The sequence below is a fragment of the Paenibacillus sp. FSL R7-277 genome (genome assembly GCF_000517965.1).
Taxonomy (GTDB): domain Bacteria; phylum Bacillota; class Bacilli; order Paenibacillales; family Paenibacillaceae; genus Paenibacillus_AQ; species Paenibacillus_AQ silagei.
On the sequence record NZ_ASPX01000079.1, the window covers coordinates 1 to 57,671 of the forward strand.

Consider the following 57,671-nt stretch of genomic DNA (forward strand, 5'->3'; position numbering starts at 1 on the left):
AACCGATCACAATTGGACTGGGAGCGCTGCGTAGGCCAAATGTAATCGAAAAACCGATCACAATTGGACTGGGAGCGCCGCGTAAGCCGAATGTAATCGGAAAACGGAACACAATAGTAGGTGGTTCGAGCTTACTGATTCAATTTACCGTATAAAGTCTGATGCTATACTAGCAGTTAAAGCCCCTAATGTCGATCTCTATCCGGCCTGTGTCACTCTTCTGAACCTCTCCATTCGGCAGAATAACAGTAATGGCTGAGCCGGGTGTCCAGACGGCTTCCAAGCGGAACACTTCGACGCCTTCCTCTGTAGTAATCTCCCAGCTCACGGTTATAAGCCCCTGTTCTGTGCTTACGGCTCCGCTGGCGTACTGTAGATCGCCGCAATGAGGCTGCAAAATAATGCCATCTATGTCCTGCCGGACCCCCAATATCCCTCTGGTGAATTCAGTAATCGGCAGTGCGCTCCAGGCATGGCAGTCGCTTCTGGTATCCGCAGAGTCGATCTCGGGAAGTGTGGTCAGCCCCAGCTCCAGCTGCTTCATCCAGCGTGTCCATAGCCCGTAAGACCGGTCATACATTCCGCTAAGCTCCAGCGCGCGGAACAGATAATAACTCATCGGCAGCGAGAGCTTAGCCATTGACGTATCGGTCAATACCGTTTGCAGCAGAGCCTCTCCCTCCGCAGCAGACACAGTACCGGCAAGCACTGCCCAGACCTGCGTGTGCTGGCTGAGCTGTACCTCTGGTCCTGCCTCCGGGCTGTCGCGGAAGAGCGGACCGTCCGCTTGGCGGCAGTTATCCAATACCGCAGCGTTGACTGCGGCCTTGCGCTGGCGCAGTTCTGCCGCAATCTGTGTCCAGCCGCTCGCTTCCAGCAGCTCGGCCGCTTGTCCCAGTGCAAAAGCATACATTAGACTCATCAGAGTGGCAGGTGCCTCATTCGTGCAATCCGGAGCGCCAAGCGGCCATTCTTCTACCCAGTCGTAATAATTCCAGTACTGGCGCGGAGTCCGGTCAACCAGTCCTTCCGGCGTCAAGCGCTGATCGAACCAGTCCAGCACGGACAGCATGGCCGTCCGGTAATGCTTCACCAGCGTCAGATCCCTGAAGACCCTGTAGTGGTCATGAATCATTCCGATCCAGTACAGGGAGAAGGACGGAATGACCTGCGGCAGCACTGAGGGATAGCGGCTTTGCAGCATCCCGTTTGGCAGCTGCGAAGCTCTGTAGTCCTCCATGGCCCTGCGGGCCAGCCTGTCGTCTCCTGACAGCAGGTACGTAAATTCCATCATCAGCCTGGTATCCATTGTGTATTGCAGCTGTTCATAATAGGGAGTGTCCTCATAGGTCTCGTGCATACAGCGGCTGAGCGTCCGTACACTCAGCTCCCAGAGACGGTTATACCGTTCATCCGAGCAGTGAAAGCTCCCTTGCAGCTGGAGCGGATATCCGGTCTCCCTGTAGTTGATTCCGGTTATCCTCAGCGGTTCATGTCCGGCATGAACCTCCAGCCGCACGTAACGGAAGGTACGGAACCAGAACGGCTCATAAACTTCGGGCTGGTCTTCTGTGCCGTAACCGGCTGGCCGGTAGCTGTCGTAACCGCCCCGTAATACCTGCTCCCTCATCTCATCGCGGACGGCTTTGCGGCGGACTTCCTCATCCCCTGTCTCTTCTTCATAGCATTCTGCGTATTGGAGTGTAATGAGACTGCCTCCTCCGCCCTGGAGCTTAAGCTGCAGATAACCTGTGGTCAGCTCGCCTGCATCCAGCTCCAGCCAGAGCTGCTGTCCCGCCTGGACAAGTACACCTTCAGCAGCAGGCCCTGCAATAGAAGGGACAGTGCTGCTGGCTCCATCGCGCAGCTCCAGACGATGCCCGGCCGTGAAGAGGGCCTTTCCCTCCCCGCAGCTGCTGCGCATCAGCTTCCAGAAGCATTGTTCCTGCTCATACAGCAGCGGAACCGGACGCCGTTCCAGCTGCCAGGGGGTCAGTTGACCGTAGTCATCCCTTACCGGCTGTACTATCCGGGCAGCACTCCAGGCACTGTCATCATATTCCGGCAGCGTCCAGTCCCGGAGTGCCGTGTCCCCGGCGGCCTCTTCCAATCCGCCCATCCAGCGCATCATCGGAAACGGGCGGAGCCGGTAGCTGAGATCCCGGATAGCTTTCCAGGAAGTATCCGTAGGCAGTTCCTGCACAAGTTGCCCGTCCGCTGTAATCTCCGCTTCTACTAGCAAACCGCCTTGCTCCGAACGCCATACGGATAAAGGACCGTCTTCCCCCATTTCAAAGGGAGCGGTCCCGGCATAATGAACCACTGTAACAGCAATTACATTGATCCCCGGCTGCAGGATGCCCTCCAGGTTGAATTCCTCATAATATTGTACATGTTCATGCCCCTTGCAAGGCCCCGCCCATTGGCGCTGGCCATTGACGAACAGCCTGTAGCGGCTGTCTCCGGTAATCGCCATATTCAAACTGTACGCCTTGCCTGTACCGGCTGGCAGCTCAAACACTCTGCGGAAATATACCCGCTCATGCCGCGCATCCTTGTCCGCATTGCCTTGCTCTTCCTGCAGCCAGATCCAGCGGGCGCTCCAGTCTCCCCAATCTTTTGCCGCCATGTTATCCGTATCTCCCTTCACCTTCATATAAACGGCATCGCCGCCCTTCAGAAGGACGGCGGTGTTTGACTGCATTTTATTTGACTTTATCGAGATAATCCCGCTGGAATTCTTCCGCCGCCTTATCCAGGATCTTCTGCGGATCTGCATTCTTGTCGGTTAGCACGGATTGCAGCACGACATCCAGCTTCTGATACAATTCCTGGGCATTGATGGGCTCCTCCGCCCGCATCCCCTTACTGCCGTTGTCCATATAATCACGGAACATGTCCAGATTCACGTTGTTGTATTTGTCGAGAATTTTCTGTTCCTCCCCAATACGCTTCTCATCGGTCCAGATCCGCAGCCCGTAAGGGCCGATGATCAGCCCCTGATCGCTGAGTGTCTTCTTCTCGATATCCCAGCCGGTCAGAGCCTCCTCTGAGGATTCGGGTGTGAATCCATAGGTCTTCAGCCATTTGAAGCCGGCATCAATCTGCTCCGGGGTTACATTCGGCGAGAACATATACAGGCCGCCCCCCAGCAGGGTAACAGGTTCTCCGATCGGACCTACAGGAAGTGCTGACATGGCAATATTGTCCTTGGACATCTTGGTCTGCTGCTGGATGACCGGAGGCCAGTCGTTGGTGCCGAAGCTCATGGCAACCTGATCGGTTCCCAGCATACGGAACATGTCATTGGTGACATCCACCAGATTGTTATCGGGCAGCACATTGTATTTCCATTTCAAATCCTTCACATATTGCAGCGCCGCAGCAGCCTCAGGAGAATTGAATACCGCCTGCCATTTGCCGTCAACCTGCTTCTCGAATTCCGCACCGTAGGCCCAGGCAATGTTCATGAACATCCAGCCGCCCTGGCCGCTCTTCGTGGGCAGGAACATTCCGGCTTTGCCGGTCTTTTGCTTGATGATCTGCGCCGTTTCCGCCAGCTCCTCATACGTCTTGGGGAACTTCGGAATCCCCTTGTCATCCAGAAGGCCCGCTTCCTTGAAGAGATTCACATTATAGAGCATGCCGATGACATAACCGTCCTTCGGAATCCCGTAATACTTGCCGTCCTTGGTCACCATTTTTAGAAGATCCGGGTTAATGGCCTTGTCATATCCATACTTCTTCATCGTGTCCGTGATATCCGCTGCGTAATTAGCTTTAATGATTTTGCTGGTTTCGGTGAAAAAGGTCTCATATACCGTTGGGAGCTGGCCGCTCGCCGCTTTGGGCAGGAATGAGCTGACGTCATAGCCCCATTCATCCTTGTCCACCGTAATGTTCGGATAATTGGTTTTCATCTTCGCCATGAGCTGTTCATACTGGGCGATCTTGGCTTCCTCATTCGGCTTCGGCCAGTTGCTGACCTTAATCGTTACCTGTTTGCCGGCTGCTGCATTTCCGCTCCCGCCTGTTTGTCCTTCATTGGAGCCGCCGCATCCGGCCAGTCCGGCGGCCGTAAGCAGGGTGAGCGCCAGGGTTGCGGTTATTTTCTTGTGGTGTGCCATTCTCAAAGTAATTCCCCCTATAATTATTCTTATAGCAATTTTGCTTTTTGTAAAGCGCTTTCTTTAATGCTGAGATCATCTTACCATGCGTCCTTTAGAGCGCCCTACGGGGCAAAACTGTGAAATGGTTTGTGATCGGGTGACATTACCCTTTAATGCTGCCGCCGAAGGCTTGCCCGTTCATGATGTACCTTTGGAAAAAAATAAACAGCACAATCGGCGGCAAGATAGCAAATGTCAGAGCAATAAACTGAATGTCCTGCGGTAATGTCGCTTTTAAATTATAGATAGCCACAATGACCGACCAGGTCGATTTATCCTTCAGTACCATGAAGGGCCAGAAGAAATCCTGCCATACACTATTCATCGTAAGGATCGTAATCGTGGCCATTACTGGACCGCTGAGCGGAAGAATCACCCGGATGAAGATACCGATGGTGCTCGCCCCGTCGATCTTGGCCGCTTCCAGCAGCGCCTGGGGAATCGAGTCGAAGAAGTTCTTGAAGATCAGTATCACTACCGGATTCACGGCAGCCATGAACCACATCGGCCAGAAGGTATTGGTCAGATTCACATGCAGCAGCGGGAAATCAATCAGGTTCTTGAACAGCGGCACCATGCCCACCGTATTCGGAACCATCATCGTCCATACAATCAGCACGAACAGCAGCGCGCTCCCGCGCGGCTTCAGCTTGGAGAAGAAATATCCGGCCAGCCCGTTAAAGGTGAGACAGAACAGTACAGAACCGGCAGCCAGGTAAGCTGTATTCAGATAGTAACTGAGGAAATTGAACTCCTGCCAGGTCTCCCACAGCTTGCTGAGATTGAAGGTGCGGGGGATTAAGGTAGGCGGAATCGCATAGAACTCCTTAATGTCCTTAAGGCTTGAGACCATGATCCAGACTGGAGGCAGGATACAGACGGCGGCGAGCGCAATCATCAGAAGGAACAAGCTCCAGTACAACAGGCGCACCCAGGGTGATCTGTATTCAATATTGCCGATAATGCCGTAAGCTTCATTGGTTTTCATGGCTTCTACTCCCTGTTCAATTTCTTATCCAGCCTGAAATAAATAACGGTAAGCACCATCAGGACAAGAAAAGTAATAACCCCCAGCGCCATGGAATGGCCTGCCTCGAAACTGCGGAATGCATAATAATAGCTTTGCAGCATCAGCGTCATGGAAGCATTATTCGGTCCGCCCTCGGTCATGACCAGCGGTTCGTTGAAGATCTGAAATACCCCACTGATCTGCAGAATCATCATCAGTCCGATCATGCTGGAAATTTGCGGAAGGGTAATGCTTCTGAAGCGCCGCCATACATTGGCACCGTCGATCGAAGCTGCTTCATATAGATCATGATTGATACTCTGAAGGCTTGCCAGATAGAGCAGCACCGTCCCTCCGAAGTTCCGCCAGGTGATGGTGAATATGATCAGCATTATGGTCATCTTCGGATCCTGGAGCCATTGCTGTACCGGGAAGCCCAAGGCACTCAGCATACTGTTCAGCAAACCGCCCTGCCCGGGCTCAAACAGGAACATCCATAACATGGAAGCCGCAATACCGGGAACCATACTGGGAAAAAAGACGGAGAAGCGGAAAAAGGACTTCCCGTGTCTGAGTTCATTAATTACAACAGCGACTACAATCGGGACGGCAAAGCCGATCAGCAGCGACCAGATCACATACATAAATGAATTGACCAGTGTCTGCTGAAATGCCGAATTCTGAATAACATCCTTGTAGTTCTGCAATCCGGCAAAGCTTACAGCATTATAACCCTCGGTGTTGAAGAAAGAGAGCACAATCCCCTTGACGAGAGGTTGCCAGGAAAAAAAGAAAAAGACTAACACCGTTGGCACTATTAATATCCAGGAGGACCAATCTCTGAGCAGTCGCCGCAGAGGATTCCCGTTCTTTTTCTTTGCGATAAAAGGCTTTGCTTCATTGATTCTTCCAATCATGCTCCTGTCCTTCCTTCCTCCCGGAACCGTAATTCACTCCGGTCAGGCGTTGTATAGTTGGTATACCTTCTGTACCGGTTAAGCTTCCTGCTCAGGCTTCAGACAGCCCGGAGCTGATGCACAGCACAGCCGCTTCCGCGCGGAAGGCCTCGCTTGCCGGATTGGGCTGCTCCTCCAGAATGCGGAGAACCGACTGCGGCTCTACACCAGGCTGCGGCACCCGGGAAGGTGAGACCTCAGTCCAGTCCAATTCACCTCTCAGCCTGTAGGACAGCCCATACAGATAATAACCTGCACTTAACGCGTCAGTGGATGGGCTTATCCCCTCCTGCCACGAGCAGACTTCAAGGGGATGGCGCTTGTCCGGCAATCTCCCGGTCGCAAGCGTGATGCGCTTGTTACGGATCACCTGCTTGTTCTGTTCCCATGCCTGCTGATCCAGGCTCTCCAGCTCCAGCCGGTATTCCATGCCTTGCTCTCCATACAGTGTCCAAGCTACCGGACTGCCTGCGGGTATAATCTTCGGCGCCTCCAGAAAAACCGGCTGACGGGCCGGGCTAAACCGTTCAGCCTGTTCCCATTCTCCTGCAGCCGGACTGCGTCTGCGGTAATGCACCGTTCCTGTGAAGTCAAGCTCCTGATCCTGCAGCAAAGCCTTCAGGCATAGGGCCGCCTGCTCGTAGAGATCCGTACAGTTGTTATGGCCGAAGCGGTAGCCGATCTCATGACGCAGCGGAATGCCATAGCTTCGGACCAATGCGGCAAAAGCAAAGCTGAACCGGCTGAGAGTGAAGGCATCATGTGTACCGTGATTGATCAGCAGCTTCGTACCGCTCGCCTTCAGCCCTTGCAGGAAGAACCCGGATTCGAGTCCGGCAGTTTCCTTCAGAAGGCCGGAGTCACTTTCACCTGTAAGTGTCCACAGAAGAGTCTCAATTGCGGTACTTCCTGTCACCGGATGCCGCCAATTTTGCTTCCAAATATCACGGTAACCGGTGTCCACCTCTGCTACATGCCAGATCAGCGGACAGGCGCCTTCCGCATACTCTCGGATAAGTCCGTTAAGGATGAGCGGCGGTGCATAGCACAGTGTGTAACGTACCCGGTAAGGCAGCCGGTGCGGGTTGCCTCCGGCCAGCAGTGCAGTCAATCCGCCGCGCGAACCTCCCACAGCCACTACCTGGTCTGCATCACCGCCATAACGGTCCTGGGCGCTGGCAATTGCCGCCCCGATCCCACCATAGATTGAGCCTTGCAGGGAGCGGCTTCCGATGTAGCCTCCGCCGTTCCAGAGAATGCCAACCACGCCTTGGCCCGTACCGGCCAGCGTCTTGCCTATGATCTCCAGAAATGAAGGTCCCACAGTACTGAAGGTGTTCTCATTGGCGTCATAATAACCATTGAACAACAGCGGATACCTCTTGGCGTTCGCCGGATTCCAATAAGGCGGGAGAATATAGGAAGCCAGGCTATACCGGTTCTCCGAATTCAGCAGCCTGTTGCTGATTAGCTGAAATACAGGTGCATCACCTATTAGCGCCCCTTCCTCCCTGGATTCATTAACGAAGACCACTGGATATCCGAAGGTCTTGAGCATACGGTCACTCAAGGATACGGCGACCAGATCATCGACGGCATATAGACTGTAACGGTCCCCGATGTAGTGCTCGAATTGCGGAGTTCTCAGTGTTCGCTCCAATTCACCCTCACCAAACAGCTCATAATCTTCCGTGTTATATACATAAGGGCTGTCGGTGTCGCTGTTATAGAGCCTTACATGCTCGGAAATAACCTGCTCGCCCGCTTCGTCCATGCGCAGCGTTCCAATGCCGTCTGTTCCTCCATAGCGGAACCTGCCTCCGCCCTCTGCTGAATCGTTATCCCAGTGCGATACTACCGGGAACATATTGGTAAGCAGCGGGCTGACAAGTACGAACACGCCTTCTGCTGTATTGCTGTTCCAGGCTGCCGCATCAGCTTCAACGGTATCTTCATAAAGTGTGGACCACCGTGCATTAAGGTAGGTCACCTCGCCGCTGCGCTGACAGGCCAGCTTCAGAATGGAGCGATGCCGTCTTAGATAGTCCGCCACTGCCCGGCTTACAGGAACGGTAACGGGCTCATGCCCGCCGGCTTGAACATACCGGCTTAGCGGTACGAATGGCCCTGGAACATAACATAATGGTCTATTCACGATTCTCCTGCCCCCTGTCCGGTTTGCTTGTGCCCTGGACAGCCAGGAACGATTTGAACTGAATAACCGGCAGGTCACCGGAGATGCTGTGATTCTCCCCGGCGAGGAATCCTCCCGCCTGTCTCGGCGTGCAAGTCACCGTCACCATTTTTGCCTCACCAGGGAACAAGGTCAGGAATTGCTCGTCTGCTTCCATCCAGTAGCGGTTTCCCTTCTCTTCCGCATGTACATGCAGCAACGCTTCGCTGCCTGTATTAGCTACCATGAAGCAGGCTTGCAGACTTGGCTCTCCGGTAACAGCGGGCAGCCATTTATTCTCCTGGCACACCTGTAGCTTGCCGCCGGTAAGCGCTAACGCTGGTGCGTACAGATGCTCCCTGGCGGTAGAGAATACATATACATTCTGCTGCGGTTCTTCTTCACGGTTCATAAAGGACAATCTGACGAAATATAACTGGTCCTCCAGCTCAGGTACTGTGAACTTCAGGGTCCCGGCGCAGACTGCCCGGTCTCTGTCTCCTTGGGTTATGAAATGCTGCCGGTGCAGGCTCCGGCCCGCCGAATCCAGGACCTCCGCATCAGCTTCACACGATTCCCCTTCCCAGCCATGTACGTATACATCTCCCTGGAAACCGGTACCCGGTGTGAGCAGCAGACTCCGGTAGTCCAGTGATACATGCAGTGGACGGAAGGCCTGTTTCATCCAGTGGTAAGCCATCTTCGGTTCACCATAATAATCAACCACATTGGTACAGGACACGTTCGGCCAGGGTTCGTTGAGCTGCCAGACAATACTTCCGCTGTTCCGGAACTTGCGCCGCCGGTTGGCCTCCAGCACGAAGCGGATTCCTTCCGCCTGAATCCACTGGCTGCAGGCGGAGAATTGTGCCAGGTCTGTCAGACTGCCGAATATTTCTTCATCTCGGCTCAGCGTATCCCACCACTCCCCGTGATGTCTCCAGACTGCACTGTTCTCCATGGAGACCGGCTGGCGGTGCGCTGCGCCCAGGAATTTCTCCAGACTCTTGAGTGAACTCAGACCGTCCACCCCAAATTCACTGTGCAGCAGATTATCGTTGCTGCCATATAGCTCATAATGATACGGGTTGCCCATGTACTTCCAGTGACCGTGTACATCATGCCCCTGCCCCTTGGTCTCGCTAATATACTCCACCGGACCGGAAGCCGAGGTTGGCAGGAACAGCCGCTGCGGATCATACTGCTCAACGAGTTCCTTCAGCATTGCCAGATTGGAATCGCTTAAGTCCGAAGGCTTATTCGGCTCGCTCATTAATTCATTGCCGCCGCTCCATATCGTCATGGCGACATGATTACGCTTCGCCTTGAGTGCTGAGCGGGCGGACTGGTGCAGCAGCTCAAGGAACTCCGGCTGCTTGGAAGGAATATTGTCAATCCCCGAGCTCGACTGGATGAATTCCTGCCAGACCATAATGCCGTTCGCATCGCATAGGTCGTAGAAGACCTGCTTCTCAATGATCCCGCCGCCCCATACCCGGACAAGATTGACATGAGCCGCCTTCATGAGACGGACCATAAGCTGATACTGTTCGGCTGTTACATTTCCGTAAAGATGGTCCAGAGGGGTCATATTCACCCCTTTCATATAGATCCGGCGGCCGTTGATGACTACTGTATAGGGCAGCGCATTGTCAGGACTGTCAACATTGCGGATATAGTCAAGCTTGCGGATTCCGGTTCGTATAACCCGCGTATCCAGTTCCTTCCCGTCTTCATCCAGCAGCTTCAGTTCAAGACAGTAAAGCGGCTGCGCCCCGTAACCATTCGGATACCATAGCTCAGGTTCAGGGATATCCAGCGCGGTCTTGAGCATCGCTCCAGCACAGACGGGAAGCGTCTGCACCAGCAGCGGATTACCTCCGGGATCAGAGCAGGTAATATTCGCCTCCAGTGTCCGGGCAGGCTCTGCTCCAGCCGTGGATGGAACGGCGGCCTGTATTTCAATACGGCCAGTCACCTGAGTAGTGCTGCCCTCTTCAACCTCAGCATCGGTTGTGATGGACATTTCGCCCCACGAGTAATCCTCATGTATCCTTAGCAACACATCATCCCAGATTCCAACGTTAACCAGCCGGGTAGAGAAATCCCACTTATAATTGAACCGGCTCTTCTGCGTGAAGGTGGCCGAGGTTTTGCCGATTTGCCCCATTTCATCGGGCGCCTGCTTCAGAAGCACGGAGATCTCAAGCTTCTCCCGAACGGAGAGCAGCTCTGTAACATCGTACACAGCAGGATCAAACATTCCCTTATGCTCTCCAAGCAGGATATGATCAGCGTATACCGCTGCTTCATAATCAAGCCCCAGAAAGACCAGCTCAACTCGGGCCCCCTTCAACTCCGGTCGTTTCAAGGTCATACGGTACACCCACCAGCGATTCTCTACCCATTCGCAGCTCAAGCTGTTCAAGTCCTCATAGGGATTGGCAATCCAGCCCTGTCTGTAGAGATCGTAATGAACTCCCCCCGGCACCGTTGCCGGCATCCAGTCGGTCACCCCCATTAATTCCTGGCCAAGCTCCATGCTTGTACCCTTCAGCGGCACCCAAGGCCAATATCCTTTGACTTCCCAGTTCAATTCGTTCAACAGAATTTCTCTCATCGCTTCTTCCGTTCCCCCAGACCCTGGTAATTTGGCGCTGCCTCTAACCAAGAACGGCTCTGGCGCCAGCCCGTTAATGCGCTTACAATCCATAATTCCTGCCGTTTCATTACCAATGATAGCACCGCGCTCCCGAATCCGAAGGCCCCCATATCTGTGAAATCGTTTGTAAATCTGCTCAATTGCGGATGAACCTATAACTTCTTATATTCACACGCAAAAAATGCCCCCAAACTGCATGGGAGCATTTCTCTTTTATGCTTATATGCTTACATTATGAGGTCATTCAGTTAACTGACTTGTCATATTGCAAGTAGACAACATGCGTCTGGAGGTATTCGTTCAAGCCGTGCTTGCCGTCAGCGCCGCCGATGCCGGATTTTCTCCAGCCTGCATGGAAGCCCTGCATCGCTTCGAAATTCTCGCGGTTGATGTACGTCTCCCCGTATTTCAGCCGCTTGATTACTTTCATGGCGACATTCAGATTCTGCGTGTACAGCGATGAGGTTAAGCCAAATTCACTGTCATTGGCAAGAGCAATCGCCTCATCCAGGGTAGAGAATGAAATGACTGGGATGACCGGACCGAAAATTTCATCCTGCACAATCTCCATCTCATTCGTAGCGTCTGTGATTACTGTCGGCTCGAAGAAGCTGCCGGTTCCTTCTACCTTTTTACCGCCCAAGGCGATCTTAGCCCCTTCCTGAACGGCCCGGTCCACCTTCTGCTGAACCGATTCCTGTGCGGCCTTGTTGATGAGCGGTCCCATCTGGATGTCCGTGTCCTTGAGCGGGTCTCCGTACTTCACGGCCTTCATCGCTTCAACCAGCCGCGTAGTGAACTCCTCCTTAATATCTTCATGGACATAGACACGCTCCGCACAGTTGCAGACCTGGCCTGTATTAATGACCCGGGAAGCCACAATCGCCTGAACAGCCAGCCCCAGATCGGCATCCTTCATGACGATGGCAGGCGCTTTGCCGCCCAGCTCCAGACTGACCTTGATGATATTCTCAGCCGCCGCCTCCATTACCTTCTGCCCTGCCGGTACGCTGCCTGTAAGACTAACCATGCCTACCTTGGCATTACTGGACAGCTCGTTGCCCACTTCCGCCCCTCTGCCAGTAATAAGGTTGAATACCCCCTTAGGTAATCCAGCCTGATCCACGATCCGGCTGAACGCCATGGCATTGTTCGGAGATTCCGCGCTGGGCTTCACGACAATCGTGTTGCCGGTGATGAGCGCCGGGGCCATTTTTCTAGCGATCAGGAAGAACGGGAAGTTCCAGGGCAGAATGCCCGTGGTGACGCCAATCGCTCTTTTGAATACAAAAATATGCTCATTATCACGGTCGCTCTGAACGATCTCACCCTCATAACGCCGTGCCCACTCCGCCATATAATCCAAATAATCCGCAGTGAAATGAACCTCTACGGTGGATAATTCCAGGGTCTTGCCGACTTCCTCCGAGATCAGCCTGGCGATGCTGTCCGCCTCTGCCCTAATCCCGTCAGCAATCGCATGCAAATACTTGCCGCGCTCTACCGCCGGAGTCTCCTCCCACGCTGCCTGGGCCTGCTCTGCTGCATCAATGGCACGTATGACATCATTCCTTGTAGCCTTGGGAACCTGTGAGATCACTTCATCGGTTGCCGGATTGGTAACATCCATCCACTCTTTGCCTTCGGATTCCGTAAATTGGCCGTCGATATACATCAAATGCTTGGTCACTGTTTCTCCCCCTCAAGGTAGATTATTCCATTATCCCAATTACCCAATCATAGTGTAAACGCTATCAATATTTATTGTCAATAAGTTTCACATTTTTTATTTGTTTTTGTGTTGTTTTTCATTGACTTGTTGAGTTAAGCTGTGAACATAGGTTTTCATTGATGGGAGGGGTAGGAGTGCGAGTCAGTATTTTTTCTACTTGTTTGGTAGACCTTATGAGCCCGAATGTCGGGATTGCCATGGTGGAGGTCCTGGAGCGGCTTGGCTGCGAGATCGATTATCCCGCTTCACAGGTCTGCTGCGGCCAGCCTACCTACAACAGCGGTTATCTGCAGGAATCCAAGCTTGCTATGCAGAACATGATACTGGCCTTCGAGGCTTCGGATTATGTCGTAGGTCCGTCCGGCTCCTGCATCGCTATGTTTCATGAATATCCGAAGATCTTCAGCGGTGACCCCGATTGGGAATTGAAAGCGGTTGCTCTAAAAGAAAAATCCTATGAAATTACGCAGTTCATTGTAAAAGTACTGGGTATCACCGATGTCGGTGCCACGCTCGAAGGAACAGCTACTTACCACCGCTCCTGCCATATGACGAGGCTGCTGGGAGAGAAGGAAACCCCCTTCCAGCTGCTGGAGCAGGTGAAGGGACTGAAGCTTGAGCCGCTCAAGAACAGCGATAACTGCTGCGGGTTCGGCGGAACCTTTGCGGTGAAGATGCCTGAAATCTCGGAGCAAATGGCCGATGAGAAATGCGGCTGTGTCATGGATACGGGAGCGGATATTCTAATCAGTGCAGACATGGGCTGTCTGCTGAATATCGGGGGACGCCTGTCACGTAAGGGTGAGCATGTAAGGATCATGCATATTGTAGAGGTATTGAATCAACATCAGCCTGTGGTTAGCAAAGGGGGAAGCCGGACTTGAGCCTGCAGACGGATTCACGTAATTTCAGCGAACGGACGACGGATGGCCTTGGGGATTCCTTCATGCGCAGTGCCGTGGGTTCGGCGCAGGACAGTCTCAAGACAAGACGTCTGTCTGCGGCCACTGCGCTCGGTGACTGGGAGCAGTGGCGGAATGTAGGCCAGCTTATCCGCCAGCACACTCTGGAGAATCTGGATTATTATCTGGAGCAGCTTGCCGGCAATATTGAGCGACAGGGCGGGCATATCTATTTTGCAGCGACCAAAGAAGAAGCCAGCTCTTATATCCGGGATGTTATTGTGAACAAACAAGCCACGAAGATCGTCAAATCGAAATCCATGGTCACGGAAGAAATAGAGCTAAACCGCGTTCTGCTTGAAGCAGGCTGTGAGCTGACGGAGACGGATCTTGGAGAATATATCCTCCAGATGGATGACTGGGACCCTCCCTCCCATATCGTAGCCCCCGCCCTGCATAAGGACCGGAGGCAAATCAAGAGGGTATTCACAGAGAAGCTTGGTTATACAGGCGATGAAACTCCGGAGAATCTGGCCGGATTTGCCCGCACGGTCCTGCGGCAGAAGTTCCTGGAAGCGGAGGTCGGAATCACAGGCTGCAACTTCGCCATAGCCAATCTCGGAGCGATTAATCTCGTCACCAATGAGGGCAATGGCGATCTTACGGCTGCCATTCCCAAGACGCATATCGCGGTAATGGGCATGGAGCGGATTGTGCCGACTCTGGAGGAGATGGAGATCCTGGATAATCTGCTCTGCCGCAGCGCCGTCGGACAGAAACTAACCAGCTATATCACGGTTATGGGTCCTTCAGCGGCGGGTGAGACCGACGGACCGGAGGAATTCCATCTGGTAGTCGTCGATAACGGGCGGTCCGATATTCTGGGAAGTGAATTCAACGAAGCGCTGCAGTGTATCCGCTGCGGTGCATGTCTGAACGTCTGCCCAATCTACCGCCATATCGGCGGCCATGCTTACGGATCGATCTATCCAGGGCCGATTGGGGCGGTCATTACCCCGCTGCTTGGCGGTTATGATGACTACAAGGAACTTCCCTTTGCCTCCAGTCTGTGCGGCGCCTGTACGGATGTCTGTCCGGTGCGCATCCCGCTGCATGAGCAGCTCATCGTGCACCGCCAGAAGATGGTGGAACAAAAAAGAACCGGCACCGCAGACCGTATCCAGATGAAAGCCGCCAGCAAGCTGCTCTCTTCCCCTGCCCTGTTCGGCAAAACCCTGCGGTTCGCCCACTCTGCAAGCCGGATGATGAGTAAGCAGGGCCGTATTGTAAGAGGACCAGCCTTGCTTCAGGGCTGGATTCGTTCCCGCGACCTGAAGCAGCCCGTCAAGCAGAAGGACAGCTTCCGGGCATGGCTGGAGAAGCGCAAAGGAGGCTCAGAGCAATGACAGCAACCACAAACACGAGCGCGAACAGAAACACGAATAAGGAGGCTTTTCTGAATACGATTGCCGCCAAGCTGGGCCGGGAACGGAGGACTGAGGTTCAGCGTCCTGCAATCCGGGAGTTCATTCCTGACAGCTACGGCCCGCTTACTACGGACGATCTGGTGGAGATTCTTAAGGAACAGTGCTTCTTCATCCACACCCAGGTAATTGAATCGACACGGGAGCTGCTGCAGAGAACGTTAGATGATCTGTTAGAAGCAAATGGCGGCGGGATCGTGATGACTTCCGGTGATCCCCGGTTCAGGGAGTACGGGCTGGCTTTCCCAGATGCTGCCGTATGGGAAGAAGCTGCGGGACGAGCGGAGAATATCAGGCGTGCTGAATCGGCGAATACAGCCATAGTCTTCGCCGACTGTGCACTTGCGGAATCGGGAACGGTTGTGGTCGAGAGCCGCCCCGATCAGGGACGGTCGCTCCATTTCCTGCCTGCCCATTATATTGCGGTGGTTGAACGTGAGAAGCTGGTGCTCCGCTCCACGGATGCCGCCGCAGCGCTTAACCGGAGAATTCAGGACGGGGAACCGGTGGGTTCATCGATTAACTTCATCTCCGGTCCCTCCAATTCCGCCGATATCGAAATGAAGCTTGTCGTCGGGGTGCATGGGCCGCTGAGGGCTACTTATGTGCTTATTTAGAACGAATTCTGTCCCTTAAGGACGGTATAGCAGCGATTCTACACGTAGTCCGTGACGTCAAACTCTCTATCCTTGTAATAGAATTTCCGGTCTTCCTCCGTGATCTCACGGACAATTCTGCACGGGCTGCCTACGGCGATCACATTATCCGGGATATCCTTGGTCACTACGCTCCCCGCTCCGATAACTACATTATTCCCGATGGTTACCCCCGGATTCACAATGACATTGCCGCCGATCCACACATTGTTGCCGATGGTGATGGCAATCCCGTATTCATAGCCTGAATTCCGGGAATCGGGATGGACAGGATGTCCTGCTGTGTAAAGCGATACATTCGGAGCGAACATGACATTCTCGCCGATGACCACCTTGCCTACATCGAGAATCGTACAGTTGAAATTGGCATAGAAATTATTCCCTACAGTGATATTCGATCCATAATCGCAGCGGAAGGGAGTCTCAATATGCACAAGCTCCCCCGTCTTGCCGAAAAGCTTGCGGATCAGCCCGTCTCTCTCCTCATGAGCCTCTGGAGAAAGTGAATTGAGCTGGTGAACCAGCAGCCTGGCGGCTGTCCGCTCTTCAGTTAATCCGTCCAGCCACGCTTTATAGGGTAATCCTGCAAGCATTCTATCTTTTTGATTCATTAGATTCATAGGTGATTCCTGCCTTCTCTTAGTGTTGTGTGTTCATGGGGTAGGTCCAGAAGGCTTCCTGCCCGAAGCGGAGCTGAGTCTCCTCCGCCGTCAGCACCTGATTGCCGACAAGCTCCGCCGCCTGGAATTGCGAACGGTGTGCCTGGATAGAAGCCATCTTCTTGTCCAAGTATGCGGTGACATCGACATGCACATCCGATAGTCCGATATGCTCCTCATGGCCGATGGAGAAGGCGCAACAGTGGACAACTGGCCGATCAGCGGCAGGCAGGCGGTGGACTGCCCGGATAACCGCTGCTCCGGTAGCATCGTGATCAGGATGAACACTGTAACCCGGATAGAACGTAATGACGAGGGACGGAGCCAGCTCCTGAAGTAAGGACAGTATTGTATCCTCTAGCAGGCGCGGGTCGTCGAATTCGATCATTTTATCGTGGAAGCCTAGCATTCTTAAGTCCTGTATCCCGATAGCTTGACAGGAAGCACGCAGCTCCTCCCGGCGGATCTCCGGCAAGGTTACCCGGTTCGCGAATGGAGGAATCCCCATATTCCGGCCCATCTCGCCCAGCGTCAGGCAGGCATAGGTTACTTCTGAGCCTTGCTCAATATACTTCGCCAGTGTGCCAGCCGCTGTAAAAGCCTCATCGTCAGGATGCGGGAACACCACCAGTATGCGCTTGTGTTCTGTAATCTGTGTGTCGTTCATAGGTTCATTCCTCCCGGTGACATTATAGCTTAGCGAAATATTCGATAACAACCTCGCGGAAAATCAGGCCCGCCTGTGAAATATAGCGGTTCTTATGCCATAACAAGGCGATTTCCCTGACCAGTCCCTCGTCTTCCAGCGGAATCAGACGGATATGATCCTGCGCATTCCTCGCCGTACCCGGGATGAAGGCTAAGCCGATTCCGGCTTCCACCAGGTCAATCAAGCGGGCCGGTTCGTCTCCCTCATACACATAGCGTGGCAGGAATCCTGAAGCCTGGCAGACGGAATCCACCAAATCTCGAATCCCGTAACCTTGTTTGACACCCACAAACCACTCATTCTTAAGCTCTATCAAGGCGAGGCTCTTGCGGTCCGCCAGAGGGTGAGCGGCTGGAACGGCAAGGTAGATGTGATCGTTACAGACCACCTGACATTCCAGCTCTTCCCCTCTGACCGGAGGAGAGGACAAGCAGAAATCAACTTCTCCCCTCTGAAGAAGGGGAATCATCTCCTGCATGGGCAGCATTTGTACGTGAAAATGGATGTCCGGCAGCTTGAGGCGAAACTCCCGGAGAATACCGGGCAAGGTACTCGCGGTGGTTACCGCTAATTCAAGGTTGCTGGACTCCAGGCTGGACAGGTCCTTAAGCTCCTGCCTACCCTGCTCCAATTCGAACAGCGCCTTCTCTGCACGCTGCAGAAATCTGCGTCCCGGCTCGTTCAACCGCAGCTTCCTCCCGCTCCGGTCGAACAATGGAACTCCGAGATCCTCCTCAAGCCGCTGAATGGTCTTACTCAGTGAGGATTGGGTAACATGCAGCCTGTGTGCAGCCTCGGTCATATGCTCCAGGCGGGCAACCGCGATGAAATACTGCAATTGAAGAAGTTCCATATCCCGCCCCCATTCATTCCCTCAAGTCTATGAAATCATAACATGAAATGCGTTGGAGTAAATAACTCATATCCTGTACGATAACTGTACAGCACTTGAGGGGGAATAACAATGAATGCGCGCAACTGGTGGTTAATGATATCCGTTGGGCTGGGAATCATGCTTAACCCGCTTAACTCTTCGATGGTAGCTGTGGCGATTCCCAGGTTACAGCACGTGTTCGGGCTTGAGTTCACTGTGGTTTCCTGGATCATTTTCTCGTTCTATATTGGCAGCGCTGTTGCCCAGCCTGTCATGGGCAGAGCCAGCGATATCTTCGGCCGCAGGAGAATATTCCTGGCCGGACTAGTAATCGTCTTCGCAGCCTCCCTGCTCGCCCCTTGGTCTCCGGGCTTCGGGGGACTCGTTGTTCTGCGGATTATCCAATCTATCGGAACCAGTATGGTGGTGGCTGTAGGGATGGCTATCATCCGGGTGAATATTACAGACAAGCAAGCCTCTGCTCTGTCCGTGCTGTCGATGTTTACATCAGGAGCGGCAGCGGCAGGACCGTTCATCGGCGGGGTCTTGATCCATGTGTGGGGCTGGTCTTCCATCTTCTACATCAACCTGCCGTTTGTAATGGCCAGCTTCCTGTTAGCCTGGAGAACCATCCCGCAAGATAAGCCGTCCGCAGCCTTATTACCCAAGCCGTCCTTGCGGCAATGGATGAGCCGGATGGATGTGCCTGGAATCCTGCTGTTCACTGTGGGGCTGGTCGCTGTACTTGGACAGATGCTGTCGGCCAAGTCCTCCGGTCATGTCACCCTATTCAATGTAATCATCGGCCTGTCCGGGTTCATCCTGCTTGCGGTCTTCGTAAGGCATGAGTTAAGAACAGCCATGCCCTTCATTCCTCTGCGTACCTTCGCCGGGTATCCCGGGCTGATCCGTGTCAATGTCGAATTCATGCTGGTTAATCTATTATTTTATTCCGTCTTCTTCGGTCTTCCATCTTATTTGCAGCTCGTTCGTCAGGTCAGTGAATTCCACACCGGGCTTCTGATGTTAAGTCTGGGGCTATGCTCACTCGCCGTTTCTCCAATCGCCGGAAGATGGATCAATGCCTCAGGGCACCGGCCCGCGCAGGCAGGTTCGGCAATCCTCATGACCATCGGGTCGCTATGGATCGTGATGCTGAATCCGGCATGGCCTGTAATCAGCATCATCCTGGCCCTGGCTGCCTTCGGAATCAGCAACGGACTGAACAACGTCGCCATGCAAGCCGCCTTGTTCAACCACTCGCCAAAAGAGATCATCGGCGTAACCTCCGGCTTATTCAGCACCTCCAGATATTTCGGGACGATCCTCTCCTCCCTGCTCATCGGAATCATTATGGGCGACCAGTTCAGCTTCAGCGGATTCCGGGTGCTGGGAATGATCCTCGCCGTGATTGCCCTGTGTCTGCTGTTCATGTCCCGGCGGCGTTCCCGCAAGCCCAAAGACTCCCTTCACAGTCTTGATGACCGCTAGGGAGCCTCTGGAAGACACTGCTAATTGTTGCGGAAATCTGCGCTTTTATCCCTCAACCACATCGGCCCGCAGGTCCGTGGCAATCTCAAGGATCACGGGTACAATAGCCTCCGTTGACAAGGCAACGTACAGATCGCCCATATACAGACGGAACGGATACTCCGTCCCCTCATGGCTCCACATGAAAAAATCTCCATCAATCGACATCGTGCTCTCTGCACCTTGTACGGTGTAGACCCCGGAATAGCTGAAGCCGGATTTATCGGCAAAGTATTGCTTGCATTCCTCTAAGGTTAGCGCCTGCTCTGCATTCTCTTCCTGCATGGAACGGGTAATTCGTAAACGCTGGCTCATTGGTGATCCTCCACAATGTTAATATTTAAGCTACTAATCCGTTAGTGTTAACTCCATTAATTGATTTCGGCCGGGTTGATGATGGCAAGGATCTGGTGGTCCTTCCACACCCCGCGGATCTTCACATTCAGACGGGCAATGCCTTCCTTATGGAAGCCTGCATTCTCAAGCACACGGATGGAGCCGGGATTATCCGGTGAGGCTTCCCCAGTAATCCGGTGGAACTTCAGCTCCTCGAAGGCATAGCGCACGACCTGCTGCACCGCCTCCGTCATATAGCCTTTTCCGTTATAGTCCTTGTCCAGACTGTACCCGATCATACAGCTCTGCAGCGGTCCCCGCACCACAAAAGACAGACTGACAGTACCGATAATCCGGCGGTCAGCCTTGTGAATGACCAGGAAGTCGTATCTCTCATCCGCTGCCCTGAACTCTTCATACTGCGTAAGCTTGTCGAGCTGGTACTCCTCTGTATAGAAATCCTCGCTGATCTCCGGCGAATGTTCTTCAAAAAATTCACGGTTACGCAAATACATCCCCGTCAGCTCCGTGGCATCTCCCGCCTCAGGGTAGCGGATGTATACCCGTTGTTCTGTCATCTTTACGCCTCCATTCTTAATTGCAGCACAATGCCGCTTCCTCCGGCTGTTCCTTGCATTCTGGGAACCGGTAGGTCCAGAAGCGTTCCGTACCATACTTACCGCAGATTACTGGATCGGTTGGCAGAAGGCTACCAAGCACTTTATCCTCCTGGAACTGGGTGCGGTGTGCCAGAATGGAGTTGATTTTGACAGTGATAAAAGGCGTTACATCGATGACTACATCGGCTGCTCCAATCCGCTGCTGATGGCCGTTCGAGAAGGCAACACTATGTACAACCGGACGTTCCGCTGCGGGCAGCCGGGCCATTGTACGGATCACCGCAGCACCAGTGGCATCATGATCCGGGTGCACGCTATATCCGGGGTAGAACGTAATAACCAGCGACGGGGTAAGCTCCTTCACGAGCGATTCCATCCGCTGATCCAGAAGCGCCGGGTCTTCGAACTCAATCATTTTGTCATGGAAGCCCAGCATCCTCAGGTCTTGAATTCCAATGGCCTTACAGGAAGCTTCGAGCTCCGCTTGGCGGATGGCTGGCAAGGTCGTGCGGTTCGCAATGAGCGGAACGCCCATATTCCGGCCCATCTCTCCCAGTGTCAGACAGGCATAGGTCACCTCTGCACCTGCTGCGATATACATCGCCAGCGTCCCGGATACGAAGTAGGCTTCATCGTCAGGATGGGGAAGTACCACCAGGATTCTCGTATGGTCCATAGATTTATTATTCATGTCTGCTTACTCCTCCAGTATCATTAAAAAGGGCTCCGGCTAAGCTGCAACGCCACGATCAGCTTGCCCATACTGTCATGTCCGGCCAGAATCAGCCGCTCGTTATCCTGCTCATCCACATGGGTCAGGCCTTCTGCATAGATCCAGCCCTTCTCTGTCTTCAAGCCCACCCGGTAGGGTCCTGTCCCTGAGATGGAGCCGTTCGTGTAACGGATCTCGGCATTGCTGATGAACACCGAGCCCGGAGCACGGGAGCTGTCGAAATGGCTGGCGTAGGCTCCGTTTGTAAGTTCTAGATGGATATATAGATCCTCAGAGACGAAATCGTCGATCCGGTTCTGAATAGCTTGGGGTTGAATGAGCTGCATAATGTCCTCCTAGAGTGAAAAAGAATAGCTGGTTCCAGTGCATTTATTATACATGAAAAAAAGAGCCTGCCCAAGGAACTCTAAGAATTCCTTAAGCAAGCCTGGAGATGCTAAGAATTAAAGATTAACTATAGAGAAGACCTTATCATTGATGAAATAGACGTATTGGTGGCCGTACACTACATACCCGTCATAAACTTCGTCCGGGTCTCCCCAGGAGAGCAGAAGCTCTGTGATCGTCATGCCGCTGACCGCCCGCTCTTCACGGATGGCTGACCACATTTTATCGCTGATCTTGAACTTCGTTTGCGGATTCTTGAAAAACAGTACCTCTTCGACATACTCACTAGGGTCATCACGAGGTTCAATCTTGAGCGGAACCTCCTGCCCGTTGGCCCGGCGGATGATCATTTCTAAATTACCATTGGCCGGGTTCGGGCGGAAATTCGCGATGGTTGCTTTCTCAAAGTTCTTGAACGGACTATCGGTAATCATGGCGTTGCGGGTCCACACCGTTAGTCCATTATAGTAATACTTCAAATAATCAATATTCTCCATGGTGTACATAGTATTATCCACAAAATCGTTCAAGTCCAAAACCCACTCGGTTCCGGCTTCATTTTGCATCACAAAGTTCTGGTTGTTGTCATCAACATACTGTACACTTTTCACCCAATGGCTTCCCGGATGTCCATATAAGTAGACCTTTTTGCCAAGCACAATGCCCATCGTTCCAGGCAGCTTGCTGATTGCGTAGAGCATACTGTTGCTCTTATTCTTGCCGTCCTCTGTACTCCAAACGAACAACGCTATGGCGCTGGAGGCATATTTGCCGTCAATCGCTCCGAGCTTGAGCAGGGTTTTGAAGGCTACGTAATTGGTGCTTTTGTACAAAATAGAGTTATCCTTGTTCAGCTTGGCGCTTCCTTTGCTGCCTGTGAGCGTAACGCCAGTAGCATCCGCCGCCACAGTGAAGCCCGGAATCTGTCCGGCCAGCTTAACCGGAACATAGGCAGAGCCATTCACGAGTACAGATTTGGCTGGCGAAATAAGCAGGTTGCCTTCGACAAACGTAGCAATCTCCGTGTACACTGGTGCGGCTGCGGCCGCTGCCTGTCCGGCGCCTCCCGGATAGACCAGTCCGAGCGCAAGCAGCAGAGTGGTGAGCAGTAATGCAAGTTTTTTCATAGATGTTCTATTTCCTTCCCCCGATGTAAGTTAGGTGTCCCGGCAAGGTGCCGGAATCTTCCAGATCAGTACATTCGACAAGAAGTTAATTATTTCCTCTATATAAAATCACTGATCTGTACTCCTTCAGCCGTTCGCTACTTCGGAATACGGATCACAAATACCGTCGGCTCCCCTTCCCTACTCTCCAGTAGCAGCGTGCCCTCCATCTTCTCTACGTTCTTCTTGGCAATGGACAAGCCCAGACCGGTACCCCCGCTTGCCGTTGTCCGGGCTTCATCTCCCCGCACAAACGGATCAAAGATCGTAGTCCACAGCTCCTTCGGAATGCCGACTCCATTGTCCGCAATCTCGATCCTGATCTGTGTGTCCTCGGGAATCACGGATACCCGGATGCGCGTCCCTTCCGGATTATAGGCCAGAGCATTAGAAATTAGATTATTAATGACACTGGCGAACAGCTCGGGATCATAACGGGCATAGACCTCTTCTTCGGGCACCTGCACGTGAAGCTCGAATTCTTTTTGCTCAATCTCGCCATAGGTATCAGCAATAATCTCCCGCAGATGGTCGCCCAGCTCAATGCGCTCTATCCGCAGGATGAAATCCGGTGAGTCTAGCTTAAGCAGATCCAGCATATGCGTAATGAGCTTCGTGACCTGCACGGACTTGGTGTAGATGTAATTCAAATATTTCGTCTGCCGCTCCGGGTCGGTAACGCGTCCTTCGATAAGGGCCTGCGCGTATCCCTGGATGCTGGTAATCGGGGTCTTCAGGTCATGTGACAGATCGACCATCAGCCGCTGCTTGCTTTTCTCGGCGAGGCGCTTCTCCTCGGTGGTCTTCTCAATCACATCAGCCATGTAGTTGAAGCTGTGGCCGATCCGCAGGAACTCGGTCTCTGCATACAGAGCGATTCGGGTATTGTAATGCCCTTCCATCATACGGTTCAAGCCTAGATTCAGCACCCGCAGCGGCTTCTTGATCCGTCTGGAGACCCAATAGCTGTACACAAAAATCAGCAGCAGAATCAACCCGCTGACCAGGAATACATAAAAGAACACCGAATGATTCAGATAGGAGACCAGAAACTCGTTGTTAATAGAGACATTTATTACATCGCGGGGAATTTTAAGTAACATCCATGCTGCCCCGCTATCCTGCTCCGTTACGCTCGTAATAGAATAATAAAAGGGCTGGTCGCTGCGGTTCTCCAGTCCCTGAAACAGGCTGTCCTCGGCATAAACCTGAATCTCATCCTGCTTCTCGCCAACAACACGGATCACCCGCTTGCCGGAATCCAGCAGCTCCAGCCAGCCTCCGCTCTTCAGCAGACGCTCACTCTCCGGCCCTTGGCCCAGCTCCTCCCGGTACGCCCCGGCTTCCACAGACAGATTGGGGTCAGGCGTCATTTGCTCCCGGATAACCTCAGCAATATCCTTTTGTACGAATAGATAGACCACTAACACCAGCATCAGCAGCATGCAGTTGAACAGCAGGAAGTCGATGGTCAGCGACGTCTGCAGCGGGCGGTTATCTCTACTTTTCCACGGGTGCTTCAATTTTGTACCCCAATCCCCTGATCGTCTTCAGGTATTCCGGTCTCTTGGAATCTCGTTCGATCTTGTCGCGGATGTTGCTGATGTGCACCATAATGCTGTTGTCCTCGTAGACGTAGAAATCTTCCCAGACAGTCTCATAGATCTTCTTGCGTGTAAAAACACGGCCCGGCTGCTGCATCAGCAGCTCCAGGATTTTATATTCGGTAGAGGTCAGAGCGACGGCCTCCCCGGCCACCTCAACCTGACAGGTACTCCGGTCCAGCGTCAGCCTGCCGAGCACGATCTGCTCATTGGGCTTCTCCTCCTCCGGTGCCTTGGCATCGAACTGATGCACCCTCCGCAGCATGGCCCCGGCACGCGCCACAATCTCCAATGGATTAAAAGGCTTAGCGATATAGTCGTCCGCTCCAAGCTCAAGCCCCAGGATTTTGTCATGATACTGGCTCTTGGCGGACAGGAACAGTACGGGGAAATGCTCATACTCCCGAATCCGCTTCAGCAGCTGCAGCCCGTCCATTCCCGGCATCATAATGTCCAGTATCGCCAGGTCAATCTTGTTATTCTGCATCAGCTTCAAGGCTTCGATTCCGTTCTCTGCCGTCAAAATGTTATATTCCTTCTCCAGATACAGCTGCAGAAGCTCAACAATCTCCGATTCGTCATCGGCTATGAGAATGGTATACATGGTGAATCCCCCTCTATCTTGTCATGCAAGCCGCACTCTTTGTAACTATAGCCTGCCATTCTTAATCCAGTCTAAACCAAATCTAAAGAAAAGATAAAGAATTAAGTGAACTGACAGTAGTACAACAGTACAACTTAAAGCTTGGTCGTCGCTGCGGTGAACATTTGGACTTCCGGCCGCTGTTGTGTTTGGATTTCCTGATTGAAACCGCTTTTCGCGGTAGAAATCCAAATACAAAGGCGGTCGCATTCGCTCCTCCAGTTCCAAATTTCCCCTCCGCTTCTTTTTGCTTTTCGTTTGTAAAACCTTCTTAATAGTTCCAAAACAAATAAAGAAAAAGGAACAGCCCGCTCAGCCAATGAATGGCTTAACGGACTGTCCTAATAGTAGAGGTTAGTTCAGGCAGAGCTTAACCGTGAAGCTTCACCTTACACCGTAGGTACGGTTCCCCCGTCAATCACGTACTCAGCACCTGTAATGGAGGCTGCCCGGTCGGAAGCAAGGAAGGCTACCAGCTCGCCCACCTCCTCAGGGAAGCCGGGACGTCCGATGGGTATGCCACCCAGCGCGTCCATTACCGACTGCAGCGCACTTTCCACACTGCCGGTTACCTCCGCAATGTTCTCCATCATGGCATCAGCTGCTGTAGTCTGAATGAAGCCCGGCGCAACCCGGTTCACCCGGATGCCCTGCGGAGAGAACTCTTTGGACAGGCTCTTGCTGTAATTGCTTAACGCAGCTTTGGCGGCTGCATAGGGGATGGTCGATTCGATCAGCGGCAGCACTCTTTGAATGGAAGAGATGTGGATGATGACTCCCTTTCCCTGCTCCAGCATGAGCGGGATCAGCCCCCGGTCCAGCCGCACAGCTGCCAGCAGGTTCAGATTCAGCGCATCCATCCAGTGTTCATCGCTCGCCGCAAGGAATCCTCCGGGAGGTGTCGAGCTTCCGCCGAGATTGTTCACCAGGATATCAATCCGGCCGAAACGCTCCTTAACCGCAGCAATTACCCTGTCTACTCCTTCCTGCTTGGACAGATCTGCCTGAACGAACAAATCAGAAGCAGAATCTTCAGCCGGCAGTGTCCGGGCAGTAGTCATAACTTCAGCGCCTGCCGCTGTGAATCGGGCAGCGATTGCCTGTCCCATTCCCTTGGTACCGCCTGTTACCAGGACTCTTTTACCTTCGTATTCTGTCAGTGGATTAGCATAAGTTATAGTCATGTTACAGCCTCAATTCATTAGGGATTCCTCAGGGTAGGCTGCAAGTCCAGCCTTCTAAGGTCTGTATGTCTATCTTAGACTTGATTAATATGTGCGTCTAATTTATTATTTTCATTAAATTCATTAATAATATTAATGTATAAAGGGGCTGTCTGCATGGAGCTTACACAACTGGAGTACTTTCTGACCGTAGCCCGGCTTGAGCATATGACCTCTGCGTCCAAAGCGCTGCGAATTACGCAGCCTGCCTTGAGCCATGCGATTTCCAAACTGGAAAGTGAGCTGGGGGTTCCTTTATTCGAGCGTAAGGGACGCAATGTCCAGCTCAACCGCTATGGGGTTATGTTCAGTTCGCGGGTCGAAGAAGCGCTGCGCAATATCGGGAATGGGGTGCGGGAGATTGAGGAGTCGTCCAATGCGGAGAGTGGAACCGTTCATCTGTCTTATCTGAATATTCTTGGTGTGGACCTGATCCCATCGCTTATCAGAGATTATCAGGCAGACCATCCGAAGGTACGGTTTGATCTGTATCAGGGGAATCACGGGGATATCGACGAAGCGCTGGATAACGGGACCTCGGATATGCTGATTACGTCCAGAGAGACTACGGCTGAGGATAAGGAATGGAAGGTCATCCGCAGATTACCGATTTATATTGTGGTCTCCAGTTCCCACCGGTTCGCCTCGCGTTCTTCATTGAGTCTGTTCGAGCTGTCGGGTGAGCCGTTTGTCGGACTGAAGACGAATTGCGGACTCAAGAGCACAATCACCTCCCTCTTCCAAAATACTAATTTCGAGCTGGCCTCCACCTATGACGCTGAGGATCTGATTACTGTGGCCGGCTTCATCAAAGCCGGGCTTGGCGTCTCCGTGCTTCCGCAGACGCTGGGACTGATGCTTGACGGGCTGGTCTGGATTCCCATCCAGGAACCGGGCTGGGAATGGGAGGTGGGCCTGCAATGGCGCCGGGACCATTATCTGTCCCCCGCCTCCAGAAGGTTCATGGAGTATATTCAGCAGAATAGAGAAGTATAAAGAGCTGCCCCAACCAGCCGCTTCACGGCTGTGGGACAGCTCTACCCAGTCTTTTAACGAATCAATGCCCGAAGCTCTGCAATCGTTGCCCGGTATTGCGGCTGGAAATCAGCAGAATTCATATAACCGGCTATGCTGGTCAAGAATTGTCTGCCTTCAGTGGTCCGGCTCACCTTAGCGGCATCCAGTACACACAGCAGCAGATTACCGTTACCTACGCTGCACTCTGTGAGGAAACTTAGCTTGTGATTACGCTCGAAATTATCGATGGTCTGTACGATGGGATTCCAGCTGCGGTCCGCCTCATCCATGATAAGCGATTTGGAATGCTGGGCGATGGTCCACCACGGGTAGGTGGAATACGCTTCACTAGGGAAATCGCGCAGCACCGGATGCCCGTTATCGATCAACAGGCCCATGGTACCGATGGGAACCGGCCGGTTCATGCTCTCCGAGATCGAACGGAACATCGGGTAGCACCAGAAATCCGTGCAATAATAGCCTTCGATTCCGTTCTGAACCGACTCCGGTTCCGGCATCAGCAGCACGTTGCCGCCTTGCTCCAGCAGGGTGACTGCCTTCTCAGACAGCTCTGTGAACACATGGATGCCTTCAGCTTCAAGCGGGTTATCCCTCTGCTCAGGATATATCCACAAGTCGTAGCTTTTACGGATATCGGTTCCTTGGACCCGGAGCGCCAGCTCCGCACGGCTCATCCGGTCAACCGCCGGAAGCTCTATCGCCAGATCACAAATGTCAATGTAGTGGGTTCCGGCAGGAATAAAGGCTCCGGCTGAGCCCGTTGTCCGAACTCCCCCTTCAACCGCAAGCTCCCAGTGAAGCTCAATGGCATCCGGCATGCCGCTGCGGAAGCAACTCAGCTCCACATGGGCCTCGAAGGTTTCCCCGGCGCCGTAGTTGTATTTAGGGAATCTTGCCAGCAGCACGGCATCATTACAGAAGGTACGCCACTCTTCCGGGCTAATCAGCCCCTTGGAATCCATGAAGGCATCCAGAACACCTACCAATGCTGTACCCTGGCCGCTGAAGTCCTGGAGATCCAGAAGCTGGAAGCCCGCTAACCGGCGGGAACGGAAGGCAGCCTCAAGCTCTTCCTTGTAGCAAGCGACAGCGAGCTGGCCTGAGCTTTTGAAGTATGCATCGGCCAGATGGCCAAGCCCCTTGCTCTCCAGCCGTTCGCGGAAGATGACGAAGTTCCCGGCCTTGAGTGGACCTGTGTACTTCCCGATTTCCTGGAAATCCGGAAACGTAGCATATTGTCCAATCTCATGCGAGATTACCGGAACCTGTGCTATCCATTCACCGGACTCACTGCCGGATTGTACGGCCTTGGCTTCAGTGCCGTACTGGATCAGGATCTCGCCGCCTGCCTCGACGGACACTCCTTCACCATTCCCGAAGCCCGGCGGAACAATCTGATCGTCGTAATCCTTCATTGTACTTGGCAGTGAGGTCTGGACATGGCCAAGCGGAGCATCGCACATGGCATAGGACCCTCTGAACAGCCGGTCGCGCGTGAAGCGCACACCGCTGAAGAAATCGTCATGCTCCAGCACCTCCGGCACCCATTGATGGTTATTCGAGCCTTGGGTGTAGAGCGGACGGTCATCGAACGCTTTATAATCTGCCAGGAACGAATCAATCCGCTCCTTGCTGCCCCATAACTCATTGCCTAGCGACATCATGACGAAGGATGGATGATTGCCGAATTCCCGCAGGATAGCGTATCCTTCGCTGATCAGATAGTCCTGCTCTGCCTGATTATGCCCTTCATCGGTATCTACAGTAATGGTTCCCCAGAACGGCAGCTCCGGCTGCATGTAGATCCCGAGCAGATCGGCAGCGGTGAAGGCTGCTTCCGGCGGACAGCAGGTATGGAAGCGGTAGTGGTTAATACCGTAGGACTTCGCAATACCCAGAATCCGCACCCACTCTCGGGCGTCTGTAGGAGCATAGCCGGTGAGCGGGAAGATCAGGCCGTCATGCTTGCCGCGCAGAAAAGTCTTTTCCCCATTAATGGTGAACTTGTCCCCCTCAGCCCGGAATGACTTAAGCCCAAAGATCACCTCCTGCCGGTCCACGGTAATGCCATCGCTGCCCTTGAGAACAAGGCTGACAGTATACAGATGGGGAGCGAATTCACTCCACAGCAGCGCATCGGGACCCAGTGCATAGTCTATAGTGAACGGACCCGGTGTGATGACATATTCCTGTTCCTCTACGTAATGTGTTATCTCACTATTGAAGCTATTAGCAGATACCGCGAGTGTAGCACCTTGCATGCTCTCCAGCGTTGAGGAGATCTGCACCGAACGTGCAGGCAGATCAGACTTCAGCCGGATGCCGCTAATCCGGGCTTCCCCATAGAACTGCAGCTCCATCCGCCCGGTAATTCCGTTCCAGTTGGTCTGGGTGTCCGGCGAGGTCATATGCCCGCCTTTGGTCGGATAGCCGGTGTTGTCCACCCGGATAGTAAGCGTATGACTCCCGGGCTGCAGCTGCGGCAGCTCATATACATGCGGAGTATTCAAGCTGTCGCGGCTGCCGATCTCCACACCGTTTACCCAGAGGGTGCTAAGCCTTGTACGTTCCAGATATAAGCAGCAGTGCTTACCCGCCAGCTCTTCCGGAATCCCAACCTCTCTGGAGTACCAGACCGGTCCTTCATAACGGAATTCATCCGTCAGAGCGCCTACCAGAATCTCCTCATTCTTCGGCCCTTTACGGGCGAAGGAGGTAGTTCCCGGCAGCATAATTACATCGGTAAAAGGTAGCACCAGTCCTTGCCCATTCTCTTCCAGCTGCAGCTTCCATTCGCCTTCAAGGCTGATCTTTGACAGCACAATTATCACTCCTAGTAATGGTAATCTCTATACTCTTGCGGCCAGATGCCGCCATGAATCCAGCAGTTCATCACTGTGCATCCAGCTTCCAGTCAAATCCTTAATCAAACGCTCCGGCAGCATTTCTCGGCTTCCTGTTAGTTTCTCCTTAAGCAGGGCTGTTTCCTGCTCCAGCAAAAAGCGCTTGCCGGAATGGTACCGGCAAGCGCTCAATGGATGAAGCTGATTCAGTTGTCTACTAAATGGAAATTTTCAAAGCGCTCCAACGATAGCATGCGGCACGTAGTGCTCTTCCAGCCGGGCAATCTCTTCAGCTGTCAGCTGAAGGGATAACGCTCCCACCGCATCTGTAATATGCGACAGCTTCGTCGCCCCGATAATCGGCGCAGTGACCGGCTGTTTCTGCAGCAGCCAGGCCAGTGCAACATGGATGCGCGGAACTCCGCGCTCCGCCGCAATGGCAGCTACCTGCTCGACAATCAGGCGGTCCTTATCGGCTGTAGCATCGTATTTGGATCTCTGTACCTGATCCGTTTCCGAGCGCAGCGTAGATTCCGCCCAGTCCCGGGTTAGCCGGCCGGAAGCCAAGGGGCTGTAGGGGATGACCGCAATGCCCTCTTCCTTACAGAGCGGGAGCATCTCACGTTCCTCTTCACGATAGATGAGATTCAGATGGTTCTGCATGGAGACGAACCGGGTCCAGCCGTTCATATCAGCAACATGCAGCGCCTTCTGGAACTGCCAGGCATACATGGCGGAAGCGCCAATGTAGCGGGCTTTTCCCGCCTTCACCACATCATGCAGGGCTTCCATCGTTTCTTCAATCGGCGTAGTATAATCCCAGCGGTGAATCTGGTACAGATCAACGTAATCAGTTCCCAGCCGCTTCAGGCTGTGGTCGATCTCGCTCATAATTGCTTTGCGGGACAAGCCCCCGCCGTTCGGTCCGGTTCGCATAGGGAAGAATACTTTGGTCGCAATCACCACCTCATCCCTGGCAGTCATGTCCTTCAAAGCCCGTCCGAGCATTTCTTCACTCGTGCCGTCAGAATAGACATTGGCCGTATCAAAGAAATTAATGCCCAGGTCCAGTGCGGTACGGATCATCGTCCGGCTCTGCTCTTCATCCAGCACCCAAGGGTGCACCCAGCGCTTGGCATCGCCAAAGCTCATACAGCCCAGGCACAGTCTGGAGACATCAAGGCCGGTGTTGCCCATTTTTGTATATTCCATTCGCTTGTTCCCTGCTTTCCTGAGAATAGTGTAGATTACAGTCTCTCTTATTGTGCAACAGATAATGGATTGGCGTTATCACAATAGTCGCGAATGATTGCCTAATCCTACCGTTCTCATTAACACTCCCGCCGGATATGCCCTATAATGAAACCATATGAAACTAAGGAGGATCTCAAGTGACCGAAGCAATCGCAACGCAAAAGCTTGAGCTGTGCCGGCTGATTGAGCGGCATACCGGCCGGGACGGCGCTCATGAAACGGCCGTGCCTGCACTGCAATTCATCCGTTACTCCCAGGCGAGTGAGCCTGCTTACAGAGTGTATAACCCGTGTTTCTGCTTCATTACCCAAGGCGTGAAGGAGATTATGCTGGCTCAGGAGCATTTTGTATATACCTCTTCTGATTTCCTGGTGGCTTCAATGAACCTGCCGGTAGTGGGACAAGTGATTAAGGCGTCCCCGGAGGTTCCCTATTTAAGCTTCAAAATGGAATTCACGCAAAACCAGATTCTGGAGGTCCTCCATGAATCGCAGCTGCAGATTCTCCCCCGGGAGAATGCCCGGCGTGCCTTATTCGTCGGACACATCGACACGGATCTGCTGGATGCGCTTCTCCGTCTGGCGCGGTTGCTCAATACTCCCAAAGACATCCCGTTCCTTGCCCCTCTATATACTAAGGAAATTCTGTATAAACTGCTGCAGGGACCATATGGAGTAACGCTGGCCCAGATTGCCATGGAAGGCAGCAGCACTTACCGGATCAGGGTAGCAATTGAACAGATTGTCAGCCATAGCGAACAGGCTCTGCGGATTGACGAGCTGGCCGATATCGCCAATATGAGCGTCTCCGCATTCCACCGCTACTTCAAGGAAGTTACGGCTATGAGCCCGATCCAGTTCCAGAAGCAGCTGCGCCTGCAAGAGGCTCGCCGCCTGTTATTAGCTGAGTCTGCAGATGCAGCCGATGTTGCCTTCCGGGTCGGCTACGAGAGCGCCTCACAGTTCAGCCGGGAATATTCCCGTATGTTTGGCGCTCCCCCTCGGGCCGACATCAAGCGGTTGAAGGAACAATTTGAGCTTCCGGTACAGATTTGATACCTGCTTAGTCGAGTACAACCTGCTTAGTCGCGATATTCGCGCAGAATTCGCGGTCATGCTCCACGAACAGGATCGTCGGTGTATATTCCAGCAGCAGCTCCTCGATCTGCATCCGGGAGATAACATCGATGAAGTTGAGCGGTTCATCCCAGATGTGCAGATGCACCTGCTCGCTGAGGCTTGCGGCAATCAGCACCTTTTTCTTCTGCCCGCCGCTGTACGTGGACATATCCTTCTCGAATTGCAGCCGCGAGAAATCGAGCTTCCGCAGAATCGACTTGAACAGGCTCTCGTCGATCCCCTGCTCTCTCGCATATTCACTCAGGCTGCCCTTGAGCTGCGAAGTATCTTGGGATACATAAGAGATAGACAACTGGCTGTCCCGTGCGAAGTGGCCGGTATAGTTTATGTCCTCCCCGCAGATCAGCTTCAGAATGCTTGATTTGCCTGAGCCGTTGCTGCCGGAGAGGGAGACCCGGTCCCCCTGTTCCAGAGCGAAGCTAACACCGGAGCATACCGTTTTGTCGTCATAGCGGATCGACAGATCCTCCAGCTCCACCAATTGCTGCTTATGATAAGGAAGCTGTGCGATCTTCAGGCTGTCCGCGCTCTCCAGATTCCGCAGCAGCTTCGACTTCTCGGCGATGGCGGATTCCTGCCGCTGCTGAATCGACTTGGAGCGCTTCATCATCTTGGCGGCCTTGTGGCCGACGTAGCCTTTATCCAATTTGTTGCCGGAGCTCCGGGTGCCATTCTTAGATTTCTCGACTTCATGCGCCCAGCCGCCCGTTCTTTTGGCTGAGTCCGATAAGCGCTTGATGTCCTTCCGCAGCTTCTCATCCTCCGCCAGCTCGAACTGATCCTGTCTGGACTTATTCTCCCACCAGCTGCTGAAGTTGCCCTTCTGGATCTCAATATTGGTCTTGTTAATCGACAAGATATGGTCCACACAGTTATCGAGAAAAGCACGGTCATGCGACACGAGAATATACCCGCTCTTCGTACGCAGATAGTCACTGACCAGCTTCCGGCCCTTCGCATCCAGATGGTTCGTCGGCTCGTCTATGAGCAGGAACTGGTTCTCGCGCGCGAACAGAGCGGCCAGCAGCACCTTCGTCTGCTCCCCGTTCGACAGCGATTCAAACGGCCGGTACAGCGTATCCTCGGACACCCGCAGCAGCGACAGCTCGCGCATCAGCTTCCAGTGCTCCATCTCCGGGTCAATCTCCTGCATGACATCCACGGTCAGAGCCGCAGGGTCAGCCACCGCAAACGGGAAATACTCGAAGCCCACCTGCGCGGATATCGTCCCGCTGTACTCATATTTGCCAAGCAGCAGGTTCAGGAAGGTTGTTTTGCCGCGGCCGTTGCGGCCGGTGAAGCCCAATTTCCAATCTGTATCCAGCTGAAAGCTCACATTCTCAAAAATATGTTCGTAAGTGCCCTCATAGGCAAAAGTCAGCTTGCTCACATTAATCAAAGACATACAAGTATCCTCCTGTATTTACAAAAATAAAAGCTGCAAGAAGGTTCTCCTCCAGCAGCTCAAATAAACACAGCAAATCCCATACCCGGACACTATCTCCAGGCGGACTTGAATAAGGATATTTGGACCAGAGTGAAAAGAGGCAGACCCTTCCTGCATATCAACCATAAATTGCGCGCCGCAAATAACGCTTGTTTATTGGTCACATTACGCAAGAAATGTCCGCACGATACTCTTCAACTCCAATCGCTTAATTAAGTGCATTTTAACACGAGTCTTCCCGGAGATCAACCCGTTAGTCAGATCAGTCCGTGCTTCAGGAAGCAATTATACAGTCCATCGTTCTCAATAGAATCGGTAATATCATCGGCAATTGCTTTGAGCGGCTCGCGGGCATTGCCCATGGCAACCCCCACCTGGACATATTCCAGCATCTCCATATCGTTCAGCCCGTCTCCAATCGCCATACTGTTCTCAAGCGGGATATTCAAATGATGCAGGACATCGGCAATAGCGGAAGCTTTATGAACGCCAGGCATCATCAGTTCCCCGCTGTTCTCCCCGAAGATCGGGATGGAGCACTGAATCGCCGTGAACCGGTCCTGTAATTCCTTCTGAATCTGATCAAAGGGCAGGCTGCTCTCCAAGAAGCATACCTTATTAACGTCATCCAGATATAACTCCTCGTCCCCGTAAGTGAGTGTTGCGATATAGGGATGAGGTGACTGCCGTTTTCTCTCCTGCGCCTCGGGATCATTCAGCAAGTCGCCATAGATTCTGCGCTCCAGATGCGGCTGTAAATGGCGGCTGCCGTGAAGCGCTGTATTGGATTCCAGAATGAAATCGACCCCGTTCGCGTTAAAATAATCGATCAAATGCTTCGCATCCTCCGGGGTCACTTTTTTATGATAAAGCATTTCGCCACCGCTCTCCACATATCCGCCTGCCGCTCCAATCAGCCCGTCGAACCCGATCTCCCAGATATAATCATAGATTTCAGCCTTGGAGCGTCCGGTGCACAGGTACAGCAAATGCCCGTTCTTCCGTGCCTGCTGGCATGCCTGCACTGCTGATTCCGGGACTATTCCATTCTCCATGAGAAGCGTTCCGTCAATATCGATGAAAACAATCTTTCTGCTAGTTTGATTCATGTCCTCTTCTCCCCTTTGTCTAGTCTTCCACTGAACTATAGGTTATGAAATGCGTTCCAAGTCAAGCGTTATTTCACTAGTGCCGCCCGATTCATCCATTCCGGATCTGTCCAAATAGATAAGATAGATAAGATACACTTTAGGTTTGAACTCTAAGCTTGGTCGTCACTGCGGTGAACATTTGGACTTCCGGCCGCTGCCCAGTTTGGATTTCTTTATTTAAACCGCTCCTCGCGGTAGAAATCCAAACACAAAGGCGGTCGCTATCGCTCCTCCAGTTCCAAATTTCCCCTCCGCTTCTTTTTGCTTTTCGTTAATTTCTTTAGTGCTTCTTATATAGGCGTTACCAGCAAACCTTATCCCACAGGAGGTACATAATGAGAACATTATCAGAATCCTTAACAAAAACAGCAAGAGCGGTGCTGCTAAGTACAGCTCTGACTCTGGCAGGCGGTACAGTACTTACGGGGGCACAGCCGGTAGCTGCTGCATCTGCATCGGATGCCCAGGCGGTCTACAACCAGTTCCGCAAATATGTCAGCAATCCCGCAAGCCTCGCACAGGCACGCAAATATCTTATGAACCATATCTCCAAAGTTGGCTCCTGGTACGGCACGGTAATGACCCTTCAATTGGAAAATGCCCAGAAGGCGGGGCTTGAGCGGTTCTCTGAGAAGCTATATACAGATGCTGTGCAAAAAGCGCTAATGGATGCCGAAATTAACAACGACATGACCTATACGGAGATTCTAAAGCGGGTTAAAGCGCCTGCGGTCCGCAAGCTGATTGAAGAGATTTGGGATAAAGGCTATAAGCTGGAGTCCAGCGAAGGCATGTATTATCCGGTTATGCATTATGAAGGCTTCAAGGTCTTCAAACCCTATGTCAGCAAGGATATCGCCGCGTATATTGATATCATGGCAACGGAGAGCAACAAGCCTTCCACCTTCGATGCAGGTATCGTGATCACTTGGGATGAGTTGATCGGCAGAGCGGCTATCATGAGTGATTATGTCCAGGATTATCCGAAGTCGAACCGGACCGCGGCCATCCGCAATGAAATGTCTTATACGGTTCCACTAGTACTGCTCGGCTCGGATAACACCCCAGCCTACGATTACGACACGAATGAACTCGACCCTGAGCTGCGCCGGGCCTACGACCACGTCCTGATGGAGGGCCCAGGTGACAACAAGGTGCTAAATATTCTGCCCAAGCTGGTAACGCTTCTGAATACTTCCGGTAATCAAAAGACGCCTGCGGTTGAATCCTACCTGGATCAAGTGGTTAAGCAGTATACCGAGCTTTGATTGGTACAATTGGAACAATATCGACCCTGACGGGGAAAGGAAATTAGCTTGATAGATACGCACCGGGTCCAATTGTGATCGGTTTTTCGATTACATTGGGACCACACCCCTACGTAGCGCTCCAATGTAATCGGTTTTTCGATTACATTCGGCCACATGCCTACGTAGCGTCCCAATGTGATCGGTTTTTCGATTACATTCCGCACACGTGCCTACGTAACGCTCCAATGTGATCGGTTTTTCGATTACATTCGGCCACACGCCTACGTAACGCTCCAATGTGATCGGTTTTTCGATTACATTCGGCCACATGCCTCCGTAGCGCCCCAATGTGATCGGTTTTTCGATTACATTCGGCCACATGCCTACGTAGCGTCCCAATGTGATCGGTTTTTCGATTACATTGGGCCACACACCTCCGTAGTGCCCTAATGTGATCGGTTTTTCGATTATATTGGGCCACACACCTACGTAGCGCCCCAATGTGATCGGTTTTTCGATTACATTCGGCCACACGCCTACGTAGCGCTCCAATATGATCGGTTTTTCGATTACATTTGGCCTCGGGCCATCACACCGCAAAGAGGCTGTCCTTCATCAGAAAGGACAGCCTCTTTGTACAACCGCTACACCAAATCCTCTTCCAGCGCTCCAGTAATGACCGTAACAATGCTTGTGCGCAGTTGATCCGCATTCTTGGCCTGATAAGGATCGGCGGCGTAGATGACGGCATCGGCAATATAGCCTTCCGCAATCCGGCCCAGCTCATGGCCGCTTCCAAGTATCGCCGCTGCGTCTTCTGTAGCTGACCGCCAGACCTCCACCCGGCTCAGGCCGTAGTCCAGCAGCGTGTCGAATTCCTGCAGGTTGTAGCCATGCAGCGCAGGCGTAGCGTAATCGGTGCCGAAGCCAAGCCGCACCCCTGCCTCCCTGGCATATCCAAGCGCGATGGCATGAGCATCGGCGGCCCGGGCGGCACGTTCACAGATGAGCGGACTTAACGCCAGCACTCCCTTCGGATCGGCGGCAATCCGGTAGATTGAAGTGGTCGGCACGTAAGCCACGCCGGATTCGGCCAGTCTCCCGGCCTGATCCCAGGTCATGAACATCCCATGCTCAATAGATTCCACACCGGCTTGGATCGACCAGTCAATCGTCACCCCGCCCCAGGTATGCACCAATACCTTCTTCCCGTTCGCATGGGCATGACGGACGATGAAGGCGAATTCCTCCCCGGAGAAGTTCGGCTCCGTAACCTTCTCGGTAGGTGCGCCAAGACCGCCGGTTGCCATGATTTTAACCCAGCCTGCCCCGGTCGCGTAGATCTCCGTCAGGCGGTTCTCCAGATGCTTAATCCCCTTGGCATCGGAAGCTCCCAGCATTTCACTGCTGGTCTCTACCCGCAGCGGCTGCTGGTAATACTTCACGAGATGCCGGATCGTGGCTGGCAGAATACCGCCGGCATCGCGGGCTGTAGTTACCCCCGTCCGCAAGGTAGCGGCGAAGGCCTCCGCCTGCATCACCTCAATCTCGCGGGGGTCCCGGCGGAGCTGATCGTCATGGTCGAAGTCGGTCCAGGCCAGATGGGTGTGCAGATCCAGAATGCCCGGACTGATCCATAGCTGCTGCTGCCGGGAGCCTTCCGCCTGTTCCGGGTGCGGACCTACTTCTGCCACTGCGGTGAACCGCCCGTTCGTAATCTCGATATCGAAGCGTTTCCCCTGGGTGCCTGCAATATGGATTCCAGTGTATGCCTGAAATTGCGGCTGCTTAAGGATCATTCCACTTCCCTCCAGATCTGGCGGACGGCCTGCACTGCCGGTTCAGCATCCAGCTTCAGCAGTCTGGCCAGCGTCTGCACCGCTGCTTCGACACTCTCCCGGCTGGCATTCGTTCCGAAATGATTGATCCGCAGCAATTGACCGAATAATTCTCCGTCCCCGGGAGCGACGATACCGATAGGCTGCTTAATCAGTAGAAGCGGCTGCTCGTCAATCCGAACAGTCGTAGTCAGCGTAGAATAATGTCTGCTGTCCTTCTGCCAAGGCGCAAGCCCAAGCTCCGCGACCCCTGCGACAGCAGAGGCCGCCGCACGTTCATGCCGCTGGATAACCTGTGAAAGTCCCTCTTCGGCAACAGCCTCCAGGGCTTCGATTAGGGCTCTGGCTTCCAGGACCGGGATATTCGGCGGGACGCGGAGTGGCGCTGCGCCATCCGGGGATGGCTGCAGATCCAGCAAGGACAGAATGGAATTGCGCGGAGCTCGTTCGTTCGACGCCAAGAATGCCCAGCCTCGTGGGGAAATAGTGACCGCGCTGATTCCGTTAGGACCGGCGAGCGCTTTTTGCGCACCCATTACAGCGAAGTCCACGGCCCACTCATCTACGGACAGCGCCTCTCCCCCAACCGCCGACACGGAATCCGTTATCGTAATCAGGTCATGCCTGCGGGCCAGCTTGAAGATCTCCTCCGCAGGGTTCGAGCCGCCTGTAACCACCTCTGCCTGTACCAAAGAAATCGCATCCGGCTGATGCAGCTCAATCGCTGAGGCCACCTCCTCTACTGTAACCACCTGGTCGAAGGGAACCTTCACTTCCTTAACGGTAGCCCCGCCGCGCGTAAGCCATTCCCCGAACAAGCTGCCGTAAGGTCCGGTCACTACGTTCAGAATCGTACGTCCCGGCGCAGCAATTCCTGCTGCTACCGCCTCAATGCCTAGAATCGCTTCCCCCGGAATAATTACCGGAGGATGCTGTGTCCCTAATAACCGGGATAGTTGCTGTGTTAGTGTGTCCAGCTCAGATAACGTCAATGGTACGAATCCTGTAGTTTGACGGTTCATATAATCCTCCTGATGGTATGAATGTTCAATATTGCGGCATCTTGGGCACCGCAGACAATAGCTCCCGGCTGTATTCATGCTGGGGCCGGACGAAGAATTCATCCTTCGAATTCACCTCGACCAGCTGCCCCTGGCGCATCACAGCGACGGTATCGCTGACGGCATGAATGACTCCCAGATCATGGGAGATGAACAGCATCGTCAGATTAAGCTCGGCTTGCAGCGTATGGAATAGCTCCAGCACGCTGCGCTGTACTGAGACATCCAGTGCGCTGGTGGGCTCATCGGCAATCAGCAGGCTAGGCTCCACACTAAGCGCGCGGGCAATGGCGATCCGCTGGCGCTGGCCGCCGGAGAATTCATGCGGATATCTGTCCAGAGACTTGGTATCCAGCTGCACCCGGCCAAGCAGCTCCTTACTTCTGCGCTCAACCTGCGACCGCTCTACAATCCGGTGGAACAGCAAGGCTTCCGCCAGAATCTGCCGGACGGTATGCCGGGGATTCAGCGAAGAATCCGGGTTCTGAAAGATCATCTGAATCTGTTTATGCTGCGCCTTGCTCCGCTTCTTGCCTAACGGCTCCGCACCCAGCAGAAGCTGTCCTTCATCCGGAGTGATCAGTCCGGCAATAACCCGGGCCAGCGTAGACTTCCCGGAGCCGGACTCGCCGACAAGCCCCAGCGTGGTATGCCGCGCAAGCTCCAGCCGGATCTGATCAAGGGCGGTGAACCCGCCATAACGGACGGTTACATCCTGCACCTGTAATGCTACTTCCATGAGATCCCGCCTCCTTCCAGCTCCGGCAGAGGGAGCACCGAATCCATTAGCATCTGTGTATAAGCCTCAGCCGGATGCCGCAGCAGGCTATGTGTCTCGCCTTGCTCAATGATCCGGCCCTGCTTCATTACAACCAGTCTGGAGCAAAGATTGGCGGCAATCGCCAGGTTGTGGGTCACAAAGACCATAGCGAAGCCCAGCTCCTGCTGCAGACTCGTAATCGTATCTATAATCTGCCGCTGAACCGTCACATCCAGCGCGGTGGTCGGCTCATCACAGAGCAGAATGCCCGGCTTGCAGGCCAGCGCCAGAGCAATGACGACACGCTGGCACTGGCCGCCGGAGAGCTGCCCCGGGTAGCGGTCAGTTCTCTTCAGAGAATCTGGAAGACCGAGCCGTTCAAGCAGCTCCAGGGCGATGCGCCGCGCAGCCTTCAGACTGGTTCTCTGTCTGTAATATACAACCTCGGTCAGCTGCTTCACTACCGGGCAGAGCGGATCCAGCGCCCCTCTGGGGTCCTGGAACACCATGGCACTGCTTACCTTGCTGCGGACCACTCCCCCGGTCTGCTCCACACCACGCGGAAGCAGGCCGAGAATCGCCCGCAGCGTCAGCGATTTGCCGGAGCCGGATTCGCCCACTAGTCCCAGGCTTTCGCCGCGTTCAAGGGAGAAGCTGACGCTGTTGACCAGGATTTCTGTGGAAGAAGCTGCGAGTGTCAGTGTTTCGAGTTCAAGTACAGGTTGTGTTGTCATCCTTTTCTCCTCCAGATATCGGCCAGTCCGTCTCCCAGGAGAGACAACGCAATTCCCGTATACACAACTGCGAAGCCGGGAACCGCCGACAGCCACCAGGCTGTAGTAATGAAGGGTTGTCCGTCTGCGATCATCGTTCCCCAATCCGGCGTAGGCGGGGCAATCCCTATTCCCAGATAACCCAGCGTAACAATGGCTACCAGGAGTCCTATCATATCCGTCATCAGCACGACAACGGCTTGCGGCAGTACATTCGGCAGAAGATGGCGCAGAAGGATGCGGTGTCCGGGCAGACCTAGCGTCTGCGCCGAGGCGATCCATTCCTGCTTCCGGAAGGATGCGCTGAGTCCTCTGACCACACGGGCGAATACAATCCAGCCTACGAGAATGAAGGTAATATAGATTCCGCGCTCCCCTGCCCCGCTGGCGAAGGCCACGATAATGACGATCAGATAGAACGGGAAGGCAATAAAAGTGTCCGTGATCAGCGCTATAATTCTATCGGTCCATTTGCCATAGTACCCCGAAATCATGCCCAGCATGACGCCCGTGCAAAACGGAATAATCTCAGCCAGCACCATGATCGTCAGATCCGTCCGGGCGGCATAGATCAATCTGGTGAACAAATCACGGCCAAGCTGGTCGGTACCGAGCCAGTGGGCTGCGGAAGGCGGCTGCAGGAACGCGCTCAGATTCTGCTCCGTCGGGTTGTACGGACTTAAATAAGGAATGAAGATGGCGAGCAGTATAAGTATAGTGAACATAATGATTCCGATCAGCAGTGACGGGGTGTTCAGTACTCTTCGGAGTCCGCTTGCGGGCTTCCCGAGGTCCGGCAGGGTTGTATCTATCTGTGTAGTATTCATGATTTCCCCTTCGTTCTGGGATCAAGCCACCCGGAGATAATTTCGATTAGCAGACTGATAATTACAACAGCCAGTGCACAATAGAGCGCAATCCCCTGAATCACTGGAAAATCTCTATTCGAGATGGAGGTGAACAACAGGCTGCCAATGCCCTTGATCCCGAAGACCTGCTCCACAACGAGCGTTCCCCCGATCAGGTAGGACACATTCACTCCCAGCAGCATCAGGGTCGGCAATGCCGAATTGCGCAGCACATGCTTGAACAGGATGACTCTGGACGGAATTCCAGCTGCACGGAGAGTGACCACGAATTCGGATTCCAGCACTTCCAGCATTTGCGCACGCAGCGAGCGGACCAGCGTAGGAATCTGTGAAAAAGCAATCGTGACCGCCGGAAGCACCAGACTATGGAGCGTACCCGACCATCCCTCGCCGATTCCCCCTACGGGGAACCAGCCCAGCCGCACACTAAAGAACAGAATGAACAGAATCCCAACCCAGAAGACCGGCATCCCAAGGGTGACCGCTGGAATAATGCGGATCAGATGGTCGAGCAGCTTGTCCTTGTGGGTGGCAGCAACCGTTGCCAGCAGAAGGGCTACAATTACCGCAAGCACCGAAGCAATTACAATCAGCAGTAGTGTGACCGGAGCACGCTCTGCAATCAGCTCTCTCGACGAGGTGCCGGCAATAATAGAGTTTCCGGTATCTCCCTGAGTGAACAGCAGCTTCACGAACCGGGTGAACTGATCCCATAAGGAGAGATCCAGTCCCAGTGTGTGGTGCATATTCTTAAGCGCTTCAGGTGTGCTGTATTCACCTAGAATCATTTTGGCGGGGTCACCGGGTACAATTCGAATCAGGAAAAAGACCGCCGTCATTACGCAGAGGATAACAAGTAAGGCTCTTACAAGGGCTAGGGCCAGCCACTTGTAAGAACCGTTGTTTCCAGCTGCACCCCTCAGGGTTAGCCTGGATTTCATCATTTAGATAGTCGGACATCTTCCAGACGGATGCTGCCGTTAGGCAGAACCACAAGTCCGTCAACTGAAGAACGGGCGCCGATCAGGATATCAGGATAGTACAGCGGGATGTAAGGAACTTCATCGGCAAGCGTCTGTAAAAGCTCGGTGTAGATGGTAGCCCGTCCTTCACCGTCTGCTGTCTTCTGGCCTTCATATAGCAGCTTGGTTACCTTCTCATTCGTGTAATGCGTCCAATACGATTTGCTGAAGCCTTCCGGGTCGGTCTGGAACGCCAGAATCGAGTTCGCTTCCGGGGAATCCGCCTGACCGCTGTTCAGCATCGCCGCGAAATCATAAGCGAAGAAGCGTTCACGGAAGGTGGCCAGCTCCACCGATTCAATCTCAATCTTGATCCCGATCGCCTGGCCGGCTGCCTGGATAATCTGGGCTTCCTGGGCCCGGGTGCTGTTGCCCGAAGCCACCAGCAGCTTGGTGGAGAATCCGTCAGGGAAGGCCGATTTGGCCAGCTCTGCCTTGGCAGCCGCCGGATCGAAGCTCAGTGCATTGATCTTGTCATTGGCATTGTAAGGGATCGTTGATGGCAGCAGCGAAGTCGCCGTCTGCGCATAGCCGAAGGTCAGGGCCTTGGTCAGTCCGTCACGGTCAAGCGCCAGTGCCAGTGCCCGGCGGACATGCACATCGGAGAAGTGCTTATCCAGTGTATTGAAGAAGAGCTGTTCTGTCACCCAGCTGCCGTTCGTTACCACTGTTGTGTCTGCACCATCCTTGATCTCACCCGCATTCTGTAGCGACAGGGCTTCAACTGCATTCACTGCTCCCGCCTTAAGCTGGTTGATGGCTTGGCTGTCGTCCTGGATCAGCTTATAGACAAGCTTGTCGATATAAGGCTGGCCTTCCTTCCAGTAGTTGGTATTCTTGGTGAAGGTGACATCACCTGCCGGGTCCCAGGTCTCGATCACGAACGGCCCGGTGCCTACCGGCTTCTTGAAGAATTCCTCTTCGGTCACTCCGCCGAAGTTATTCGGGATGATCCCGTTCGAGAAGTTCGACAGCTCCGAAATGAATGGAGTGTAGGGTTCTTTCAGCGTGATTACCAGTGTCTTCTCATCCTGTGCCTTGACCGTATCTACTTTGGCCGAGATGGCCAGGGGACCGCCAACCTTCAGATGCCGCTGGAGGGAGAATACCGCATCCTCTGCGGTCACCGGCGTACCGTTCGAGAACTTCAGCCCGTCACGGAGTACGAACGTATAAGTTAAGCCGTCTTCGCTGATCGTATGCGAGGCTGCGAGCTGATCTGTAATTTCACCCTTGCTGTCAAAAGCAACCAGTGACTCAAACACTTTATCAATCGCAAATGCGTTATTCGATGTAATCTGGTTATGCAGATCAAACGACGTTACGGAAGCAGGGCGGCCATACACGAAGGTGCCTCCAGTTGCAGGCTCTGCTGTGCTTGCACTTTCCGTTGCCGCTGGAGCCGTACTGGCCTGAGCCCCATTACTGGAATCCGCAGGATTGGCAGACCCGGAGCAGCCGGCAAGCAGCGATACGAATAGTACCGCGAGTGTGCCCAGCCCTGCTGTTTTTCTCATAGAAGCTTTTAATTTAATCACGTGTGATCCACCCTTCCTATAAATCATATATGTTTAGTATGGATTGTATTATGGATCAGACCTTCACTTCTGTCAAACAAAAATTCATCCGGCAAGCCGAATTAAATCATAATGTTCCAATGAAGGAAATGTATTCGTAATCATCCGCCCGTTATGGCTCTCTGAAGGCTATAATCTTCCAGCTCCAGATCAGGCTCCCTGCCGAGTGCCAGCTTCGCCAGCTGATAACCGATATACGGCCCCATCGTAAGTCCTGAGGCTCCCAGACCATTGGCCGCAAGGACTCCACTCCACCCGGGGACAGCCCCTATGACCGGCAGAAATCCCGGAGTGAACGGACGGAAGCCGACCCTCACTTCACTATAGGTACCATCCGCCAGTCCAGGCGCAACTTCCAGCCCCTTAGCCAGAATCTCCTGTATCCCGCCGGCGGTCACTCTGGTATTATATCCTTCTACGTCATTCTCATGAGTAGCTCCGATAACAATCTGCTGCCGGGCAAAAGCGAGCAGATATTGATCGCTTGGCGGGATCACCACCGGCCAGACTTCCGTATCTTGTTGGTCAGATACCTGCAAATGCATGATCTGCCCCTTCTGGTAGCTCACCTTGAAGTCAATGCCCAGCGGCATGAGCAGCGGGTTCGCCCATGCGCCTGCACAGATAATAACTTCATCCGCCGGATAATAGTGTCCTCCTGCGTTGACTCCGGTGACCCGGCCCGGTTCAAAGGCAAGCGCAGCGTCACCGCTTATCATGACCGCCCCCTGCTGCTGCGCAGAATGAAGCAGAGCGTCCCGCAAAGCGCGGCCATCCACTCGGGCAGCTCCACTAATATGAACCGAGGCATATCCTTCCGCCAGCAGCGGGAAGCGTTCACGGGTCTGCCCTGCGCTAAGCCGCGTGATGACTCCGATCTCCGGGGCATCTGCCAGCCGCATCCGTGCCCGCTCTTCTATTCTGTCGAGCTTGCTCTCATCCGTATGTATACTAAGCGCTCCAACCCTGGCATAACCGGTATGCGCTTCGCCGCCTTCTTTAAGCTGGCTAATCAGCTCAGGATAGAACCGCGCCCCCGCCTTCGCCAGCCGGTACCAGGCCTGATTGCGCCGCTGCGACAGCCAGGGACAGATGATGCCTGCCGCTGCATCCGTAGCTTGTCCAGGGTCTTGACGGTCTATAATCAGCACCTCTGCGCCCATCACTGCTAACTGGTAAGCTGCCGAGGCTCCGAGAATCCCTGCTCCGATCACGATGACTTTCTTCATCTGTAACTCCTTTCTGGATGTGTACATCCCCTTGTGTTAGTGGATAGGGTTCTGTGCAAGGAATTCAAGAATCGTATCGTTCACCAGAATGGGCTGTTCCCTTAACATATGCGGGCGGTGCCCTGCTCCCTGAACGATCAGCGTCCTTGCATCCGTAAGCAGGGAAGCGAGCTTCACCGTTCTATCCTCTCCCGCGAACGGGTCATCTTCCCCTGAAATTAGCAGTGCCGGGCAGGTTATACTGCCCAGTTGCTCCTCCGTGAGATCCGGGTATCTGATCCAGTCCTGCACCGTTTGCCGCAGATAGTATTGCCAATTCCCCTGATGGGCCTCCTGATGCCTCTCGATCATCTGATTAATGAAGGCTTGCTGCTGATTCGCCAGCAGCTGTTCAGGCTCGTATTCTCCTGCTCCAGCCGGTTCACAGAATCCGCTGGTTCCAATCGTAGTAAGCGTAGCAATCCGTCCCGGATGATTCACCGCCAGGTACAGCCCTACGCCCGCGCCCATACTGTATCCAATAAGATGTGCCCGTTCAATGTTCATCCTATCCATGAATCCAGCGACATCCTCAGCTATTCGTGGAGTAGACCAGTCCAGATCCTGGCAGCGGGTCCTGCCATGCCCTCTAAGATCAGGGAAGTAACAACTGTAATGGCTCTGGAAGTCCAAAACCTGGCTGCTGAAGGCCAGCATGCTGCGGGAATAATGACTGTGCAGGAAGATTACCGGTTCCCCGGTGCCCATCTGTTCATAGAACATTTCAAGATCGTGTACCTGTATGTATGGCATAATACCCGCCTCCCTTTGTGAATACGACCATTACCGGATCTTAACGAGCCAGCTTCTCATTCGCACAGCAGTCATTCGGATGCTGTAGGCACTTGAACGATAGTAACTGCATTTTGTACAATAGATTGCTGTAAAAAAGGCTTCGAAATAGCAGCTATTGTATTCCGTACAATTGAATATTGAAAAAAGGCCATTTTTCACCCAAAACACAACATTCCACTGTATGAAATACATTAGAATTTCATTTTGCGGTCAGCTCTGCCTTTTCTATTGTAGGAAATACAATCTCTTACAGTGTTAAAGCTGATACTGTCTACTCTCAGCTTACCACAGGTCGTCCATCAGAAGTAGTAACCCGCCCCCACTCAACAAGTGGAAACGAAACTAAAAACCCCCGGAATACCATTCCGGGGGAAGTTTGCAGCCCATCTCATTATAGATTCAGTTCGCTGATCCGCTCCGCAAGCTTAGGGAACACGCGGAGTGCATTGTTATAAAAGACATCCTCATGATAAGCTTCCGGCACCAGGTGCTTCACGAAGGTAATATAAGCGTCCAGCGGGACCAGCGGCCAGTCGGTGCCGAAGACCAGCCGGTCGTATTTCTCGGCGAACACCAGCGCCCGGCGGAAATGATCGGTATAGGTCTGCTCGGTCAGCAGCCGGTCCACCTTGGCCTGATCGCCGACAATCCAGCCGGATAGATCCGTGTACAAATTAGGGTTCTTCTCCAGCAGAGCTGCGGTGTCCATCACCCAAGGATCGCCCAGGTGGCAGAGCATGAAGGTAATCTCCCGGTGCTTCAGGAAGGTCTCCTCCATGGACAGCGGATGGGAATACTTCAGCAATCCCTGGTCCACATAAGTCAATCCGCCATGAATGACCACCGGGAGATCGTAAGCGGCAGCCAGCTTATAGACCGGATCATAGATCTCATCCCCCACATTGAAGTGGTAATACCCGGCGTACAGTTTGATGCCAACGACATCGGAGCGCTGCAGCGATTGCTCCAGTGCTTCAAGCTGCCCCTCCAGATGAAGGGTGAGCGGGTTAATGCCCACGCAGGTGAACAGATTGTCCGGCAGGGTCTCGCTCAGGTCAAGCAGCATAGGATTCAGCGCAGCGGAATCGGGAAAAGCTCCGGCAACCGTCTCGGTCACTCCCATGCCGACCCCGGCAATGACACCGCTGCGGCGGAACTCCTCCAGGAGTCCCTTGCCGGTATAGTCGATATGCGCCAAGGTCTGCGCCGTTTCGTGGAAAGCTGCAATATTGGAATAATGCACATGTGCGTCAATGATTTTCATAGAAGCTTCCTTTCTCTGACTCACTTCTTGAACCGGATCGACAGCAGATCGCCATAAGCCTGCTCAGGTACCTGGAGATCCGAGATCAGATAGAATTGCGGCTTGCTGAACTGCTCTTTGCCATCCTGCAGATGCAGGTACTCTTCCGCATAAGACGTCAATGCGACGGAATTGACTAACAAGGAAGGTGACGGATGCTTAAATGATGTAACCAATGACAGACGCTGCTGGCGTTCCATGGAACCCACTTGCAGAATCCCGCTATGGCTGGCATCCTCTGCCTGTCCCCGGCCTGACTTGTAGGTGAGCTCTTGACCTCTGCTGTTCTTAAGATACGCCCTGCCATCCTGTATGTCGGAGGCGGCAGTATAGAAGGTTGAAGTCTCAAGCTTCAATGGGCATAGCGGGCCGCCTGTATTCTGCTCCACATGTACCGTAGAGGCAAGCACCGGAACGCCCGGCAGCAGCATGTAATATTGATGCAGTACGAGTCCTTTGTATTTATCATTCTTCTGAATGGTGACGCTCATTCGGATACCCGACCAGCGGTTCCCCTTATTATCGGTCAGTTCGGCGAAATCAGCCGTTAACGGCTCCTCCATGAAGCTGCGCAAGGCAATGTCGCCCACACTGGTTACGATTCCGCCTACCCATGGATTCCACCAAGACTTTGCAATCGGCTGCGGAAAAGAAGATTCCAGCCATTCCTCGCCCTGATGGGCAAGCGAGAATAATCCCGGTGCAAAGTCCGGGCTGGCCTGTATCCGCAGTATCCCGTTGTCTACAGCCAGTACCTGCGCCCCTTCTGCTACAAGTCTCTCCTGCCGGACACGTTCATCCGCGACAGGCAAGACAAGGAAGGATTGATCCTGCACATAACTGTCCATATCCAGATGCAGGGTCAGCACATCCGGGGCAGCGCCCGATGGTACTGTCAGCGGCAGAGCTGCTTCTCTTAGCTTCTCTTCCTCTTGAACCGTTAACCGCGCTTCCTCCATGCTGCCTGCTTCGGAAGAGATCCGAATCTCACCCACCAGATAGCTCTTCTTCTGCTCCTGAAGGAGAAGCTTAGCCTCTCCGCTTATGAATGGATTCCCATTATTCAGGCTCAGCTCCAGCTGCTCTGTAGTGGTCAGTTCCTCAGCATTGCTGTTACCGCTTTGAAGCGCATAAGCACGGAAATCCTGCCAATGGTCCCAGGTTCCCAAAGCGATCCGCAGCGGCTGCGTTTCCTTCCGCCCGCCGGCGGGAATCCGTCCCAGAGAATGCTCCACAGCATGCATCCACGAGTCCTGAATCAACTTAAGCTCTGACGGCCAGCTAATCCCTCTGGAGAAGCCTTCATCCGCAGCGAACATCCAGTTCTCCGTGAATTCCTGCGCTTCCCAGTAATCCATGCCGGAAGCTTCAGCCCCTGCGCTCAGATCTATATATTTGCCGCGGTAAGGGATGACGCCTCCATGCAGGTTGAAGCGGAAGCCGTCCTTCAGGACCAGCTCATCCACTTGTTCGGTAGCCTGCGGGTTGTCGATTCTGAAATAACGGGAGACAATCCCGTTGCCGAACAGCTTCACGACCATCGTCAGCAGCAAGCCCTTCCGGATGCCGACCTCATAAGTGGCCTCAAGCACGATAGCCTCTTGATCCCTGGAGATCTTCACATCCAGCGCTGAGAATTTTTTGAATTCATTCGTATAAGGCAGTCCAAGCTTCGGATAAGGCAGGTTCATCAGATATTTACGGTTCTGGAAAAAAGTAAGCCAATGATTCGTTTTGTTCAGAACGGCGGAATAGCGGCCATTGCTGATGATCCAGTCCTTGTCGGTCGGGCCGCCGAAGACCGTCTCTGCTCCGGTGAAGACCAGGCTCAGCTCCTGCTCCAGTATAGCTGAATCCGCTCCTTCTTCTGCACTGCGGATGCTCACCGAATGGTGCCAAATTCCGTACCCAAGCAGCCGGGCCGCTGCGGTAACGGTCCTCCGGCTCTTGGCAGGAACCTCAACGGTGTAATGCTTTTGACTGAACGACAGAATCTCGTCCTCCGGCAGCTCGAAGCTGAACACGGTGTCTGTGCTGTACTCATTCTCCACCGTCACATCCAGCTCCACCTCTTCGCCCGCGAAAAGCGTTCTGTCCGGTACCTGGAGCTTCACCTTGACCGGGAACTTGGGCTTAATGCCCAGCTTGAATACGGCAGGCAGGCCGTTAATGAGCAGTTCTGCCTCCACCACAGGATGGGTCTGATAGAGATCCTGCTCCTCCTCCACCGGATGGATGAAGAAGCGGCCTTCGATCCGGGCCTCGGATTCGATATCCTGAGCAGCCTCCAGCTCCAAGCGGATTTGCGCATTGCTTTTACCGCTAATCTGGAGCGACAAGGGCTTCCCGCTTTTATTAACGGCTTCATATATGACAGGGTATTCAGCTCCAAACGGCAGCTCATGCTGCGCAGGAATCGTTACCTGTATCCGGTAATCCTCCGTCTCAATGAGGCGCAGACCGCGGCCTGTCCGCTCATATTCCATTTTCAGCGACAGGCCATCCTTCAGCCATTCATATGTAAAATAGTCGAAGCCGTTTTCCCCATGACCATCAGGCTCCACCTTGATCTCACGGATGCTGTCGTTATACCAGTCTATCTTCTCGAAATAAGACTTCACCGCTCCGGTCTGAAGCACCGAGGGAATGAAGTTCATCAGATGAGTCGTGTCATCCCGGTTCTCCCAGAAGAACCCGCTTTTCTTATACGTAGGCACCGCCTTGACATTACCGGGCCACGTATAGAGATCCAGCCGCGGCCAGCCCAGCTTAATCGTCTCTTCGATCGAACGCCTTACCAGCGCCTTACCCACCTTGCGTCCATGGTAATCCGGTCTCACGTTGAGCAGAGCGATATAGAGCGCCCCGGTATCCTCTTTATAGTGAGAGAAGCTGCAATATCCGATGACCTCTGAGCCGCTTACCGCCAGGAACAACTTGAGCATGGGGCTGTTCTCGTGTTCCCGCAGCACACTTTCCTCTGTCCGGTACGCTCCGTCTCCGCCCCAGCTCTCTGCGCTTCTGTTCCACATCTCGGCAATGGAAGCGGCATGCTTAGCCGGCACATATTCTTCAATCTCGATCTCTTGTAATTCGGGCATTACAGTCATACCTCCTCGGATCGCTATAATTCCTAGCTTCATAGCAATAAATACTACTTGCAGTATATAACAGAACGTTAAGCCGCTGTAAGTTCCTGTTTGATTATAAAAGATTATTACTTAACTCAAGCAAAGGTTAGCCTCGAACCGATCAGATAACCGATCGAGACAAACAGGAGTGACCAGATAAAGGCACCAGCCAGGGTGACCATTAAGTATTTTCGGAAGGACATGGCACTGATGCCCGAGATGTAGCTTGTCACATGCCGGATGCCCGGAACAAAATAAGCGATGAATATCGTCCAGTTGCCGAACCGGAAAAACCAGCGTTTGACATAGGCGAATCTTTTGGGCGTCAGGCCTACCCATTTCCCGTACCGGTCCACGACAGGCTGCCCCACTCTGAGACCGATGGTATAGCTGATCAGCATGCCTGTAATCGAACCTATGAAACAGACCAGAACCGAAAGTGAAAAATCCAGCACCATGGTAGAGGATAGATAGCCAACGAACAGCGTCAGCAGCTCATCGGGAACGGGAAGTCCGACAAGCCCCAGCGCCAGCAGCGCGAATATAGCTATATAACCGTATTGTGAGATCATCTCGATGACCCATGGCATGAACAATCACTTCCTGTTACCGAATTTTTTGAACGAAGGGAACGGAACCCTGCTTATCATCAGTATAGACAACAGTCCCATAATTAAAATGACCATTTCCGGCTTCAGCCGCTCACCTATAAGTGTGGTCATCGACAGAAGCAATCCGGCTGCCGTAATCGGCATGCCCACGAAGCCCTTGGAAGGAGCCGAGATATTGAATCTGGCCAGCCGCAGCGCCCCGCAGATCAGGAATGCGACCGCAGCGACAGGTCCGACCCACTGCACGTTCTCCAGCCGGTATAACAGAATAAGAAAGACGGGAGCGATGCCAAAAGAAATAATATCCGCCAAAGAGTCCAGTTGTTTGCCGAAATCACTGGTGCAATGCAGCATCCGGGCGAGCAGTCCGTCCATAACATCGCATATCGCAGCCAGCAGTATCATTAATAAAGCAAGATCATAACGTTCTTCAATCGTGAATAGCAGGGAAATTGATCCGAAGCCCAGGTTTCCCAGTGTGCACATTGAAGGCAGCCAGCTCCATTTCATGCTGTTCACTCCTTTCCTGACAAGTTAGTAATGGGGCGGCTCAGCCTCCAAAGGTTACACTAAAACAGACGCCGTCCGAGGTGTTCATCACTGCATACCGGCAGCCATGCATATCTAAAATTTGCTTCGCAATGGATAATCCGAGTCCGGTCCCGCCCGTCAGACGGCTGCGTGAAGCCTCGATCCGGTAGAAGCGCTCCCAGATATGCGCCAGCTGATCCTCGGGGATTCGCTCCCCTTTATTGTGTATGGTGAACAAAAGCTTCTTGGGTTGACTCTCCAGCCTAACGGTTATAGTACTGCCCTCTTCAGCATGACGGATCGCGTTGGTCAGCAGATTGCTGAGCACCTGTTCAATCCATGTAGCATCCGCATATACGGGCAATTCATTCGCCGGAATAATGACCACATCCAGCTGCTTATTTTGAAGGGAATGCACCAGTTTATCGGTCACCTTCTCCGTCATTTCGCTCAGCATAAAGGAGCTTTTGCGCAGCTTGATCGTGCCGGACTCCAGCCGGGCCAGGTCCAGCATATCTTTTACCAGGAACTCCATCTTGTCGGCCTCTTCGATAATGACCTTGATATAATGATCCTGCTTGCCGGCGCTCACCCCATCCTCCAGACCCTCGGCGAAGCCCTTGATAATGCTAAGCGGCGTCTTCAGCTCATGGGAAGCACTGGCAAAAAAGTCCTGCTGCATCTGCTCCAGCTTCTTCTTCTGCTCCATCTCCTCCACCAGCTGCTGATTCGTCTCCCGAAGCTCGCCCAGTGCAGTGTCCAGACTTTGGGACAAGGTGAACATGCTTCTGGACAGATTGCCCAGCTCATCCTTCTGGCGGATGGAGGCATGGCCGGTGAAATCGAGCGCTACCATTCGTTTGGCCGTATTATTGAGCTTGATCAAGGGCCGGGTCACCATCTTGGAATAGAACAGCGAAAGGACCAGAATCAGCACGAACCCGCCAAGCCCTAAGTATAAAAAGAACCAGCGCAGCGCTTCATTGGAATCCTTAACATCCTGCAGCGAGGTCACTGAGAACAACAGCTCAATCTCCCCGCTGGCCTGCTTCACGGGCAGAATCATCACGGAATTGCGGATACCGCTCCAGGGAGCCGTCCACTCTTCCTTGACCATATTCAGCTTGCCCAGGCTCTCCAGCTGCCCCGTATTTAACGGGAACCAGTCCTCGATAGCCTCGAAAAGGATGCCCTGGCGCGGGTTCCATATTTTCAGATCCGGCAGGACCAGCTCCGTAATCGTCCCGGTAATGCTTGTGTTGCCCAGCTCCGCCTCCTCGCCTACCGGCTGGAACCCCTGTTTCGTAATCGTGAGCGGGAAAAACTGATTGCCGAGGTCATTCTCCCCAGTGACAAGCTCTCCCTGGATGGTAACCCGGTCATTCTCTTTCAAATGGGCCGACCGGAGCATATCTCCGAATTGATTCATGAACAAGGACATGGGGATCACCTGAGTCTGGCCTTTATCGTCAATCAGCTTCATGCGGAACGGATCTTCCGACTTCATCCGCCCGTCCAGCTTCAGAATGACCATCTGTGTCTTATTGCGCAGCATGAACCGGACCAGCTCGCGGGAAGTGCGGGTTCTGCCCCAGGCTTCTTTGGTGTAGCTTGTCCCGAAGCTCTTAAGATGCTTCTCTACACGGGACTCCTTCTGCGTCTGGTAGAAGCGGTCGAACAGCAGGAACTGGCTGAGGATTACCATCCCGTAGAAACAGACGAAGAAGATTACGGTCATCACGAACAGCTTGAAGGTAATTCCCCATCTTTTCATTCTTCATCCTCGAATCTGTAGCCGGTTCCAATCACTGTTCGGATGTGTCGGGATTCATACCCCAGCTTGCTGCGCAGTTTCTTGATATGGCTGTCCACGACCCGGGAGTCCCCCTCGAATTCAATTCCCCACACCCGGCTGAGGATGGTATCCCGCGAGACCACATGGCCCTTGTTGCGGATCAGCAGCCACAGGAGATCATATTCCTTCGGGGTTAGCTCGACATCGGCGCCTTCCACCTCTAGACGGTGCGCCATGGTGTTGAAGATGGCTGAGCCGAATCTCACAACCCCGGATTCTGGCTGATGTGCGCCTTCAACCCGTTTCATCAACGCGGCAGCCCGGGCCACCAGCACCTTGGGACTGAACGGCTTGGTTACATAATCATCGGCGCCCAGCTCGAAGCCGTGTATTTTGTCGTCATCGGCGGATTTGGCGGTCAGCAGAATAATCGGGGTCGCCGATTTCTTGCGGATCTCCCGGCATACCTGAAATCCGTCCATTTTGGGCATCATAATATCCAGAATCAGCAGATCCGGCTCAAGCGAATCGAACCACAGGAGCGCGTCCTGCCCATTATCGGCTTCGCGCACCTCCCAGCCGTCCTGTATGAAGTAATCCGACACCAGCTCACGGATACGCAGCTCGTCTTCGACAAGCAGTAACTTTTTCTTCAATGTACTCCCTGCTTTCAACCCGTTTATACCTCTCAGCATAGTCGAGTGTTATGTCCTTTATGTGTCCTGTTGTGAAATTGGCTGATAATAAGCCGAAATATATGGTGCAGTTACTTGGGAGACCCTTGGTTTTGAGTATGATATACATCTTAGCTCGGGTGAACGCTGCGCAAACGGAACGTTGTTACAATCGCTGTTGTGTCCAGATTTTTATTATTTTTACCTAATCGGTGAAAATCCGGACACAAAGGCGAACGCTCCGCTTTTCCACAATCGTTCCGCCCGCTCCGCTGTTTGAGTGTAAGGTGCGAGTGCACTTAAAACATACTGAAAAAGATTAGTGTTCTCATGCAACACAAATCTGAAAAAGAAATAGCCGCACTGAACGCCTCAATGAACGCCCCACTGAACGCCCCACTGAACGCCTACTGAACACTTCACTGAATATAAATGTTGTACTTTTTGCAGGAACTCTGTTCGTTTGAGCTCAGATCATGCACATTGTTGTATTTATTGCAGGAATTCGGTTAGATTCACAGCTGAGGAGCGCAGATTGTTGTAATTAGCGCAGGAATTCCATCAGCGCGGTGCTGGGTCATGCGCATTGTTGTATTCTGTGCAGGAATTCTATCTGCGCCTAGCTGGATATGGTGCATTGTTGCACTTTGTAACCAATAATATGAACATTTGAAAGAACGCGATAACATGAACGGTCACAAATTCAATAGCGGCTGAAGCAAAAAACGAAAAACAGCAATTCTCTTATAAAAGGAGGATCGCTGTTTTCCTGTAATTATAACTTTAAGATACAATATTCGGCATTCGCCGCCTTGGTTACCCGGCTTCAAAGGCTTGCTTAAACTGGCTGTTATACAGCTCGGCATATATCCCTTGCAGCGCAAGGAGCTGGCTGTGGTTACCTTGCTCGGCGATCTGTCCGCCTTGGATGACCAGAATCCGGTCAGCATCCTGAATGGTGCTGAGCCGGTGGGCGATCACGAAGCTGGTGCGGCCCTTCATCAGTGTCCGCATAGCCTGCTGAATATGCATCTCTGTCCGGGTATCCACACTGCTCGTTGCCTCATCCAGAATGAGGATGGCCGGATCGGCCAGGATGGCGCGGGCAATGGTCAACAGCTGGCGCTGGCCGTGGCTCAAGGTGGTCCCGTCCGTGCCCAGCAGCGTGTCGTACCCCTGCGGCATTCGCGCTATGAAGCCGCTGACGTTGGCTAGATTGGCCGCCTCTTCCACTTCACGGTCCGTGGCCTCCAGACGGCCGAACCGGATATTCTCACGGATGGTCCCCGAGAAGACATGGGCGTCCTGCAGCACCATGCCGAGCTGGCGGCGCAGCCCGTTTTTACCCAGCTCCCGGATATCCCTGCCGTCGATCAGCACCTCACCGCCGCTCACTTCATAGAAGCGCGTCAGCAGGTTGACAATGGTCGTCTTCCCCGCTCCGGTCGGCCCGACCAGGGCGATCGTCTCGCCTGGCTGTGCGGTGAAGCTTACACCGTTCAGAATAGGCGCGCCCGGCTTATAGCCGAACACTACATCCCGGAAAACAACTTCCCCGCGAATCCGATCCAGCTCCTGCGGCTGCTCCCCGCTGTACTCGGAGGACATATCCATCACTTCAAATACGCGCTCCGCTCCGGCGATTGCCGATTGGATCAGATTATATTGGTTCGCAAGGTCGGAGATGGGGCGGCCGAACTGCTTGGCATAATTCAGCATACTGACGATGACCCCCACGGTAACCAGCTCATGATAAGCCATCCAGCCGCCAATTCCGGCAACCAGCGCGAAGTTCAGATTGTTAATCAGGTTCATTACTGGTCCTACCAGGCCGGATACGATCTGCGCCTTAATGCTAGCTTGGTTAAGCTCCCCGCTTATTCGGCGGAATCTGGTGACCTCCGCCTGTTCTCTGCGGTATTGCTTAATCACCTTCTGGCCGCTGACCGCTTCTTCAATGAAGCCGTTCAGCTCACCCAGATGCTGCTGCTGATCCTTGAAGTAGATCCGGCTTAAGCCGGTAATCCGGCGGCTCGCCAGCACGACCAGCGGAATGGTTACCAGAGCAACTCCAGTCAACGGCACATTCAGCATCAGCATAATGACCAGAGAGCCGCTAAGTGTAATCAGACTGTTCAGCAGCTGGGTTACACTCTGATTCAGCGAGTTGGAGACGTTGTCAATGTCATTGGTTGCACGGCTCATCAGCTCACCGTTAGCATGGGTATCGAAGAAGCTGACCGGCAGCTCCTGGTATTTGGCGAACAGATCCCGCCGCAGCTCGTACACCGTGCGCTGGGAGACGGAGGTCATCACATAAGCCTGGACCCACGAGACGGCGCTGCCCAGCAGATAAATGCCGCCCAGAAGGAGACAGAACCGGACCAGCAGACTATAATCCTGCGGGAGGATCGCGGTATCAATGGCTTTTCCTAGCAGGTAGGGTCCGATCAGGGCGAGGACAGCATTCAGAATCGTGAATACATAGACCATAATCAGCCCTGTCCGCTGACGGTTCAGATAGGACCAGATGCGGAGGATCGTTGCCTTGCTATTCTTCGGACGTACCTTGGGTGTTACGCCAACACGGCCGGGAGGCCCGCCGCCTAACACTCCAGGTCCGCCGGGAGCCTGCTCCCTTTTACGTTGACTGGACATAGGGCTCCTCCTCTTCCTTCAACTGGGAGTGACGGATGTCCCGGTAGATCTCGCTGCCTGCCATCAGCTCGGTATGCGTACCCTGTGCGGCGATCCGGCCGTTCTCCAGAATCAGAATCCGGTCGGCATCTATAATGGAAGACACACGCTGGGCAATCATAACGACAGTAGAGTCCTGAAGCTCCGTCTTCAGCAGCAGGCGGATGCTTGCTTCGGTAACCGCATCCAGAGCGCTGGTGCTGTCATCCAGGATCAGAATGGCCGGCTTAATTAACAGCGCGCGTGCAATGGACAGACGCTGCTTTTGTCCGCCTGACAGGTTCACCCCGCGTTGTCCGAGCTGCGTGTCGTAGCCTTGCGGCATAGCTGTAATGAATCCATGTGCTTCTGCGGCCACAGCCGCCTGCTCCACTTCTTCATCTGTTGCTTCCGGCCGTCCGTAACGGATATTATCCCTGATACTGCCGCTGAACAGCAGGGACTGCTGCATTACGAAGCCGATCCGGCTCCGCAGATGCTCCAGGCTAATCTCCCGGATGTCTGTTCCGTCGATCAGAACGGCACCGGACAAGACCTCATAGAATCTTGGAATCAGACTAACCAGGGTAGACTTCCCTGCTCCGGTAGCCCCCAGAATAGCGATCGTCTCCCCGGGG

At 53.5% G+C, this 57,671-nt stretch carries 47 protein-coding genes (1 of these 47 running past the window's edge); 7 read left to right on the top strand and 40 right to left on the bottom strand.

All coding sequences use genetic code 11. The features are described from left to right. Positions 1 to 169: 169 nt before the first annotated feature. The 7 genes from C173_RS21730 to aldA form a co-directional block, all read right to left on the bottom strand. On the bottom strand, positions 170 to 2,704 hold the full coding sequence (locus C173_RS21730) for a family 78 glycoside hydrolase catalytic domain (protein WP_051478274.1): 2,535 nt from the start codon (positions 2,702 to 2,704) through the stop codon (positions 170 to 172). A 1-nt stretch (position 2,705) separates the two neighbouring features. Next, positions 2,706 to 4,133: an ABC transporter substrate-binding protein gene (locus C173_RS21735; RefSeq protein ID WP_155991609.1), complete on the bottom strand. Its 1,428-nt coding sequence runs from the start codon at positions 4,131 to 4,133 to the stop codon at positions 2,706 to 2,708. Between the two features lie 139 nt (positions 4,134 to 4,272). Further along, positions 4,273 to 5,157 (bottom strand): carbohydrate ABC transporter permease, encoded by an 885-nt coding sequence (locus tag C173_RS21740; protein ID WP_036728412.1) that lies wholly within the window; start codon positions 5,155 to 5,157, stop codon positions 4,273 to 4,275. 5 nt (positions 5,158 to 5,162) lie between these two features. Next, positions 5,163 to 5,993: a carbohydrate ABC transporter permease gene (locus C173_RS21745; protein ID WP_209870687.1), complete on the bottom strand. Its 831-nt coding sequence runs from the start codon at positions 5,991 to 5,993 to the stop codon at positions 5,163 to 5,165. Between the two features lie 193 nt (positions 5,994 to 6,186). Continuing rightward, positions 6,187 to 8,289 carry an alpha/beta hydrolase family protein gene (locus C173_RS21750; protein ID WP_036728415.1) on the bottom strand — a complete coding sequence of 701 codons (2,103 nt, stop codon included), beginning with the start codon at positions 8,287 to 8,289 and terminating at the stop codon, positions 6,187 to 6,189. Beyond that, positions 8,282 to 10,927: a glycoside hydrolase family 2 protein gene (locus C173_RS21755; protein ID WP_036728417.1), complete on the bottom strand. Its 2,646-nt coding sequence runs from the start codon at positions 10,925 to 10,927 to the stop codon at positions 8,282 to 8,284. Before C173_RS21755 ends, C173_RS21750 begins: the two co-directional genes overlap by 8 nt. 286 nt (positions 10,928 to 11,213) lie before the next feature. Then, positions 11,214 to 12,659: an aldehyde dehydrogenase gene (gene aldA / locus C173_RS21760; RefSeq protein ID WP_268748464.1), complete on the bottom strand. Its 1,446-nt coding sequence runs from the start codon at positions 12,657 to 12,659 to the stop codon at positions 11,214 to 11,216. Positions 12,660 to 12,835: 176 nt separating this feature from the next. On the opposite strand from aldA, the gene C173_RS21765 reads away from it, so the two are divergent. Genes C173_RS21765 through C173_RS21775 form a run of 3 tightly spaced genes read left to right on the top strand, consistent with a single transcriptional unit; the run spans position 12,836 to position 15,704 of the window. Continuing rightward, positions 12,836 to 13,585, top strand: a complete 750-nt coding sequence (locus C173_RS21765) for a (Fe-S)-binding protein (RefSeq protein ID WP_051478276.1) — start codon at positions 12,836 to 12,838, stop codon at positions 13,583 to 13,585. Then, positions 13,582 to 15,009, top strand: coding sequence for a LutB/LldF family L-lactate oxidation iron-sulfur protein (locus C173_RS21770; RefSeq protein ID WP_036728420.1), 1,428 nt, complete (start codon positions 13,582 to 13,584; stop codon positions 15,007 to 15,009). The genes C173_RS21765 and C173_RS21770 overlap by 4 nt, the downstream gene beginning before the upstream one ends. Further along, the gene (locus C173_RS21775) at positions 15,006 to 15,704 is read left to right on the top strand and encodes a LutC/YkgG family protein (protein WP_051478277.1); all 699 of its coding nucleotides are present in this window, start codon (positions 15,006 to 15,008) and stop codon (positions 15,702 to 15,704) included. The genes C173_RS21770 and C173_RS21775 overlap by 4 nt, the downstream gene beginning before the upstream one ends. Before the next feature lie 38 nt (positions 15,705 to 15,742). Here C173_RS21775 and C173_RS21780 read toward each other — a convergent pair whose 3' ends face one another. Genes C173_RS21780 through C173_RS21790 form a run of 3 tightly spaced genes read right to left on the bottom strand, consistent with a single transcriptional unit; the run spans position 15,743 to position 17,964 of the window. Beyond that, positions 15,743 to 16,354, bottom strand: coding sequence for a sugar O-acetyltransferase (locus C173_RS21780; protein ID WP_036728548.1), 612 nt, complete (start codon positions 16,352 to 16,354; stop codon positions 15,743 to 15,745). A 28-nt stretch (positions 16,355 to 16,382) separates the two neighbouring features. Next, complete coding sequence (bshB2, locus tag C173_RS21785; RefSeq protein WP_036728422.1) at positions 16,383 to 17,069, bottom strand: bacillithiol biosynthesis deacetylase BshB2; 687 nt, start codon at positions 17,067 to 17,069, stop codon at positions 16,383 to 16,385. A 22-nt stretch (positions 17,070 to 17,091) separates the two neighbouring features. Next, positions 17,092 to 17,964, bottom strand: a complete 873-nt coding sequence (locus C173_RS21790; RefSeq protein WP_036728425.1) for a LysR family transcriptional regulator — start codon at positions 17,962 to 17,964, stop codon at positions 17,092 to 17,094. A 111-nt stretch (positions 17,965 to 18,075) separates the two neighbouring features. On the opposite strand from C173_RS21790, the gene C173_RS21795 reads away from it, so the two are divergent. Next, entirely contained in the window at positions 18,076 to 19,476 is a 1,401-nt protein-coding gene (locus C173_RS21795; RefSeq protein WP_036728427.1) for an MFS transporter, read from the top strand. A gap of 45 nt (positions 19,477 to 19,521) precedes the next feature. Here the strand turns inward: C173_RS21795 and C173_RS21800 are convergent, their stop codons facing one another. The 8 genes from C173_RS21800 to C173_RS21835 form a co-directional block, all read right to left on the bottom strand. Beyond that, complete coding sequence (locus C173_RS21800) at positions 19,522 to 19,830, bottom strand: hypothetical protein (protein WP_036728430.1); 309 nt, start codon at positions 19,828 to 19,830, stop codon at positions 19,522 to 19,524. A 56-nt stretch (positions 19,831 to 19,886) separates the two neighbouring features. Beyond that, positions 19,887 to 20,429: a GNAT family N-acetyltransferase gene (locus tag C173_RS21805; RefSeq protein ID WP_036728433.1), complete on the bottom strand. Its 543-nt coding sequence runs from the start codon at positions 20,427 to 20,429 to the stop codon at positions 19,887 to 19,889. A gap of 16 nt (positions 20,430 to 20,445) precedes the next feature. Then, positions 20,446 to 21,162, bottom strand: coding sequence for a bacillithiol biosynthesis deacetylase BshB2 (gene bshB2 / locus C173_RS21810; protein WP_081751284.1), 717 nt, complete (start codon positions 21,160 to 21,162; stop codon positions 20,446 to 20,448). 23 nt (positions 21,163 to 21,185) lie between these two features. Beyond that, complete coding sequence (locus C173_RS21815) at positions 21,186 to 21,530, bottom strand: YojF family protein (RefSeq protein ID WP_036728435.1); 345 nt, start codon at positions 21,528 to 21,530, stop codon at positions 21,186 to 21,188. 117 nt (positions 21,531 to 21,647) lie between these two features. Continuing rightward, positions 21,648 to 22,718: a hypothetical protein gene (locus C173_RS21820; RefSeq protein ID WP_036728437.1), complete on the bottom strand. Its 1,071-nt coding sequence runs from the start codon at positions 22,716 to 22,718 to the stop codon at positions 21,648 to 21,650. 137 nt (positions 22,719 to 22,855) lie between these two features. After that, positions 22,856 to 24,280: a sensor histidine kinase gene (locus C173_RS21825; protein WP_036728439.1), complete on the bottom strand. Its 1,425-nt coding sequence runs from the start codon at positions 24,278 to 24,280 to the stop codon at positions 22,856 to 22,858. Then, complete coding sequence (locus tag C173_RS21830) at positions 24,258 to 24,965, bottom strand: response regulator transcription factor (protein WP_036728442.1); 708 nt, start codon at positions 24,963 to 24,965, stop codon at positions 24,258 to 24,260. Before C173_RS21830 ends, C173_RS21825 begins: the two co-directional genes overlap by 23 nt. Before the next feature lie 428 nt (positions 24,966 to 25,393). After that, on the bottom strand, positions 25,394 to 26,188 hold the full coding sequence (locus C173_RS21835) for an SDR family oxidoreductase (protein WP_036728444.1): 795 nt from the start codon (positions 26,186 to 26,188) through the stop codon (positions 25,394 to 25,396). Positions 26,189 to 26,344: 156 nt separating this feature from the next. Here C173_RS21835 and C173_RS21840 point away from each other — a divergent pair, with 156 nt between their 5' ends. Continuing rightward, positions 26,345 to 27,223: a LysR family transcriptional regulator gene (locus C173_RS21840; RefSeq protein ID WP_036728446.1), complete on the top strand. Its 879-nt coding sequence runs from the start codon at positions 26,345 to 26,347 to the stop codon at positions 27,221 to 27,223. Between the two features lie 53 nt (positions 27,224 to 27,276). Here the strand turns inward: C173_RS21840 and C173_RS21845 are convergent, their stop codons facing one another. Genes C173_RS21845 through C173_RS21850 form a run of 3 tightly spaced genes read right to left on the bottom strand, consistent with a single transcriptional unit; the run spans position 27,277 to position 31,320 of the window. After that, positions 27,277 to 30,087, bottom strand: a complete 2,811-nt coding sequence (locus C173_RS21845; RefSeq protein ID WP_036728448.1) for a glycoside hydrolase family 2 TIM barrel-domain containing protein — start codon at positions 30,085 to 30,087, stop codon at positions 27,277 to 27,279. 27 nt (positions 30,088 to 30,114) lie between these two features. Next, a complete protein-coding gene (locus C173_RS35070; protein WP_235191978.1) occupies positions 30,115 to 30,300 on the bottom strand; it encodes a hypothetical protein in 186 nt (61 codons plus the stop codon). A 39-nt stretch (positions 30,301 to 30,339) separates the two neighbouring features. Next, positions 30,340 to 31,320, bottom strand: coding sequence for an aldo/keto reductase (locus C173_RS21850; protein WP_036728450.1), 981 nt, complete (start codon positions 31,318 to 31,320; stop codon positions 30,340 to 30,342). 179 nt (positions 31,321 to 31,499) lie between these two features. Here C173_RS21850 and C173_RS21855 point away from each other — a divergent pair, with 179 nt between their 5' ends. After that, a complete protein-coding gene (locus C173_RS21855) occupies positions 31,500 to 32,417 on the top strand; it encodes an AraC family transcriptional regulator (protein ID WP_036728452.1) in 918 nt (305 codons plus the stop codon). A 7-nt stretch (positions 32,418 to 32,424) separates the two neighbouring features. Here C173_RS21855 and C173_RS21860 read toward each other — a convergent pair whose 3' ends face one another. After that, a complete protein-coding gene (locus C173_RS21860) occupies positions 32,425 to 33,906 on the bottom strand; it encodes an Lsa family ABC-F type ribosomal protection protein (RefSeq protein WP_036728455.1) in 1,482 nt (493 codons plus the stop codon). 299 nt (positions 33,907 to 34,205) lie between these two features. Then, complete coding sequence (locus tag C173_RS21865; RefSeq protein ID WP_036728457.1) at positions 34,206 to 35,057, bottom strand: Cof-type HAD-IIB family hydrolase; 852 nt, start codon at positions 35,055 to 35,057, stop codon at positions 34,206 to 34,208. A 377-nt stretch (positions 35,058 to 35,434) separates the two neighbouring features. On the opposite strand from C173_RS21865, the gene C173_RS21870 reads away from it, so the two are divergent. Beyond that, entirely contained in the window at positions 35,435 to 36,367 is a 933-nt protein-coding gene (locus C173_RS21870) for a hypothetical protein (protein ID WP_036728460.1), read from the top strand. 626 nt (positions 36,368 to 36,993) lie between these two features. Here the strand turns inward: C173_RS21870 and C173_RS21880 are convergent. The 17 genes from C173_RS21880 to C173_RS21960 all read right to left on the bottom strand — a co-directional run. After that, on the bottom strand, positions 36,994 to 38,148 hold the full coding sequence (locus C173_RS21880; RefSeq protein ID WP_036728465.1) for an amidohydrolase family protein: 1,155 nt from the start codon (positions 38,146 to 38,148) through the stop codon (positions 36,994 to 36,996). Next, positions 38,145 to 39,209: a pyridoxal-phosphate-dependent aminotransferase family protein gene (locus tag C173_RS21885; RefSeq protein WP_036728468.1), complete on the bottom strand. Its 1,065-nt coding sequence runs from the start codon at positions 39,207 to 39,209 to the stop codon at positions 38,145 to 38,147. Before C173_RS21885 ends, C173_RS21880 begins: the two co-directional genes overlap by 4 nt. Positions 39,210 to 39,234: 25 nt before the next feature. After that, positions 39,235 to 39,987 (bottom strand): ABC transporter ATP-binding protein, encoded by a 753-nt coding sequence (locus tag C173_RS21890; RefSeq protein ID WP_036728471.1) that lies wholly within the window; start codon positions 39,985 to 39,987, stop codon positions 39,235 to 39,237. Continuing rightward, positions 39,978 to 40,742: an ABC transporter ATP-binding protein gene (locus C173_RS21895; RefSeq protein ID WP_036728473.1), complete on the bottom strand. Its 765-nt coding sequence runs from the start codon at positions 40,740 to 40,742 to the stop codon at positions 39,978 to 39,980. Before C173_RS21895 ends, C173_RS21890 begins: the two co-directional genes overlap by 10 nt. Next, positions 40,739 to 41,608: an ABC transporter permease gene (locus C173_RS21900; RefSeq protein WP_155991610.1), complete on the bottom strand. Its 870-nt coding sequence runs from the start codon at positions 41,606 to 41,608 to the stop codon at positions 40,739 to 40,741. Before C173_RS21900 ends, C173_RS21895 begins: the two co-directional genes overlap by 4 nt. Beyond that, positions 41,605 to 42,594, bottom strand: a complete 990-nt coding sequence (locus tag C173_RS21905) for an ABC transporter permease (RefSeq protein ID WP_063830937.1) — start codon at positions 42,592 to 42,594, stop codon at positions 41,605 to 41,607. Before C173_RS21905 ends, C173_RS21900 begins: the two co-directional genes overlap by 4 nt. Further along, the gene (locus C173_RS21910; protein WP_235191979.1) at positions 42,591 to 44,189 is read right to left on the bottom strand and encodes an ABC transporter substrate-binding protein; all 1,599 of its coding nucleotides are present in this window, start codon (positions 44,187 to 44,189) and stop codon (positions 42,591 to 42,593) included. The genes C173_RS21905 and C173_RS21910 overlap by 4 nt, the downstream gene beginning before the upstream one ends. Before the next feature lie 161 nt (positions 44,190 to 44,350). Beyond that, positions 44,351 to 45,478: an NAD(P)/FAD-dependent oxidoreductase gene (locus C173_RS21915; protein WP_036728481.1), complete on the bottom strand. Its 1,128-nt coding sequence runs from the start codon at positions 45,476 to 45,478 to the stop codon at positions 44,351 to 44,353. A gap of 36 nt (positions 45,479 to 45,514) precedes the next feature. Then, positions 45,515 to 46,270 carry an alpha/beta fold hydrolase gene (locus tag C173_RS21920; protein WP_081751286.1) on the bottom strand — a complete coding sequence of 252 codons (756 nt, stop codon included), beginning with the start codon at positions 46,268 to 46,270 and terminating at the stop codon, positions 45,515 to 45,517. Between the two features lie 433 nt (positions 46,271 to 46,703). Beyond that, a complete protein-coding gene (locus C173_RS21925; protein ID WP_036728484.1) occupies positions 46,704 to 47,576 on the bottom strand; it encodes an amidohydrolase family protein in 873 nt (290 codons plus the stop codon). Positions 47,577 to 47,596: 20 nt separating this feature from the next. Beyond that, positions 47,597 to 50,716: a GNAT family N-acetyltransferase gene (locus C173_RS21930; RefSeq protein ID WP_036728486.1), complete on the bottom strand. Its 3,120-nt coding sequence runs from the start codon at positions 50,714 to 50,716 to the stop codon at positions 47,597 to 47,599. 125 nt (positions 50,717 to 50,841) lie between these two features. After that, complete coding sequence (locus C173_RS21935; RefSeq protein WP_036728489.1) at positions 50,842 to 51,336, bottom strand: DedA family protein; 495 nt, start codon at positions 51,334 to 51,336, stop codon at positions 50,842 to 50,844. A 6-nt stretch (positions 51,337 to 51,342) separates the two neighbouring features. After that, the gene (gene pssA, locus C173_RS21940) at positions 51,343 to 51,867 is read right to left on the bottom strand and encodes a CDP-diacylglycerol--serine O-phosphatidyltransferase (protein ID WP_036728490.1); all 525 of its coding nucleotides are present in this window, start codon (positions 51,865 to 51,867) and stop codon (positions 51,343 to 51,345) included. A 40-nt stretch (positions 51,868 to 51,907) separates the two neighbouring features. Beyond that, complete coding sequence (locus tag C173_RS21945; protein WP_036728493.1) at positions 51,908 to 53,662, bottom strand: sensor histidine kinase; 1,755 nt, start codon at positions 53,660 to 53,662, stop codon at positions 51,908 to 51,910. After that, positions 53,659 to 54,339, bottom strand: a complete 681-nt coding sequence (locus tag C173_RS21950) for a response regulator transcription factor (protein ID WP_036728495.1) — start codon at positions 54,337 to 54,339, stop codon at positions 53,659 to 53,661. The genes C173_RS21945 and C173_RS21950 overlap by 4 nt, the downstream gene beginning before the upstream one ends. Positions 54,340 to 55,173: 834 nt before the next feature. Beyond that, entirely contained in the window at positions 55,174 to 57,015 is a 1,842-nt protein-coding gene (locus C173_RS21955) for an ABC transporter ATP-binding protein (protein WP_036728498.1), read from the bottom strand. Continuing rightward, on the bottom strand, positions 56,999 to 57,671 hold the 3' portion of the coding sequence (locus C173_RS21960; protein ID WP_036728499.1) for an ABC transporter ATP-binding protein. 1,073 nt of this gene lie beyond the right edge of the window; 673 of the gene's 1,746 nt are visible here — the last part of the coding sequence; the start codon falls outside the window, past its right edge — the gene reads right to left on this strand; it ends in the stop codon at positions 56,999 to 57,001. Before C173_RS21960 ends, C173_RS21955 begins: the two co-directional genes overlap by 17 nt.

Bases quoted from the DNA above. Each gene is read 5' to 3' on its own strand.
- C173_RS21830 (WP_036728442.1), bottom strand. From the start codon at position 24,965: ATGTATACCATTCTCATAGCCGATGACGAATCGGAGATTGTTGAGCTT.
- C173_RS21955 (WP_036728498.1), bottom strand. From the start codon at position 57,015: ATGTCCAGTCAACGTAAAAGGGAGCAGGCTCCCGGCGGACCTGGAGTG.
- C173_RS21900 (WP_155991610.1), bottom strand. From the start codon at position 41,608: ATGAATACTACACAGATAGATACAACCCTGCCGGACCTCGGGAAGCCC.
- C173_RS21885 (WP_036728468.1), bottom strand. From the start codon at position 39,209: ATGAACCGTCAAACTACAGGATTCGTACCATTGACGTTATCTGAGCTG.
- C173_RS21740 (WP_036728412.1), bottom strand. From the start codon at position 5,157: ATGAAAACCAATGAAGCTTACGGCATTATCGGCAATATTGAATACAGA.
- C173_RS21815 (WP_036728435.1), bottom strand. From the start codon at position 21,530: ATGCAGCTCATTCAACCCCAAGCTATTCAGAACCGGATCGACGATTTC.
- C173_RS21880 (WP_036728465.1), bottom strand. From the start codon at position 38,148: ATGATCCTTAAGCAGCCGCAATTTCAGGCATACACTGGAATCCATATT.
- C173_RS21910 (WP_235191979.1), bottom strand. From the start codon at position 44,189: ATGAGAAAAACAGCAGGGCTGGGCACACTCGCGGTACTATTCGTATCG.
- C173_RS21775 (WP_051478277.1), top strand. From the start codon at position 15,006: ATGACAGCAACCACAAACACGAGCGCGAACAGAAACACGAATAAGGAG.
- C173_RS21870 (WP_036728460.1), top strand. From the start codon at position 35,435: ATGAGAACATTATCAGAATCCTTAACAAAAACAGCAAGAGCGGTGCTG.
- C173_RS21905 (WP_063830937.1), bottom strand. From the start codon at position 42,594: ATGATGAAATCCAGGCTAACCCTGAGGGGTGCAGCTGGAAACAACGGT.
- C173_RS21755 (WP_036728417.1), bottom strand. From the start codon at position 10,927: ATGAGAGAAATTCTGTTGAACGAATTGAACTGGGAAGTCAAAGGATAT.
- pssA (WP_036728490.1), bottom strand. From the start codon at position 51,867: ATGAAATGGAGCTGGCTGCCTTCAATGTGCACACTGGGAAACCTGGGC.
- C173_RS21820 (WP_036728437.1), bottom strand. From the start codon at position 22,718: ATGAAAAAACTTGCATTACTGCTCACCACTCTGCTGCTTGCGCTCGGA.
- C173_RS21890 (WP_036728471.1), bottom strand. From the start codon at position 39,987: ATGGAAGTAGCATTACAGGTGCAGGATGTAACCGTCCGTTATGGCGGG.
- C173_RS21860 (WP_036728455.1), bottom strand. From the start codon at position 33,906: ATGTCTTTGATTAATGTGAGCAAGCTGACTTTTGCCTATGAGGGCACT.
- bshB2 (WP_036728422.1), bottom strand. From the start codon at position 17,069: ATGAACGACACACAGATTACAGAACACAAGCGCATACTGGTGGTGTTC.
- C173_RS21935 (WP_036728489.1), bottom strand. From the start codon at position 51,336: ATGCCATGGGTCATCGAGATGATCTCACAATACGGTTATATAGCTATA.
- C173_RS21835 (WP_036728444.1), bottom strand. From the start codon at position 26,188: ATGACTATAACTTATGCTAATCCACTGACAGAATACGAAGGTAAAAGA.
- C173_RS21895 (WP_036728473.1), bottom strand. From the start codon at position 40,742: ATGACAACACAACCTGTACTTGAACTCGAAACACTGACACTCGCAGCT.
- bshB2 (WP_081751284.1), bottom strand. From the start codon at position 21,162: ATGAATAATAAATCTATGGACCATACGAGAATCCTGGTGGTACTTCCC.
- C173_RS21945 (WP_036728493.1), bottom strand. From the start codon at position 53,662: ATGAAAAGATGGGGAATTACCTTCAAGCTGTTCGTGATGACCGTAATC.
- C173_RS21790 (WP_036728425.1), bottom strand. From the start codon at position 17,964: ATGGAACTTCTTCAATTGCAGTATTTCATCGCGGTTGCCCGCCTGGAG.
- C173_RS21930 (WP_036728486.1), bottom strand. From the start codon at position 50,716: ATGCCCGAATTACAAGAGATCGAGATTGAAGAATATGTGCCGGCTAAG.
- C173_RS21920 (WP_081751286.1), bottom strand. From the start codon at position 46,270: ATGCCATACATACAGGTACACGATCTTGAAATGTTCTATGAACAGATG.
- C173_RS21805 (WP_036728433.1), bottom strand. From the start codon at position 20,429: ATGACAGAACAACGGGTATACATCCGCTACCCTGAGGCGGGAGATGCC.
- C173_RS21840 (WP_036728446.1), top strand. From the start codon at position 26,345: ATGGAGCTTACACAACTGGAGTACTTTCTGACCGTAGCCCGGCTTGAG.
- C173_RS21795 (WP_036728427.1), top strand. From the start codon at position 18,076: ATGAATGCGCGCAACTGGTGGTTAATGATATCCGTTGGGCTGGGAATC.
- C173_RS21865 (WP_036728457.1), bottom strand. From the start codon at position 35,057: ATGAATCAAACTAGCAGAAAGATTGTTTTCATCGATATTGACGGAACG.
- C173_RS21850 (WP_036728450.1), bottom strand. From the start codon at position 31,320: ATGGAATATACAAAAATGGGCAACACCGGCCTTGATGTCTCCAGACTG.
- C173_RS21915 (WP_036728481.1), bottom strand. From the start codon at position 45,478: ATGAAGAAAGTCATCGTGATCGGAGCAGGGATTCTCGGAGCCTCGGCA.
- C173_RS21780 (WP_036728548.1), bottom strand. From the start codon at position 16,354: ATGAATCAAAAAGATAGAATGCTTGCAGGATTACCCTATAAAGCGTGG.
- C173_RS21800 (WP_036728430.1), bottom strand. From the start codon at position 19,830: ATGAGCCAGCGTTTACGAATTACCCGTTCCATGCAGGAAGAGAATGCA.
- C173_RS21925 (WP_036728484.1), bottom strand. From the start codon at position 47,576: ATGAAAATCATTGACGCACATGTGCATTATTCCAATATTGCAGCTTTC.
- C173_RS21730 (WP_051478274.1), bottom strand. From the start codon at position 2,704: ATGCAGTCAAACACCGCCGTCCTTCTGAAGGGCGGCGATGCCGTTTAT.